We start from the raw sequence: 57,671 nt of genomic DNA, 5'->3' as shown, positions 1-57,671 counted from the left end.
TGCCGGGCGAGCAGATCACCGTCACGATCAGCTATGTGGAAGTGTTGAAGTACGAGGAGGGCGCCTATGAGTTGGTCGTTCCGATGGTCGTCGGACCGCGCTACATCCCCGGCCAGCCGACCGGGAACAAGCTGGGCGGCGGCTGGGCCTACGATACAGACCAAGTGCCGGACGCCTCGCGGATCACGCCGACAGTTATGCCTCCGGGGACAAGAACCGGCCATGATATTTCCATCGAGGTCATGCTCGATGCCGGCGTACCGATCCGGAACATTCAGTCCAAGACGCATGAGGTCACGATCGACAACCCTGTACCCGACCGCGCGGTCGTTCGTCTCAAGAACCGGGCTTCGATTCCCAACAAGGATTTCATCCTGCGGTACGACGTGGCCGGCGGGAAGATCCAGGACGCCGTGCTCGCACATCGCCATGGCAAGGACGGCTTCTTCACGCTGATCCTTCAGCCGCCCGATCGCGTGACGCCGGCCGACGTCACCCCCAAAGAACTGGTCTTCGTGTTGGACACCTCCGGGTCCATGTCCGGCTTCCCGGTCGAGAAGGCCAAGGAGACGATGCGCTTGGCGCTGGAGGGGCTCTATCCGCAAGACCGGTTCAACCTCATCACCTTCTCCGGCGACACGCACATCCTGTTTCCCGAACCGGTGCCCGCCGCGAAGGAGAACCTGCGCAAGGCGCTGACGTTCCTGCAATCGCGGTCCGGCGGAGGCGGCACGGAAATGATGAAGGCGATCAAGGCCGCGCTCGATCCGTCGGATTCGCAGGAGCACATCCGGATCGTCTGCTTCATGACGGACGGCTATGTCGGGAATGACATGGAGATCATCGCCGAAATCCGGAAACACCCGAACGCGCGGGTCTTCTCGTTCGGCATCGGCAGCGCGGTCAATCGGGTCCTGCTGGACAAGATGGCGGAGGAAGGCCGGGGCGAAGTCGAGTACGTCGGCCTCAACGACGACGGGTCGGCCGCCGCGCGGCGTTTCCACGAGCGCGTGCGCAACCCGCTGCTGACCGACCTGTCCGTCGAGTGGGACGCGCTGAAGGTTAAGGACGTGTATCCCCGTCGTCTGCCGGACCTCTTCAGCGCCAAGCCCGTCATCCTGACCGGCCGCTACACAGCGCCGGGCAAGAGCACCATCAAGCTGCACGGCAAGCTGGCCGGCCGTCCCGTCACGCGCGAGATCAGGGTGGAGCTGCCGGAGAAGCAACCGCGGCACGACGTGCTCGCCACCCTGTGGGCGCGCGCCCGTATCGACGACCTGATGGCGCAGGATTTCACCGGCATTCAGCGCGGGACGCCGAAGGCGGAGGTGCGGCTGGCGATCACGCAACTGGGGCTCGACTACCGCCTCATGACGCAGTACACCTCGTTCGTAGCCGTCGAAGAGATGACGATCACGGAGGGCGGCCGACCGCGGCGGATCGACGTGCCGGTCGAGATTCCCGAGGGTGTGAGCTACGAAGGCATCTTCGGCGGAACGGGCGAAGGCAACAGACCGCTTCCGATGACGAGCGCTGCAGCCGCGCCGCCGATGACCGACCGAGGTATCTTGGGAAAGGCGATGGAGCAGCGAGCCATGATCGAAACGGACGAGGCCGTCTCCTATTCCCACGAGGAGACCGCGCCGGATCGATCCGCTGCGCAGAACGCCGCGAAGCTGCACCGAAGTCTGGCGGCGATCGTCAAGCGGCTGAAAGACAAGATTCACACGCCGACGCCCGAGGAAGCCGCCTTCGTCAAACAGGGCAAGGCGGAAATTCAGGTATGGCTGAGCGACACGTCGGAAGCGACGCTGGCGCTACTGCGGCAACTCGGCTTCGAGCTGCTGCTCAAGCCGAAGACCGGCACGCCGGTGATCGGCCGGCTGCCCATCCAGAACTTGGCCATGCTGGCTGAATTGAAAGTCGTGCGCTATATCGCCCCGCAGATCAACAACACGTAGCGGGCATCCAAGTAGCGGCGAGGTCGGAGCAACGGTTCGACCTCGCCGCCCTTCGCGACACACGCCCAACTCGTTAGAAGTTGATCCGCAAGGTCAGACTTCCGGCATTGGTCGTGGTCCGATACGTGCCGTTGACGCCGGGATCGGGGTGGCCGGTGACCGTGCGGGGTTCAAAGAGCAGAAGTTGATAGGCGAGGTCGAGCCCGATCGCCTGACGGGTCAACCAGCCGCCGCCGGCGCCGCCACAGTCCACCAGTCCCAAAAACCGTCCGCCTTCCTGACAGAAAAGGCCCAGCCCGACCGACCACACATGCACGTCGGCGTCGGGGATGACCGGATTGTAATTCGCATCCGGGATGGGCGTGTGCGAACGGTTGTAGCCGGCGCGGAGCGCCAGTTGCCAGGCTTCATGTTCCGGCAGGCGGAGCCACTTGTATTCCGTCCCCGCGGCGATCGACACGCTGTTGTTCCAGTGTTGCGGGTTGGTGATGGCGGCGCCGGTGGAAAGGGCGACGTCCACATTTCTCACCGACCGCCACCGCGTGTAGTCCACATCCACCTCGACCTTCCACGCGCGCTCAGCGTCGTGAAGAGGCCAGACCGCCAGTCCCAGCGTCCAAACCTCGGGCAACAGGAAATTCGCGGACGCGTCGGCGACCGGCGCTCCGTTGACGAGCAGCTGTCCGTGCACCGGCAGAACCGCTTGGCTGCGCCACACCCCGGCGAGACTCACCCGCGGCCGGTCCGCCGTGCCGATCAGCGTGTAGAGCACGCTGGCGTTCAGGCCGGCGGTGGTCCCCTTGCCGTTCAACTCCACACGGCTGCCCGCCGGGATGTTGCCCGCGCCGGACGAAATGGACAGGCTTTCCGTTTGCCCCTCACCGATAAAACTCGCGAACGTGAAGATGTCCGCGCCGAGTCCGAGCGAGAGGCGATCCGAAACCTTGTAGGCCAGGGTGGGCTTGATGTCGAGCAGCGGAAGGCTGCCTTGGTAACTCGTGGAAGAGAACGGCGCGCGTTCCGGGTACTTGTTGCCGAACCCATAGAGCGACAGCAGGCCCAGACCCAGGCTTAGATCCCGGAGAATCGGCAGGCCCGATCGTTCTAAGTTGGCCGTGAGATACAGTTGGCCGGGCGGAGGCCAGCCGACCGGCCCGCCGAGATCGTTGGTCGTCTGAGCCCCGCTTGGACTCGTGAACCGAGTGTGAGGGCTGACGAATTGAACGCCGACGGCGTGCTGGACCCCCCGCAACCTCGTCATGGCGGCTGGATTGTAAAAGACCGCCGTCGGGTCGTCAGCTTGAGCTGCAAACGCGTTGCCCTGCCCGATGGCCGCCGAGCCTTGAAAAGGATTGCGAAAGCCGTCTGCACAGGCCGGGGACGCGCCCACGCCCCATAACAGCGGGACCCAGACCCAGCCTACGAGGCCCAGCAGACGCCTCGGATCGCGGTCGTGCATAGGGCGCGCATCCTACGGAAGCGATTTTCCCGGAGTCAAGAACTTGCCCCAGGGCAGTGAAGTGTGAGACCATCGCCGCCACCCCTGTCCGGACGTCCATGGCCGTACGCACTCCGAGGCTGGCCAAGCTCACCCGCCCGACTCTGCCCGTGGTGCATGAGCGGAAGCGGCTGTTCCGCCTCCTCGATGCGGCCCGCAAAAGACCGGTCGTCTGGCTCACCGCCCCGGCCGGGTCCGGGAAGACGACGCTGGCGGCCAGCTACCTCGGCGCTCGGAGACTGCCTCACATCTGGTACAGCATCGACCCGGGCGACGGAGACCCCGCGTCGTTCTTTTATTATCTAAGACTCGCCGTCGGGCATGGCGCTTCCCGCAGGAAGGCGCAACTCCCGCTCCTGACGCCGGAATATCTGCCTGGCCTCCCGGCCTTCACCCGCAACTTCTTCCGCCTGTTCTTCGCCCGGATCAAACAGCCCGGCGTCGCAGTGTTCGACAATTTCGAGCGCCTGCCGGAAGACTCGCCGCTGCACGACCTGCTGTCGATCGGGCTCGCCGAAATTCCGCCCGACGTCACGGTGATCGTCCTCAGCCGCGCCGATCCTCCGTCCTCTTTGGCTCACCTGCTCGCATCCGGTTTGCTCGCCCTTTTGGGCTGGGACGATCTGCGGCTGACCCAACGGGAGAGTCTTGCGATCGGCCGGCTGCGATCCCGACTGAGCACGGAGCAACTTCGCGCCCTGCATGAAGAAACGCAGGGTTGGGTCACCGGCCTCGTGTTGTTGGTCGAACATGGATCGCCTTGCGGGAGACGACGAACACGGGACCTGTCCTCCGGCCACGTGATGCTGTTCGACTATTTCGCGGAGGAACTGTTCAAGCGCACGGACGACACGACGCGCGCCATGCTGCTGCAAACGTCTCTCCTCCCCAAGATCACGGCTGAGACGGCCAGACAGTTGACTGGCATCGAACAGGCGGAGGCTTTGCTGAACGGACTGGTGCGTCGCAATTACTTCACCTTCAAGCTTGCCGGCCCATCCCCGACCTATGAATACCATCCGCTGTTCCGGGCCTTCCTGCAGTCTCGCGCCCGTGCAGCCTATTCCCAGCCGGAGCTGAACCGCCTGCGGCGCCGGGCGGCGGCGTTGCTCGAAGCCGACGGGTTCATCGAAGACGCCGCCGCATTATTGATCGAAGCCGGCGACTGGGACAGGCTGATCCGACTGGTCCTCCTGCAGGCGCCGGTGATGGCGGCCCAGGGTCGCGGCCCGGCCTTGGCGCAGTGGATTCGGGCCGTCCCTGGCGAGATGCTTGAGAAGACACCGTGGCTCCGCTACTGGCTGGGGACCTGCCGGCTGCCGTTCGATCCGGTCGAGGCACGGGCGCACTTCAACGGGGCGTTCGCGCTGTTCGAGAAGACGGACGATCCCGCCGGTTCGTATCTCGCCTGGCTGGGTCTCGTCGAAAGCGTCTTCTTCGAATGGCGGGATTTCGTCCAGTTCGACCGGTGCCGAGAGCTGTTCGACGACCTTCGCCGCCGGTATCCGGACTATCCGTCGTCCGAGATCGAAGCGCGCGTCACCTTTGCGACCTTTACGATGCTCATCAACCGCTGGCCCGATCACCCGGATCTTCCCTCATGGGCCGGGAAAGCCGAAGCGCTGCTCTGGTCGGGGGCGGACATCAACACCCGCCTGATGCAAGCCAACCATCTGCTGTATTACTGCACGTGGCGGGGGGACCTCGCCAAAGCGAAGCACCTCATCGCCGAGATCCACGCAGAATGGACAAGGCAGGACGTCGCCCCGATGACCCGCCTGTGGCGGCACGCCTCGCTGGCGATCGTGTACTGGCACACCGGGGACATCGAACAGGGTTTGCACGAAGTCGAGGAAGGCCGCCGGCTGGCCGACGCCACGGGCATCCGTATGGTCGAGATTCAACGCCTGGGCGCGGAAATTTTTCTGCTCCTCATACGAGGCGACGTCGAGGCGGCCGAGCGCCGGCTTCACCAGACATCCTTCGCCCTCCGCCCCCAGAGTCTGCTCGACGGCTCGTATTATCATCACCTGGCCTCGATGGTGGCTCTGCACAAAGGCCAACTGGCCCACGCCGAAGAATGCGCGCAGTCGGCCCTGACGATGGTCAGGGCCAGCGGCATGCCGTTCGGTGAGGCGATCTGTCTGATGGCGAACGCGCGCATTGCATTGGAGACGGGCCAGGCGACCCGCGCACGGAACTCGCTGAACGGCGCGCGCCGGATCGCCCGCGCCATCGGCGGCCGATCCCTCGAATACATGTGCGACCTCACGGAGGCGGAGCTCGAATTCTCGTTGCGGCGAGAGCAGGAAGGATCGGCCTTACTCCGGCAAGCCTTGCGCCTCGGCAAAGCCCTTGGCCTCGCCGGTCTTCCGTGGTGGACGCGCGATCGCATCGCCCGGCTGTATGCGCACGCGCTCGATGCGGGTATCGAGCCCGACTACGTCAAGGAGGCGGTCCGGCGGCATGCCCTCGCGCCGCCGGCCGACATACCGGCCGACGACTGGCCCTGGCCGATCAAGGTCTATACCTTGGGGCGCTTCGCCGTGGTGAAAGACGGCACGCCCCTTCGATTCAAAGGCAAGACCCAGCGCCGCCCGCTCGAGCTGCTCATGGCGCTGATTGCTCTGGGCGGGCGCGGGGTCCCGATCGAGAAATTGACCGACGCGCTCTGGCCGGACGCCGACGCCGACGCCGCCTATCGGGTGTTCACCGTCGCGCTGCATCGGCTGCGCCGGCTGCTCGGGTCGGACGCCGCCCTCAGACTCACTCACAACCGCCTCACCCTCGAGCCGCGCGATGTCTGGGTCGACGCCTGGTCGTTCGAACGCCTGCTCAGCGCGGCTGAGCGGGAAGGAGACGAGGCGGACCTGACGGCTGCCGCCCGCAAGGTGTTGAGCTTGTACCACGGCCGGTTCCTCGACGGAGTAGACGCGACGTGGGCCCTTTCGTCGCGCGCGCGGCTGCAGACCCGATTCCTCCGCTTCGCAATCGCGCACGCCCGGCGCCTGATGCGGATGGGCCTCTATGACCAAGCCATCGTTCTGCTGGAACAAGGTCTGGCCGCCGACGACCTCGCCGAGGAGCTGTATTTGGAACTCATGCAATGTTATCGCGCCCTCGATCGCCCCGCCGATGCGCTGTCGGTGTATCACCGATGCCGGCAGGCCTTGAAAGCCGGGCTCGACCTGGCGCCGTCTCCGGAGATCGAACGGTTCCGCCAGACGTTACAACAACCGAGCGCCGCCCGCAGCGACCGCCGAACCGGCGTCACATCCGACGTGCCTTCCACCTCAGCCTGAATCGACCGCCGCGCATCCTCCCGGCGCAGGGCGAAGTCCACCCGTCACCCCCTGCCGCCGTCTTGCAACTCGCGTCATCCACACGACATTTCCATCCCGCATGATCGGTAAGTCATCGGTAAGGGCTTCTCCGGTAGGATGCATGCGTTTTTCATCACGCCGTCGTCGATCAACCGTCGTCGATCCGGGGGTTCGGATGGAGTCGTACATCGTGCGCATCTACCGCCGGGGCGGCAAGGACGGTCCCGGCACGAAAAGACGGGCAAGACACCTGGTGGGAACGGTCGAGGACGGCGAGGGGCGACGCCGGGCGTTTCACAGCAGCGCCGAGCTGTGGGAGGCGTTGTGGTCGAAGCTCAGCGAGCGGCACGCCTCAGCAGACCGGCGCGATAAAGGCCGGTAAGAACCCGTGTCCGGTTTTTTGTGGAAGAGGAGGCCATTATGCCTCGACGCATGTGTCATCCCGCCGTACCCGTGATCGCCGCATATGCACTTTTCGCCGTGGCCGGCTGCGAGGACCTGATGAAACAACTGCCGGCCGGCACGGACCGGTATCTTCAGACAGGGATGTCGGTCGGCAGCGCCGTCATGAATCGGCCGACCTTCACCGAGGCTGATGAAGAACGGATGGCGCAGGAGAACGCGAAGAAGTATGAGAGCAGCCAACGGTTGTGGGACGATCCGCTGCTCGACACTTATCTGAACGACATCGTTCAGCGACTCGTCGCCGTCGCGCACCCGCGCCCATTCACATACAGCATTCGCGTCGTCAACGATGCGAGCATCAACGCCTTCACGTTCGGCGGCGGGCTCCTGTACGTCAACGCCGGCTTGCTCGCCCGCATGGAAAACGAAGCCCAATTGGCCATGGTCCTGGCGCATGAGATCGCGCATGTCACGGAAAGCCATGTCACCAAGGGCATCGAAGGCAGTTACGGCTTTCAGGTGCTGGGCCAACTGGCCGCGCAGGCGGCCGAGGCCAGCGGCAAGGTCACACTCCCGCCTGCGTTGTTGCAAAAAACCTACGAGTACTCGATGAAGGCCGCCATCAGCGGCCATGGCCGCGCCAGCGAAACCGAAGCCGATGTCGTGGGGCTGGATTACCTGGTCAAGGCCGGCTACGACCCGCGGGAAGCGCCGAAGACGTTCGAGCAACTCCTGAAAGAATACGGCGACCAGGGCGCCCTCGAAAACTTCTTCTACGGCGACCACCCCACCAACAAGTCGCGGATTGCAAAGCTCACCGGCTTGGTCCAATCGAAATACAGCCAGGATTTGGCAAGCCGGAAGCTTCTGGTGAATACCGACGAGTTCAACCGGCGGACGCGCGAGCTGGTGGTGAATGTCGGCAAGCTGGACTACGAACGCAAGCGGTTTAAGACAGCCGCCGCGATGTTTGAAAAAGCGCTGGCGGCCAAGGACAACGACCCCGTGCTGCACTACTACCTTGGAAAGATCGACCTGGAGACAGGCAGCGGTTCCGAGGCGTCCAAGCGGGCCATCGGTCACTTCGTCGCGGCGATCAAAGCCGACGACGCATTCGCCGACGCCTACAGAGAGATGGGACTTGCGTATTACAAGCTCGGAGACCGAAAGACCGCCGCGATGGCGTTTGAGAAGTATCTTTCTCTCAACCCCGGCGCAAGAGACGCCGAACGGATCCGGAAGGCCCTGGATGATCTCCAGGGGTCCTGACGGTCCCCCGGCGCGCACAGGACCGGCTCATTTTCGACGTGAACAGTTCTCCGTCGCAGCTCGTGATTCGCTCCGGTCACTTCACGAAGGAGGTCACTTCATGAATGCACATCGAATGTACTCCATCGCACGCAGAGCTTTGTGTATGGGAAGCGCGGCGCTCCTATTTGCAACAAGCGGAGGGTCTTTCGCCGCGGAACCGGCAGAGGATCCGTCCAAGGAGGAGAGCGATCAACACATCCGACAGTTTTTGCCTGGAAAGTCCAAGAAAAAGTCCAGGAAGGAGGGGAGCGCTGAAGGGACTCCATCATCGTCGAATGACACCTACACCCTGCAGCTCCACGATCTACGCTGTAAAGAATCAATGACCGACAAGGGCGGGGAGAAGGACGCGGTCACGATTGTCTTGCGGCTCGCCGAGCAGGGAAATGCCGAGGTACAGCCGGTCACAACTCTCGCAGTGGTGTGCCGGGAGGGCTCGGTGATTCCGCTTGAAGACGCCGAAACACGAAAGCCGATCGTCCTCTACCAGGGCCCGTTACGCTCAGATCTCGAGCTCACAGCCAACATTTATGTGGCCCTCCCGAAGGGGTTCAGCAACGTACGCGATGCGCTCCGGAAATACGCGGCCGCGACCGGCACGACGCTCCAGACGGTGGGAGCCGCTACGGCGGAACCGGGTCTTGCGCTGGCCGGCACGGCATTGAAACAGGATGAGGTCAAGGGCGTCATCGCCGATGCCCTGACCGAAGTCTGGAAGGGGGCGGCTGAAACCGTCTGTAAGGATCGCGTCAAGTGGGTCAAAGGGTACAACAAGACGAAAAAGCGCGACAAATTGCTTGCCCATGCGAATCAAGGAAGCTTCAAGCTCAAGACCTTCAAGAAAAAGCAATGGTGCTTTGGAATTGAGTCCGGAAAGATCAAGTACGTCTTGACCGCCCGTCTCGTCCGAGAGTCTGCGGGATAGGCTGCCCGGGCAAGCCCGCACGCATTCGGTCAGAAGACGGCTGATCGGAACGAATATTTTTGAAAGTCGAGAATGAAGGAGGTCTCACATGAAAGTCAGTCTTGAGGTTTTCAGCAAGGCCTCAGGGAACGGAATGACACGCCGGTTCACGGGTCTCGTTCCTCTGGGCTGTTTGCTTCTCACCTGCTGCATGGGGGAAACCGTCGCGGTGGCGCGGCAGGACGTGGAGTCGAGCGCGCGGCCGGCGGCGATCGCCGCGGCGGCTCCCCAACAGATCCAGCCTCCACCGGCCGCTCAGTTGGCGGGCTCGACGCAAGCGCCGAATCAGGTGAATCAGGATGTCGGCGACATCGCGCAGGAAGGCCGGCTCCTCCTCGCGGCGAAGTCCTCCAAGCCGGAGGCCAAGAAATCCAAGAGCGCCCCCGCAGCCAAACGGCTTGACGCCTCAAAAGAAGCCGAAGAAGAAGAAAAGGACGAGGAAGAAAACGAGGAAGAGGACGAAGACGCAGAGGACAGCTCCGGGAAAGGTTCAGGCGGATTGGGTTCCCACACGATTCAGACGGATTTCGATAAAAACGTCACGGCCACATTGAAAGACGTGGTGGTTCGGGGGGCCGTGTTATCCGCGACAGTGTCCCTCAATTACGAAGGCGGCAAAGAGAAGAAACATTCGGAGAGCCTGGGAACCAGCGAAGACGGGAAATACACACACCTGTTGGACTATGAAACAGGCACCACATACCCGATCAAGAAACTCGACGGGTTTACCCACGGCAGACTCAACCAAGGCCAGGATGAGAAGACCCTCCGCGCGACTTTCGAAGCGCCGCCCAAGAACGTCAAGACGGTCGCCATTACCATTTACGGCATAGGCACGTTCGACGACGTAAAACTCGGCGGCGGCATGTCGGGAAGAAATCCGAAGATCAAGGGAAGCAAGACCTCCGGCAAACCGTCCGACTCCACCGGCTCAGAGTCGGGGAAAGAAGAGGACGAGGAAGAGGACGAAGAGGAGGAAGACGAAGACGAGAAGAGCCTGGCGGGGAAAGGCCAAAAGGCATCGGGGGAAAAGGGCCGGTGACGGCGGAACACGCGGAAGAGAGGGATCGGCGCGAATGAACCGCTGGCTCCAGGTCGGACTCCGCGTCACGATTTCCATTGCTCTGGCGCTGTCGGCAGCGCTTCCGGCGTCCGCCGACCAGGCGCTGGACAACGCCATCGAGCAGGCGGACAAGTACACCGCGTTCGTGTTTCTGGTCAACGGCTTCACCGGCTGCTGCGTGCCCGGCAAGAAGTTCCAAAAGTTTCTGCGCGAGAAAGGGGCCTATGTCCACATCTCGAACTGGAACGAGATCGACCGGAAAGGCAACCCCGGCGTGCCGGCGGCGGACCCGGACGACTTCGCCTGGAAGATCACGCCTTCTCCGCCCACCGACGAGACCTTCATCAAGCAAATGCAGGAGGTCATCAAGAGAATCGACGCCAAGAACCCGTCCATGCCGATCGTCCTGATCGGTCACAGCTACGGCGGGGACGCCGTGCTGCAGATCGTCAAAAGAATCGACGGCAGGAAGATCGCCTTCCTCGGCGTCCTGGACGGGGTGGGAAAAGGAGGCTTGCGGAAAAACATCACGCGGCCGGTTCCCGACAACGTGGAGTATTTTTTCAATCGGTGGCAGCAAAACCCGCCGTTTGCCGGGGATCACTTCATCCCGTTCGATCGGCTGCTTTCCGGCAAGATCGAGAGTCACGCGGGGAAGAGCAACCAGAAAAAGCAAAACACGGAAAAGACCGGCAAGTGCAAGCGGAAGTATCGGGACCCGGTCAAAGCGATTCCCCAGTTGCTGTCGCATGGAGAAGTTCCCAAGGACAAGTGCATCCAGAAGAAGATGAAGAAGATCCTCGTCCAGAGGGTATTTTCCTGAATTCATGTACTCCGATCTCAGAGCTTCGTCCCGGGGTATCTCCGTGGTTCGACCTGGCGCGAGAAACTTCTGGTTCTGGTTCGGCGGCGTCTGGTTGTTCGTCGGCGCGCCGTTTCTGGTCATCGGGCTCTACGTCGGCTCGCAACACCTCGTTGTGAGCAAGCGCCTCGACGCGGAGGGACGGACAATCGAGGGCATGGTCCTCACAAAGGAGATCAGGACATCCTCCTCCAGCGGCGGCCGACGCCGTACGGCCCCTGCCTATCGCGTCACCTTTCGATTTGTCGCCCCGAACGGTTTGATCACGGGCGACGCCGAGGTGAGCGCGGAAACCTGGGATACGTTGGTCGAACGGGAGCCCATTCGGGTCACCTATCTGCCCGACAACCCGCAACATTACAGAGTTGAAGGCCAGGTCGGCGGGTGGATGCTCCCGATCATCTTCACGGTCCTCGGCGGAGTGTTCACCGGTGTCGGCGGGGTTCTCTTCTTCCGAGGCCTCGGTCAGCTCCGCACAAGGGAATGGCTGCTCCGTGAGGGGTTTCCTATCGAGGCCACGGTGACGGATGTGCGTCCGACCCGCCTCTGGGTCAATGGCGTCCAGCAATGGGCCATCCACTACCAGTACCGGGACGACCGCGGCAGAATCCACCAAGGCAAGAGCGGCGCGCTGTCCCCTGAAGAGACTGAAACCTGGAAAGAGGGCGATACGGGCGTCGTGCGCTTCGATCGCGGCCGGCCGCGGCGAAGCGTGTGGCTCGGCAAGGCGTGAAAGACCATCATGTTCTCGCGCCCATCATTTTCTGCGTTCAAGCTCGCGCGCCGGTCCGTAGGGCTTTGGACCGGCGCGATATTTCTTGTGGTCGGCGTCGTCTTCTTGGCGAACGGCATCCAAGAGAGCCGGCTGGAAGAACGATACCGTGAGCATGGGATCACTGCTCAGGCTATCGTGTTGGACAAGGCCATCGAGCGGGCCAAACGCGGGGAGCGTTCGCGAACTCGCTACGTGATCGCCTACCGTTTCACGACCGCACAAGGCGACGCCGTCGAGGACTCGGCTGAAGTGTCCGTGGAGGAATGGGAACGGATTGAGGCAGGCCATCCGTTTTCCGTGACCTACCTGTCCGGCGAGCCGCAGTCGAGCCGGGCGTCCGCCGAAGACGAGCGGATCGCGGCGATGGTTTTTACAGGACTGGGCGGGGTCTTCACATTGCTTGGCGGCGGGTTGACGCTCGTCAGCCTGCGGTCGATCCTACGGGCGTGGCGCCTGTCGCGAGAGGGACTCGTTGCGGAAGGAACGGTCGTTCACATCGGACCGACCAATACCACCATCAATCGCGTCCGCCAGTGGCGCATCCGCTACCGCTATCGCGATCACCTTGGACGTTCGCAGGAAGGAGAATCTCATCTGCTCGCCCCCGAGGAAGTCTCGGCCTGGCACGAAGGGGACACCGGCGTCGTTCGATTCGACCGCGAGCGGCCGAACCGCAGTATATGGATCGGCAAGTCATGAGCCATAGGCTGACTCGGCTGCGACCTGTGCTATAGTAGGACCATCGTGAACCGGTGATCGGTCTTCCGTCCAGGAGAGGAGGAATCCCATGAACGCCTTGAAATCCGCGCTGCCGGCTCTGTGCGCAGTCGCCTTGCTTGCGCTGACTGTATCGGCCTGCACCTTGAAAGCGACTCTGGACACGACGTCCGACGGGATGACGAACTTCCTGTCCTCCACGTCCGGCAAGACCTGGTTCACGGAGGACGGCCTGGTGCGGGAGGACCTGAAGGTTGAGGCGTTCGCCTGGATGAACTATGAGAACTTGAAACAGGACATGGCGCGAGGAAGCGGAGAATATCTCCTGTCGCTCGGCAGCTTGATGAACGTGCCTCCCGACCGGCAGATGGAGTTCCTGGCCTTCGTTCAGGAGCGATATCCGATCCTTGCAGGCATGGATCGGACAACCCCCGTGACGATGCTGGCGGCCTTGAGACAAGAATGGGCCGCGCGGTCAACGGTTCGATGACCGGGCCGCGTCGATAGAGACCACGGCCGAGGCAGCATCAACCCTGAGAACCATGCCGTCCTGGAACACGATGAAGTTGGACGGCTGGGCCGGCACGCGCGGCCCCGGCAGAATGACGCCGACCAGGTTCAACGGATCGGCGGCGGACAGTTTGATCTCCTGACCGGCCGCGCCGCTCCCGCCGCTCTTCCGCAACGCCCGCAGCGACTCCACCGCCTCCGGCAAGGCGAACTGTTCGCCGGTAAACCCGCTGACAAACCGCCCGCCGCGCACCTCGCCCCGCAATTCGAGCCGCCGATACTGAACCAACAGATCCCGCCACGGCAGGCTGAGCGATTCCCGCCCAAGCAGGTCGCGAAACACCACGCCGTAGCGGCGGAGCAACTGGCGGGCAACCTGTTCGGCCAGGATGTTTGCAGATAGCGAAGAGCTGGTCGCTGATAGCTCCGAGCCGCTGTGTGTCCGCTGTTCGCTACTCGCTATTCGCTGCCGGCTGACAGCTTCCCGCAGCAGCGACCACCGTCCCGCCGCGTGTCGCGGCCGGCGCAGCCGCGCTCGCCCTTCCGCCCGCCGGCGTCGCGGGTCCATAAGGGCCCGCAGGTTGTCGAATCCGTCCGCCGTCACCAGTCCCGCTGCGACCAACTCCCACAGGCCGTCTTCGACCTGCGACGGCAAGTGCCCGGTGCCCCGAACCAGGTCGGCGAAGAAACTCGCGCCGCGCTCCCGCAGGTACCCCTGGAGGTCCTGTGCGACCGAGCTGAGACCAGAGGTGTCGTCAGGCTGTCGGCGTTCCTCTCCGAACGTTGCCAGCAGCCAGGCCGCCTCCTCCCGAGGGAACAGGCTGATCGGGGCCACGCTGGTGGGAACGATTCGGTGCCCACGCCGGCTGGACTCTGCTCCCCATCCGTCGGCCAAACGAGGATGCGGAGTCAGTCGCCCCCAACTCACGGCCCCGCTGAGACAGAGCCGGTCCAACAGCTCCGGCTCATACTTGGCCATTCGGACACGCAGGATCTGCGATTCCCAGGCCGACGCGGCCGCCTCGAACCCGGCCAGTTGCTCGATGACCTTCAACAAGCCCGGTTCGCCATGTTGGCGCGAGCCCGGTACCACGTGCTGCCACTGCAACAGAAACCGCATGAATTCGGCGGCGGTCACCGGCTCGATCTCTTTCCTGAGACGAGCGATCGTCAGCCGGTGAATGCGGGCCAGGAGGCGGCGATGGCACCACTCGACCGGCGCGGCGGCGCCTGAATGTGAAATATGGAATGGGGAATGTGGAATTGGTCGGAAATGGCCTCGCAGGGCTTGGCCGGTAGATTCCAGACGAATGAGCGAGCCCTGAACCCAGTCAGAGGGCACGTGCAGCCGCTCAGCCAATTCCGCCGCCGTTGTCGGGCCGATGCTTTCCATCCACCCCAGCACCGTGGCATCCAACGCTGCTTCATCGCCGCCGGCGAACATGCGTTCGACCGCTGCACGATTCTCCGTCGCCGTCCATCCCCTCGCCTCTCGCCCCTCGCCTCGCACCTGCAGTTCAATCGCCCGTCCGGACTCCATCAATACCGGCAGGTACGCCTCCCACGCCGGCACTTGGTCGCGGGGCACCCAGAGCAGCGTCAGCAGCGCATCGTGCAGCTCGTCGGCGTCGCGGACGACCGGCCAGGCTTCTTCTCTCACCTCCGCGATGGCCGCAGGATCCAACGCCCCGATGTTCCCGGCCATCTCGGGCGGCAACGTGCGCCGCATCTCGACCGCGCGGGCGCGCCGCTCTTCCAGCGGCGCATCGTCCAGGTAGGCGTAGGGATTGGCGTTGAGAATCTCGTGACAGAAAGGAGAGGGAACCGGCGTATCCACCGCGACGCAGCGGATCTCGCCCCGCTCAATGCGCTGCAAGACCGCGATGAGCCCGTCGAGGTCCATCGCCTCGGTGAGGCAGTCCCGCACGGTTTCCTTGACCAGTGGATGATCGGGCAGATCCCTTGGCGCATGCGGATCGCGCATATTGTCCTGGCACGCCAACGCCGCCGGGAACACGGCGGCCAGCAGGTCTTCCGCGCGCATCCGTTGGATCTGCGGCGGCACGCGTTTGCCGTTGGCGAACCGGAGCAGCGCCAGCGCGCGGGTGGCGTTCCAGCGCCACCGGCTGGCGAACATGGGCGCCGCGAGAATCGCCTGTGTGAGCACCTCGCGCACGGATTCCGACCGCACAAACCCGAAGACGCTCTCCAGCGGAAAACTGTGCCGCTCGCCCAGCGAGATCACGACGCCCTCGTCCGTCGCGGCGGCCTGGAGCTCAAAATCAAAGGTCACGCAAAAACGCTTGCGGAGCGCCAAGCCCCAGGCGCGGTTCAGACATCCGCCGAACGGCGCATGAATGACCAATTGCATCCCCCCGCTCTCGTCGAAAAACCGCTCGGCGATGACGGTCTCTTGAGTCGGCACCGCGCCGAGCACCGCGACTCCCGAAGCCACGTACGCCACCGCCTGTTCCGCTCCGCGCTGATCCAGCCCGCACTCCTTCTTAAGCCAGGCAAGGGGCAAGAAGCCAGAGGCAAGGGGATTGCCTAAAAGGCTCTCGCCACCGCTGGCCTCTTGCTTCATGCCACACGCCTGCTTCGCTATCTCTTGCCGTAACGCCGCGACTTCAGCCGAGAGCTCCGCAGTGCGCGACGGGGCTTCGCCGCGCCAGAACGGAATGGTCGGCGGAGCGCCGTGCGCGTCTTCCACCCTCATCTTGCCCGTCTCCACATTGCGAATGCGCCAGGACGCATTCCCCAGCAGAATGATGTCCCCGGCGAGGCTTTCCACCGCGAAGTCTTCATCCACCGAGCCGACCACCGTTCCGTCCGGCTCGGCGATCACCGTGTAATTCGCCGTGTCCGGAATGGCGCCTCCCGACGTGATCGCCGCCAAGCGCGCGCCGCGCCGCGCTTTGATGCGCCGGTTGATCCGGTCGTGATACAGATAGGCCCGCCCGCGGCCGCGGCCGGCCGGAATGCCATCGGACAGCATCCTCACCACCGCGTCAAAGTCTTTACGGTCCAGTTCGCGGTACGGATACGCGCGCCGGCACAAAGCGAACAGCTCGTCCTCACGCCATTCCTGGGTCGCGGCGGCCGCCACGATCTGCTGCGCCAGAATGTCCAGCGGCGCGGTCGGCACGTCGAGGCGATCCAGCGCGCCGCGCCGGATCGCCCGCACCAGGGCGGCGCATTCGATCAGTTCATCACGGGTCGTGGCAAACAGTCGGCCTTTCGGGACGGCTTTGATCCAGTGTCCGGACCGGCCGATCCGCTGCAAGGCCGTGGCGATGGCGCGGGGCGAGCCGATCTGGCAGACCAGATCGACGGTGCCTACGTCGATCCCCAGTTCGAGCGACGCAGTCGCCACCACCACGCGAGTCCGCCCGGTTTTCAACCGTTCCTCGGCGGACAGCCGGATCTGTCTCGACAAACTGCCGTGATGCGCCGCCACCACCTGCGCGCCCAGATGCTGCAAGCGCTCTTCCAAGTCGTGCGCCACCCGCTCGGCCAGCCGGCGTGTGTTCACGAAGACCAGGGTGGACCGGTGCTGTTGCACCAGTTCGGCCACACGGTCGTAGATGTCGCGCCAGATCGCGTTGGTGGCCACCGCGCCCAACTCATCCTTTGGGACCTCGACCGCCACGTCCATGTCGCGCCGGTGCCCGACGTCGACGATTGCGCAGGGCGCAATCGAGTTCGAAGTTCGAGGTTCGAAGTTCGAAGTTCTCGGAGCAGGACGTTCGAAGTTCGGACTTTCTGAAATCGAATAACCTCGAACTTCGAACTCGGAACTTCGAACTCGGTCGCCGACGAGAAACTCGGCGACCGTTTCGATCGGGCGCTGGGTCGCGGACAGCCCGATGCGGACAGGCCGCGCAGCGGTCAGAGCCTCGAGCCGTTCCAGCGACAGGGCCAGATGGGCGCCGCGCTTGTTCGGCGCAAGCGCATGAATTTCATCGACGATCACCGTGCGCACATCGCGCAGCATCAGCCGACTCTTTTCCGCGGTGAGCAACAGATACAGGGACTCCGGCGTCGTGATCAAAATGTGGGGCGGACGGCGCAGCATCTGCTGCCGGTCCAAAGCCGGCGTATCGCCGGTCCGGACCAGCACGCGGATCTCGGGCAGGAGCAGGCCCGCCGCCAGCGCGGCCTGCCCGATCTCCGCTAACGGCTGCTGCAGATTTTTCTGGACGTCATTGCTCAGCGCTTTGAGCGGCGAGACGTACAGCACCTGGGTACGGTCGTCCAGCTCGCAGGCGAGAGCCTGCTTGAAGAGCGCATCGATGCAGGAGAGAAAGGCAGCGAGGGTTTTGCCCGATCCGGTGGGCGCGGCGATCAAAACATCCGAGCCGGAGGCGATCGCCGGCCAACTACGCACCTGGACGTCGGTCGGCTCGCCGAATCGCGTCCGGAACCAGTCGGCAATAACGGGATGGAAGCGGGAGAGCGGCATGCGCCCGGATGTTACCATGCGAGGCGCACGGCGCTCCACATGTGCGTCTGCGCCGCCCGGTTCGCGCGGTGGGCTGGTTACATCAGGACGCTGAAGACGGGGCTCCCGACTCTCTGACCGTCAGGACCCCGCGCATGATCGGATGCAGCTTGCAGTAGTATCCGTAATTCCCGGGCGGCAGCCCGGGGAGCTCATAGCTGCCGTCCGGCGGAACGGCGCCGGAGTCGAAGAGACAGGATTCTCCCGTTTCGCACCCTTCGTGGGTGATTGTGTGATGGGTGCCGGTCGTGTTGTACCACTTGACCGGCGCATGCGCGGCCACCGTCGCCGCTTTCGGGAGGAAGTACGGCGTCCCTCCGTCGATCGTAATGGAATACGGGGCGGAGGGCGCAGCCGCCACCGCCGCTGCGATCAGCAGCCACACCCCCGCACCGACGACGAAAGCGGTAAAAAACGCGGGCAGTTTCCCAGCCGGATCGTTGTGCTCAGGCAGCCTTCTTGACATGAGCACCCACTTGAGCCTCCCCTGCCTTGCCAAAGAACCGCTCCCACGTACTGCGGACAAAAGCCCCAAACGCCATGATCAGCAAGAGCCACATCAATCCTTCCATCCAATTGGTATTAAAGATCGACATGGCCTTATCCAAGGCTGAAAGGAAATCCATAGGGCACCTCCTTCCATGCAAGGTTATGGCGGTTGTTTAAATAATCACGGTTCTCGAACAGTAAAGAGGCGGCGGGCAACCGGATAAAAACTTTTGGCAGCACAATGACTTCCGGTTACTGCTTTGGAAATAGGCGCGAAGCAAGAGCCCCGCGGCTAGAGGTCGGAGTCTCTTCCCCCCTTGCCCCGAGCCCCTTGCCTCTTGTCTCGTGCCTCTCGCCCATTCTTTATAAACGCAACAACGCGATGACGCTCAGACAGACCAAGAGGTTGTTGGTCGCATGAGCGATCATCCCGGGCAGCAGGCTCCCGGTCTTTTCATACGCCCAAGCCCAGACCACCCCGCTCCAGAACACGCTCAGAAATCCGACCAGGCCGTAGCCGTGCGCGATGGCGAAGAGGCCGGCGCTGATGAGGGCGGACCGTTCCCAGCCGTATCGCCGCCGCAAGATCGCGAAAAGCAAGCCCCGAAACGCGAGTTCTTCGAAAACGGGCGCGAAAATCACATATTCGAGCAGGCTGATGCTCATGACCGACGGGGACGCCCAGACCAAATCGGCGTCGAACCATTCCGTCCAGTGACTGGAAAGGCTGAGCGGTTCGGTCACCTTGCCCAACACCCATTCGCCCAGCAAACCCGCCGCCACGATGGCCGGGACGACCATCGCGAATCGAGGCAGGTCCCGCCACGCGGGTTTCAAGCCGAAGCCCTCCACGAACCCGAGTCCGGTCGGTTTCAGCAGGTGTCGGCGGGCCAGCAGCAGCAACGGGAGATTCGTCAGCGGGATCGCCAGCACCCGGAGGGAGGTGTAGTCGATCGCGGCGAACAGAAAGGCGACGGTCAGCACCGCGCCGATCGCGCCGCCGCGCAACAAGACCGCCGCGCCGATCCCGCCGGGCCACCGCGGCGGCAACGAAGCCGATCCCACCCGCAGCGCATCCCTCCGCCGATTCCGTCGCAGCCAGACCGACACCAAGACCGAGCCGCCGACCAGCATGACGGCCAACTCCGCGGCCGCCAGCGCGCGCGAGCGCCACAACAGAGCCTCCGCCCTGGTCGTCGAGGTCGTCTCCACCGACGCAAGCAGGGCATGGTCGCCGGCCTGTCTTGCCAGCCTGATGGCCAGCCGATCGTAGAACCACCCGGCGGGAAGCAGCTCCGCCAATTCAGCCTGCAGTCCCTGTTCCTCCTCGAGGCTGATCCGCTCGCCCTGATACGCCGCCCGTAACAGCCGCGCGAACAGCGGGAACGGCGCCTCCGCTTCCACCCAGGCGTCGGCCTTGTTCGCCACCTGGGACAGGCGGCCCGATTCCGCCTCCAGGACGGCCAAATTCAGATGGACAGCAGGGTCTTCCGAGTAGGACGAAAGTTCTTCGTACCACGCGATCGCCTGGTCACGCTCATTGGCGTCGCTGCCGACGGCGATTTCATAGAAGATGCGCTCCCACTCCGGCGCCCGGAGCAGGGCTTCCTCCACGTCCATCGTCCGGCTGACCATCAGGTGGAGCGCACGTTCGGGCGAGGCCACGCGGTCCAGGCGAGGCAACGAGAGCATGAACCATGCGAACAGGCCGATCGATGCGCACAGCACGATCGCCGAGAGGACCGTCACCACGCGCGAGAAACGAGGGTCGTAGGGGAGAGGAGCCGGGGATGAATCGCCCGTGACACCGGCCGCGCCGGAGCCTGCCAGGTTGGTCAGCGAATGATCGGGATGCACCGTCGTCTCATGTGCGTGACAGTATATCACGCGCCTGGAAGGGCATGAAACGCAAACACGCCTCCACGGTGGGCGCAGCCGCGCTCTTGGCGGAGCGATCAAAAGTTGGCTATACTGGTTTTTCTTCGCGTAAATCCGAGGAACTGAGCCGTGACCGTCCGCCGCGGACATCGTCCGTTTGACCTATCCGGGATGCTCGGGCCATGACTCCTGAAGCCATCGGCGAGTTTGTGCCGCCGCCGCGGTTGCTTCTAGGACCAGGCCCGAGCATGGTCCATCCGCGCGTGCTGCGCGCCATGTCGGCGCCGCTTCTCGGCCATTTGGATCCGGCGTTTCTCGCGCTCATGAACGACATCCAGCGCCTCCTTCGAAACGTGTTCCGCACCGCGAACCCTTTCACGATCGCCGTCTCCGGGACGGGTTCGGCCGGCATGGAGGCTGCGCTCGTCAACCTGGTCGAGCCGGGGGATACGGTCATCGTCGGCGTGAACGGCGTCTTTGGGACGCGCATGGCGACGATTGTGGAGCGATGCGGCGGCAAGGCGATCAAGATCGAGGCACCGTGGGGCGGGATCATCGAGCCCGAGCATGTGCGGGCGTCGCTCGCCCGATCGGGATCGGTCAAGGCCGTCGCGCTCGTCCACGCCGAAACGTCCACCGGCGCCTGGCAGCCGCTCGAAGAGATCGGGCGGCTCTGCCGCGAGCACGAGACGTTGTTCATCGTCGATGCCGTCACGTCGCTGGGAGGAATCCCGCTCGACGTGGACGCCTGGAACATCGATGTCTGTTACAGCGGCACGCAGAAGTGCCTGAGTTGTCCGCCCGGCTTAGCCCCGTTGACGGTGAACGACCGCGCGCTCGGCGCCATCCGCCGCCGCCGCGCGCCGTGCCAGAGCTGGTACCTGGACCTGGCGTTGGTGGCGGAGTACTGGACCGAAGGCACGCGAGCCTATCACCACACGGCGCCGATTTCGATGCTCTACGCCTTGCGGGAAGCGTTGCGCCTGGTTGAGGAAGAGGGGCTGCCGGCGCGATTCGAACGGCACCGGGTGAACAGCGCGGCGCTGTTGGCCGGCCTCGCCGAACTCTCGCTGACCCCGCTGGCGGCGGAAGGCCGGCGCGTGCCGACCTTGAACTGCGTCACCCTCCCGCCGCACTTCGACGACGCCGCTGCGCGGGCGACGCTCCTGCGCGAGTACGGCATCGAGATCGGCGGCGGCCTCGGCCCGCTCAAGGGCACGGTCTGGCGCATCGGCCTGATGGGTGAATCGTCCACGCGGAGTCACGTGGAGGCGCTGCTCGTCGCCTTGGAAGAGATCGCCGCCCGCTTCGGCAAGCCGGTAAGGCCGGGTGCGGCGGTGCAGGCCGCATCGCGCGTCTACGGCGCAGCCTCTCAGCCGTCAAGGAGAAACGGACCATGAGTCGACCCATTGTCTGGATTATCGCCGGCGCCGCGTTCGCGTTCGTCGCCGTCGTGACCTATTGGACGATCGCCCTCGTCGTGGCGGAAGCCAGAAAACCGGACATGGTGCCGCCGGAGAAAGTGGTCGAGTACCTCCACGCGGTCATCGAAGCCAACCGGACGAATTACACGAAGAATGTCGTGGACAAGCTGCAGCAGCAGGGCGTCGTGGAGGCGGTGGAACATTGGAAGGACGAGAAGGGGCTTCCCCTGCCCGCCCAATTTCTGATGGAGTCGGGTCGCCTGGTGGCCGAAAAAGGGTACAAGCTCAGTTACCGGCTGGCCAGCCTGACCCCCATTTATGTCTGGAACGGGCCCACCAGCGACTTCGAACGCCGGGGCCTGGAGGCCGTGATGAAAGAGCCGGACAAGCCCTTCATGGGATTTGTCAGGATCGGCAACGCCCGCTACTTCCAAGGGGTGTACGCGGACAGGGCGCTCTCCCAAACCTGCGTCATCTGCCACAACACCCACCCCAATAGCCCCCGCCGCGACTACAAGCTGAACGACGTCATAGGCGGGATCGTGATCACGATTCCGATCGGCGAGTGATCGCCATGGCGCTGCTCCTGCGGAACGTGCGGCTGATCGACGGCCTCGGCCGATCCCGCGAACGGGCGACCATCGTCATCCGCGGCGATCGCATCGCATCGGTCGGCGACAGCCGGGCCGTCGGCATCCCGCGCGGCGTGCGGGTGATCGACGGGCGCGGGCTGACCGTCATCCCCGGCCTGATCGATTGTCACGTGCACCTGTGCCTCGGCGGAGAGCCGGACGTCGTGGCGACGCTCGCCCGCGACACTCCGGCCATGACCGTGCTCAAAGCCGCGCAGTTCGCCCGCCGGACGGTGGAGGCCGGCTTTACGACTGTGCGCGATCTCGGGTTTCGCGACCATTCCATTTTTTCGCTGAAGCGCGCGATCGAGTCGGGTTTGACGCCGGGGCCCCGTATTTTGGCTGCCGGACTCGCCGTCTGCATGACCGGCGGGCATGCGCGGTTCATCGGCCGCGAAGCCGACGGGCCGGTCGCCGTCATAGCGGCCGTGCGCGAGCAATTGGCCGCCGGGGCCGACGTCATCAAGGTTATCGCTTCCGGCGGGGTGCTCACGCCGGGCACGGCGCCCGAGGCGGCGCAGTTCACTCCTGAAGAGCTGAGCGCGGCCGTCGCGGAAGCCGGAAGAGCCGGACGGCGCGTCGCGGCGCATGCGCACGGATCAAGCGGGATGAAAAACGCCGTCCGGGCCGGCGTCCATTCGATCGAGCACGGGACATTGATGGACAAGGAAGCCGCGTCGCTGATGAAAGAACGCGATGTGTTTATGGTGCCGACGCTGTCGGCGCTGGCCACGACCGCGGATTGCGGCCCGGCCTGCGGCGTGCCGGAACACGCGGTGGCCAAAGCGAAGACGATGCGCGCCCGCCATGAGGCCGCGTTCAAACAAGCCCATCGCGGCGGGATCTTCATCGCCCTGGGCACCGACGCCGGGACGCCGTTCAATTATCACGGTGACAACGCGCAGGAACTGGAACGGATGGTCGCGCTCGGCATGAGCCCCATGGAAGCGTTGCAGACCGCCACCGCGGCGGCGGCTCGGCTTCTGGGCATCGACGATGCGGTCGGGACGATCGAGGCCGGCAAGCTGGCCGACCTGGTCGTCGTCGCCGGCAACCCCCTGAAACGCATCGCCATGCTCCGCGACAAAGAGAAAATCGTCGGGGTGATGCAGGCGGGGCGGTTCGTCTCGGGGCCGCTCTCCAAGGAAATGAGAAATGACGAATGAGGAACGGCACGCGCACAATCCCAGACATTCCTCATTCCACATTCCTCATTCTCCATTGCGGCGTCACCGCCGCTGGTAGAACAGCTCCAGCGCGGCGGTGAAACCGCTCACCCTTCCTCGGCGGATCATGTCTTCAAAGCGCCCCCGCAACTCTCTGGTCTGCCCTTCGTCGCCTTTCTTGATCACGCCCTGCGCCGCCATCATCTGGACGGCGACATCCACCAGCCGCTTCTTGCGGCTCTCCATCTCCGGGCTCAGGAACTCGTCCATGACCTCCGTCGCCCGTTCCGCCACGATGTCCTCGCGGAACGTGTCGTACCCCTGCGCGGCCACCGTGCGTTCGCGGATGAGCGCCAATTCGACTTTGATCCGCTTGACATCCTTGATGACGACGGCGAAGAGCTCTTTCCGTCCCTCCTCGAACAGCTTTTTCTCCATTTCTTCGCGGATGAGCGACGGATCGACGGCCTCCTCGCGCGGCTCAACGCCCCAGCGGAGCCGGTCGTAGGTCCGGCGGCTCTCCGGGTCGCCGATGACTTCATAGGCCTCGTTGATCTCGCGGATCTTCGCTTCGGCGTCGGCCTTCCCGGGATTCCGGTCCGGATGGTGCTGAAAGACGAGGCGGCGGTACGCTTTCTTGATGTCCTCATCGGAGGCTTCACGCGGGACGCCGAGGATTTTGTAGTAATCGATGCGCGGCATGACAGCGCGAGACTATAACACCCGTCCGGAGCAGCGGCAACCGAGCTTCGCGCCCGCAATTCTCACCTTGACTCCCGGTGTCTACTTGGCTAATAGCCGGTAGCCGGCAGCCGAGAGCAATGAGAGCAAGAAGGGGGTCGCGCGAATTTCTGGGCTCCCCGCTGCCCGCTATTCGCTGCTGGCTGTTCGCCGTATCCGGATTCCAAATGACGACGCAACCATGGCGACGGGGCGTCACCCGTTATCAATGGCTCGTGCTGTTCGTGGCCTGGCTCGGATGGGTGTTCGACTCGATGGACGCCACGATCTACGCCATCGTCCTTCATCCGGCGCTCGAAGAACTGCTCCGATCATCCGCCGGGACGGTCAATGCGGAACAGATCGGCTGGTACGGCGGCATCATCTTTTCGATCTTCCTGATCGGCTGGGCGATCGGCGGCGTGTTGTTCGGGATCGTCGCCGACTATGTCGGACGGACCAAAACGCTCATCGCGACGATCCTCATCTATGCGCTCTTCACCGGCGCGGCCGCGCTGTCGCAGGATTGGTGGCACCTGGCGCTCTACCGGTTCCTGACGGCGCTCGGCATCGGCGGCGAATGGGCGGCCGGCGCGGCGATCGTCGCCGAAACGTGGCCGGAGACCAAACGCGCCAAGGCAGCCGGCATCCTCCAATCCGCCTGGGCGGCGGGTTTCTTTCTCGCCGCCGCGTTCAACCTCTTGCTGGGAGGCTACGGCTGGCGGGTGTTGTTCGTGGTCGGCGTCCTTCCGGCTTTCGTTTCCATCGTGGTCTTCATCTGGGTGAAGGAGCCGGACCGGTGGGTGAAGGCGCGCGCGCTGGAGCGTCGCTCGGGAGCCGTGTCGGCGATCAAGCTTCCGGAACTCTTCCGTCCCGATCTCCGCCGATCGACGCTGGTCGGCTCTGTTCTGGCGTTCGTCGCGGTCTTCGGACTGTGGGGCGCTACCAATTGGACTCCCACATTGATCAGAGCCTTGCCCGATATGCAGGGGCTGGATCACGCGGCGCTCGCCAAATACGTGAGCTATGCCATCATGGCGTTGAACGTCGGCGCCTTGGGCGGGTATCTCAGCTTCGGCCCGCTGGCCGAGCGGTTCGGACGCCGGCCGGTTTTCGCGCTGATGTGCGCCGGCAGTCTGCTGATGTTGCCGGTCGCGTTCCTGACCCCGCACGCGTACACACATGTCTTGGCCCTGCTGCCGGTCCTCGGGTTTTTCAACAACGGCATCTTCACCGGCTTTCCCATTTATCTTCCCGAACTCTATCCGACCCGCCTGCGGGCGACGGGCGCGGGGTTTTGTTTCAACGCCGGCCGTGTGTTGGCTTCAGTCGCGCCGTTCCTCACCGGATTTCTGGTGACCGCCATGGGGACGTTCGGCAAAGCCGCCAGCACCGTGGCGCTGATTTATCTGGTGGGATTGCTGGTGCTGCCGTTCGCGCCGGAAACGAGAGGGAAACCGCTGCCGGATTGAACGGAGGGGCGGTAGGCGATGCCGCAGTATCCGCGCATGTTGCCGCTGGGCGACGCCGGATTCCTTGTCGAGTTCGGCGACTCCATCGACCCTGCCGTCAACGACCGCGTGGTGAATTTTGCCCAGGCCGTCGAGCGTTCGCGTGTTCCGGGCGTCATCGAAGTCGTGCCTGCGTACCGGTCGGCCGCAATCTACGTCGACCCGGTCGAGAAGGACCTCGTGTCGCTCAGGGAAGCGTTCATGACTCTCGCCGTCAACTTCCCGATGGAGCCGGTCGGTCGACAGCACGCCGTCGCGATCCCGGTCCTCTACGGCGGCGAGGCGGGACCGGATTTGCCCGCCCTGGCGGAGCGAGCCGGCCTCTCGATGGAACAGGTGATCGAGTTGCACGCCTCGGTCGAGTATCGTGTGTTCATGTTGGGGTTCAGTCCCGGTTTTCCCTATCTCGGCATCGTCCCCGACGCGATCGCCGCGCCGCGCCTGCCCGAACCCCGCATCAACGTCCCGGCCGGATCGGTCGGGATCGCCGGCCGGCAGACCGGCATCTACCCGCAGGCGAGCCCGGGCGGGTGGCGGTTGATCGGGCGGACGCCGCTCACGCTCTACGACCCGGCGCGGATCCGTCCCTTTCTGTTGGAACCGGGAGATCTGGTGAGGTTTGTCTCCATCGACCGGGAGGAATTCGACCGGCTGAAAGAGAAGAAAGACGATGACAAGAACGATCGACCTGAACTGCGATCTGGGTGAAGCCGCCGAACCGGCGCAATGGGAAGTCGAAGCCCGCGTATTGGCGCATGTCACCTCGGTGAATATTGCGTGCGGCGTTCACGCCGGCGATCCGAATCTCATGCGGCGAACGGTGCACCTGGCGTCGGCCCACGCTGTCGCGATCGGCGCCCACCCCGGCCTTCGCGATCCGGACGGAATGGGCCGCCGCGAGCGCGCCCTCACCGAGGTCGAAGTGGAAAATCTGATCGCCTACCAGGTCGGCGCATTGGCGGGCATCTGTGCCTTGGCGGGCGTACGCCTGGCTCACGTCAAGCCGCACGGCGCGCTCTATACGATGGCGGCCCGCGATCGTCGATTGGCCGACGCTGTCGCTCGGTCGGTCGCGACGGTCGACCGTCGCCTCATCCTGGTTGGACTCGCCGGATCGGAGCTGATCGCCGCCGGCAAGGCGGCCGGCCTCATCACCGCAGAGGAAGCCTTCATCGATCGGGCTTATCGGCCGGACGGCTCCCTGGTCCCGCGAGACCGGCCGGGAGCGGTCATTCACGATGAAGCGACGGTGTTGGCACGTGCGCTGAGTCTCGCGCGAGACGGCATCGTGCCGAGTCTGGACGGTCCTCCGGTCACGGTCCGAGCGGACACCCTCTGCCTGCACGGAGATACACCCGGCGCGGACCGATTGGCCCAGGCGGTCCGGAAAGCGCTCACCGACGCCGGCGTCCGCGTGGCCAGCCTGACCGAAATCCATGCCTGAACGAGCCGTCTTGCGCGTCATTCGACCCGGTCTGTTGACGACCGTCCAGGACCTGGGTCGCTACGGTTTCAGACGATACGGCATGCCGATCGCCGGCGCGATGGACCAGTATGCGCTTCGAGTCGCCAACCGGCTCGTCGGCAATCCCGATCATGCTGCCGGCTTGGAGATCACCGTCCAGGGCCCCGAGCTGCGTGCCGAGGCCGATGCGCTGATCGCGATTACCGGAGCGGATCTGTCGCCTGCAGTGGACGGGGCCGCCCTGCCTGACTGGACCGCCGTCGCCGTGCAGGCCGGGAGCATCCTGACCTTCGGCGGGCGCCGGAGCGGGGCGAGAGCCTATGCGGCCCTGGCGGGCGGTCTCGACGTGCCACTCGTGTTCGGCAGTCGCTCCACTCATCTCCGCAGCAGGACTGGTGGATTCGAGGGACGCGCCTTAGCGAAAGGCGATGTGCTGACCGGAGGATACCCGCCGACCGATTGGCGCACTCTCATCGGCCGCTTCATCCCTGACTCGATTCGACCGGCCTACAGCGCAGCTCCCACCGTCCGCGTCGTCCTCGGACCTCAGCAGGATGCGTTCACCGCCCAAGCCCTCGAGACCTTCGTCAGCCGACGCTACACCGTCTTGCCCGAGGCGGACCGAATGGGCTACCGACTGGCCGGCCCGCTGCTTCCGCACTCCGGCCCGCCCGAGATCGTGTCCGATGCGACGGTCCCCGGAGCGATCCAGGTGCCGGCCAATCAGCAGCCCATCCTCCTGATGGCCGACTGCCAGACGACCGGCGGCTATCCCAAGATCGCCGTCGCGATCTCGGCCGACCTGCCCTTGGCCGCGCAGCTCATGCCCGGTGACACGATCGGGTTCACTCCGGTGGACGCCGCTGAGGCGCGAGCGATCGCCCGAACCCAGCGCGCCACGTTGGATCGCCTCCTCCCTCCGGTCGGGTAAGGGGAACATAGGTGCGGACCGGCGATTAACCGCGCCGGCGCCGCGCCAACCACACAAGAGGCGCGGCGAACAAAAGGGCGGGCAACCAGACCCACCGGATTTCGCTGGCCAGGATGACCAACCCGTGATCGGTGAAGAATTCTCCGAACCCGATCGGCGAGACTTCGATCGGCCGGAACGGGAGAAAGTACCGGGTCGCGTCGAACGGGGCGAAGAAGGCCACGCCGAGGCCGCCGTTGGTCATGGCGTCGAGCACTCCATGCGAAGCCGTCGCGCAAAACAGGTATCCCCACACTCTCACACGAGCGCCGGACCACTCCGGCCCATTGAAGGCCGCGGCAACGACAGCGGCGGCGAGCAGCACGGCGAAGAACAGCGAGTGGGTCAAGCCTCGGTGGCCCAACAGGTGATCGTAGGGAATGCCGAACCAGAACCCGAGGACGTCCAGATCCGGTCCGACCGAGCAGGCGGCACCGAACACCCAGAAACGCATCGACCGCTCGGCCGGTCTCCATGCCATCCCCAACGCGGCGGCTACCACGACATGCGAAAACGCCGACGCCATCGTCAGAGCCCCCCGGCGAACTCGCACCGGATGCGCCGGCGCCGCACTTGAAGCCGGACTGCATGGGTGTGTAAGGTAATTGGAAGAACGACCTCGACACCGCAGAGGATGACGAAGATGCCGGCGCGAACACCCCGTTTCACCGTGTCCTTACCTGCTCTCCTCGCGCCGTTGCTGATCGGCCTGCTCGCCGGCTGCGCGACCATCCCGTTCGATCCCGCGCCCGTCGTGCCGACCAAACACCAACTCCCCTACTCGGTCAAATTGAAGCTCGGAGCCTTGGGTGCGTTCATGGTCGAGCCGGGCGCGACGATGATCGCCGATCCCGGATTGCAGAACCACGTCCTCAGCCCGATCGATTCGCTGGTCTCGCCGCGAGAACAGTGGGAAGCGGCTATCCTGCAATACGTGACCGCCCGACAGACCTTCCGACGGGTCGTCAGGGAGGGAACCGCGGATCTCGACCTGGAACTGCAGGCCGCCATCTATATCGACCCCAGCAGAGCCTTCGATTTCAACTACATCTATGCCGCCAGAGTCGACGCGTTGCTCAAGGACCCGCGGAACGGCCGCCTGCTGAAGAGCTATAGCGGCTTCGGCAAAGCGGTCGGCGAGGTGGCGCGAGGCGGGAAAGACGACGATAGGCGACCGGTGAACCGGGCCCTGCACGCCGCGTTGAACGACCTGTTCGGCAAGATGGAACACGACCGGCGGCTGGCGTCGCTGTGAAGTCCGTGAATCGTTCAACGATTATTCGTTAATCGGAAGAAAACTCTCCACGTTGAACCGTTTCACGGTTCATGTTTCACGAACAACCGGCCAGCCGTTTCGCCAGTTCCCGCTCTTCCGCCTCCGTTTTGACTTCGCCGTTCAGGCGGGCGTCCAGCAATGCATCGAGGATTTTCCGATAGAGCGGCCCCGGTTTGAGGCCCATTCCCTGAAGATCGCGGCCGGTGAGCCACGGCTTGACGTGCCGGTACGTCGTGAGATACGCGGAGATCTGTCGCTTCACCGACTCCGACTTGTCCTTGGCCATGATGAAAATCAGCGTTTCATCGGCGAGCCCCGTCAGCAACCGCGTCGTCTCGGCCGGACGCGGAGGCGGCTGTTTCGCCAACCGTCTCAGCAGCCCGCGCAGGGCGAAGCGCGCCGCTTTCAGCTTCTCGGTTTCCTGTTCCGTGAACGGGAAACGCTTGAGCAGGTCCCGGACCGCGCGGGCCGGCAGCACCTCCAGGAGCGCCATCATCGACACCAGCCAGGAGTGCATCGGTCGATCCAGATAGAGCAGCCGGTACCAATCCAGCGCTTCTTCCACGCCGGCGAGCAACTCCTCCAGCCGCGGGGACCAGACGAGCTTGGGGTGGATGAAGCGCAGCAGATCCAATTCGGCCATCCGACTCACCGCGCGGCGCGGCTCCCGTTCGGAGAACAGCAATTTGAGTTCGTCGAGCAGCCGATGGCCGGACAGTCGGTGGAACAGGTCCATCTTCACCGCGCCCTTGATGAGCGCCGATGTTTCTTTCCCCAGGTGAAATCCGAACCGCAGTTCGAACCGGATCGCGCGGAAGACGCGCGTCGGGTCTTCGACGAAACTCAAGCCGTGCAGAACCCGGATCGTCTTCTCCTTCAAGTCGCGCTGGCCGCCGTAGAAATCGATCAACTGGCCGAAAGAGCGGGAATTGAGCCGGATCGCCAGGGTGTTGATCGTGAAGTCCCGCCGATAGAGGTCCTTCTTGATCGAGCTCTGCTCGACCGTGGGCAACGCCGTCGGATATTCGTAATATTCCGTCCGAGCCGTCGCGACATCGACCTTGAACCCGTCCGGCAGGACCACCACGGCGGTGCCGAATCGCTCGTGCGCCTTGACCCGGCCGCTGCTCGCGCGGGCCAGCGCGCGGGCGAACGCGATGCCGTCGCCTTCGACGACCAGGTCTACGTCGAGGTTCTCGATGCCGAGCAGCAGGTCCCGGACGAACCCGCCGACCACGTAGGCCGACACATCCAGCCGGTCGGCCAGTTCCCCGGCCTCCTTCAGCAACGACACCAGACGAGCCGGCAGCTTGGCTCGCAACATCCCGCCGACGTTTCGTCGGCGCATCGTCCCGACAATGGCCTGCTCTCCGTCCTTCGCCCTGGGCCTCGCGCCGGCGAGGACGTCGTCGTGGAGCGCGCGCAGCAGGTCCGTTCTGGTGATCACTCCGACCACCTTGCTGCCTGACAGGATCGGCACAAATCGTTGGTTCTGCTCGATCATGCGGGTCTGAATCTCGTGGAACGGCGTGTCCGGCGAAGCGGCATAGGCGTCGGGTTGCATGAGCTGTTCGACCCGGGCGTCCGCCAATCCGTGGAACAGCGCTTTCTGCACGATCTCCCGGCTGATCAGCCCCCGATAGTGGTCCTTTCCGTCCAGCACGGGCAGCACGTTGACGCCGTACTTGGTCATGCGCGTCTCGGTTTCGGCGATCGTGGCGTCCATGCCGATCGACTTGACCGGCTTGGTCATCACGTCTTTCGCCAACAGGGTGGGGCGATACCGCTCGGCGAGCAACTGGACGATCCGCTCCCTCACCTCGATCAAGGTCTTGCCTTTGACGCTCGCCGCGGCGGCGACCGCGTGTCCGCCCCCGCCGAACTCCCGGGCGATCCAACTCACGTCGATCTCCGGGCGTCGGCTGCGGCCGATCACCTGGACCTTGTCCTCCATCGCGAAGGCCGCGACCACCGCGTCCAACCCCTCCAACTCCGCCAGCTTGTGCACCAGCCCGGCCAGATCGCCCCGGTACCGGTCATAGGCGCTGGATGCGACCAGGATCTTGCGGCCTTCCAGATAGTAAGTTTCGCTCGAACGCAACAGATCATTGAGCAGCGCGATCTGGTCCGGGTCCAACGGGCGCCGCAGCGTATCCGACACCACGTTCAGGTCCGCGCCAGCCCGCAAGACATAGGCCGCCGCTTCCAGATCGCGCGGCGTCGTGGAGACAAAGGCCAGCGAGCCGGTCTCTTCATACAGGCCCAACGCCAGCACGGTGGCTTCGAACGGCGTGAGCGGAAGATTCCTGGCTCGGAGTTGCTCGATCATGAGGGTCGTCGTCGCGCCGACCGGCTCGACGACCCGCAGTCCGACCCGGGCCTGGAACGCTTTTTCTGTGTCCGATGCGTCGTCGATTCCCGCTTCGTGATGGTCGTAGCAGTGCACTTCGACCTCCGACTTCGCACAGAGGTCCTTCAGCGGACCGATCCGTTCCGGATCCTGCGTATCGACCAGGATCAGCCGCGTGACCTGCGTCAGGTCGAGATCTTTCAAGCGGGTCACGCCGAGATCATGCACCGCGAGGAAACTGCGGACCGTTTCCTGCGCGCCGCCGGGCAGGACCAACGCCGCGCCGGGATAGAGCTTGCGCGCGGCGACCATAGAGGCCATGCCGTCGAAATCGGCGTTGAGGTGGGTGGTGACGACATCCACGCAAGGGATTCTAACAATATCGACAGGAGACGGGAAGCGACGCGGGAAGCCTAGCCCGGATTATTCACGAACGCTTCTACGGCTTCGGCCCATTGCAACAGCAGGGCAATGAGCACCCCGATACGCTGTTCCGACGGGCGTGCTCGCCACTCAGTCGGTCAACGTATTGACCACCCGTTGCATGAAGCTTGGCAACGGGTCCCCGGTACGCTTCCCTCCCTCGTGACTGCGCTTGCCCGTCTCACGACGCATCTACCGGGTATCCGGTACCCAGTGCGCTCCCGTTGCAACGGGTGGAACGTCACGAATCCTCGTGAATACTGCAGGCTAGAAAACAAGTCGGCGCTCGTGACTCAAGTCATGAGCGCCGACGGATGAGGAATTCCTCATTCCACATTATTTTCCATTACCGATGCCGAGCACCTTGGCGGTCGTGCTTCTCGCGGAAAATGTCGCGGGACGCGCGGTCCTGCGCGGCCTTGATCCGGGCGCGCTCCCTTTTGGTCACGACCCCATCGGACTTGGCCCTGTCCTCCATGCGATTGATCCGATCCTGCTGCCGTTCCAACCTGGCCGCCTCGCGCTCGGTCAATTGCCCGCTGGCGACGCCTTGGTCGATCCGCTGTTCCTGATTGGCCTGCCGCCGGTCGATCCCCGGTGTCTCGCTCTCCGCAAAGGCCACCGATCCGACCAACACCAACCCCGCCGACACGCCCACAATCAGACTCTTCATGATTGCCTCCTGGTTAGGGGTGGACTGCTCCGACTGCTGCCCTGTCAAACGCGCAGCCGCGCGATCGGTTGACAACGAGTCTCCAGATGTTTGTAGCACGCTGAACCCATCCCTGGAAAGAACGTTCGCGAAAAGGAACCACCTTCTTAGGCCCCACAGAGATGGCGCAGTAGCACTAAGCCAGGAACATAGGGGTCCCCGTGCGTACACCCGTGATGCCCTCGGCTGTGGCATCGGATAGCAGAAGGCCGACATTGTGACCGTATAGACTCGGATCGCCGGCTTCTCTAAACTACGGATTCGCTCCAACATCCGTTAAAGCTCAAACCGCGTTGATGAAAAAGACCTGGTCATCTCCTCTGATGGGTCACAGATAATCGAGTCCCCATGACATCCGTCTATCTTCGTGGTTCCAGATGGTGTGTGCGCAGCAATGCCGTTCTTGGTGACCGTATCTTGCTCCGATTAGAAGATCCTGCGAGCGGAGAGACCATCGAAGCACTGTGCCCACCGGACGAGTTTGAACCACTTATTGAGCCAGAGCCGACGCTCGATCGCCGCTCCCTCACCCCGTTCAGTCACTGGCTGACGCTTCATCACGCGCTCACCCTCCAATCTCCACCCCCAGGGCAGTATGCGGCGTTTGTTGCCGCACGGATTTCACCGGAGCCCTATCAGTTCGCGCCGCTTGCGCGGCTGCTCGCCGGACCACGGCGCGGTTTGCTGATCGCTGACGATGTCGGCCTCGGCAAGACCGTCGAAGCGGGGATTTGCCTGCTGGAACTGATCGCCCGTGGGATCGGCAAACGGATTCTCCTCGTGGTCCCTCCCGGGCTGATTCCCCAGTGGCTGGACGAAATGTGGGACAAATTCGGGTTGGAGTTCCAACCCATCGAGAACTCGGCGGCGCTCGACCGTGCCCAAACCGCAGTGTCGGAGGGCGTGCAGCCTTGGGCCTATTTCGACCGTGTCATCACCTCGACCGAATATCTGAAGCGCCGCGATGTGCATGCAGCGGCGCTGGCCCATCCGTGGGATGTCATTGTAGTGGACGAGGCACATTACCTTGCGGAATCCGGCACCCCCGCGAATCCCTATTCGACGGCGCGCACCCGTCTGGGTCCCAACCTGCGAAACGCCTCGCGCACGCTGCTCCTGCTCACGGCCACTCCCCACAACGGGTATCGACACAGCTTCCGCTCGCTCTTGGAACTCGTCGAGCCCGCCGAAGCCACCCTCCACGGTCGCACCGAGGACGTGCAGCGGCGTATCGCACGCACGATGATCCGTCGTCTCAAGCCGCAAATCGTCAAAACGACCTCGGATGGCAGGGTCGTGCCCGCCTTCCCGGTGCGCCACCCTGTGGGCCGAATCGAGGTGAGAAATCTCACTGACGAGGAACGCGACATGTTCCGCCTCGTGACGGAGTACTGTGCGAAAACGATCAAATCCGCCGAGGGCTCAGAGGAAGCCGACCTTGTATCGTTCGCGATGCAGATTGTGAAGAAACGCATGCTGTCAAGTCGTGCCGCGCTGAAACAGACGGTGGCAAACCGGCTGAAGGCCCTTGCAGCAAGACAACACGAAGACCCGCCCAAGCCTTCGGAGCTGCGCGAACTCCAGAGCGATCTACCCCTGGCGGAGAGCCAGGCCGAGCGCACGGCCCTGCGTGTTCTGCGGACAGCGCTCTCGCGCGATGCGCGTCGGCGCAACGCGGAGAAACGGCAACTCAAGACTATTGAGAACCTGCTCGATCGTGTCGCTAGCCGACCGGATCCCAAGATCGTGGCGCTCATCGCCGACCTCGAACGCGACGTGCTCCCTGTTCCAGGCGAAAAGGCCATCGTGTTTACCGAGTACCGTGACACACTTGCCGCATTGCAGGAGGCGTTCGACGCTCATCCTCTGCTGCAAAATGCCTACGCAGTCCTGGTCGGCGATCTCAGTGCTCGTCAGCGCAGGCAACGCATCGCCCGCTTTCGTGAACCGGGCTGTCGGGTCTTGCTGGCCACTGATGCCGCAAGCGAAGGCCTGAATCTGCAGGAGCGCTGCTGCCGTCTCTACCATGTCGAGCTTCCGTGGAATCCCAACCGCCTGGAGCAGAGGAATGGTCGCATCGATCGCCACGGCCAGACCAGAGCGCCGATCATTCGCTATCTCTTCTACCCCGACTCGCCCGAAGACCGAGTGCTCGACCGGCTGGTCCAGCGCATCGCGGCCATGCACGACGATCGCGTCTCCACGCCCGACATTCTGGGCATTCTCGAAGGCAGCCGTCTCGAGGAGCTGCTCGGGAGCATCGCCTCGGCCGAAGACGGCGCACGCAAGGGGGATACCCTGATGCGCCTCTTCGAAACCAAGCAGCACGAATTCAGCACCCAGCTCGCACCGCTCCTGCTGGGACAGGCGCCGGACGAGCCCACGCTGCCCTGTGCCGATACGGTGTCGGCCGATCCCTTGATCGAAGACGACCTCGCCTTCGAACGGGTGATACGCGAGGTGCTTCGCCCCCATCTCCGGCCCAGCACGATCCCTGACACCTGGAGGATTGACGTCCCGCGCCACTTGCAAGGACCGGGTGTGGCGCCCCGCTACGACTGCGCCACCTTCCGGCGTTCCGTCGCCGTGCGATATCCCGCCGATCAAGTCGAGTTCGTCCATCGGTTGCATCCGCTGGCGCAGGCTATCGCTGAGCACGCTTGGCAGGAGCTGACCCTCGAACCCACGCGTAACCACTTCGCCGCGCGGATCGCGGTCCGCCGCCATCCCATCGCCACCACGCCGCTGGCCCTGTTCACCTTTCACGAACGCCAGAGCCATCCGAAGGGAGCGGTCTTCGGCATCGCGATCACGGCAGCAGGCGAGGTGCTCGACCAGACCATTGCGCGAACATTGCTTGACGATCGGGAGGACACGCCGGCCGGCGAAGTACCCTGGAACGACTGCGAGCAAGTCTTCGCGCACAACTTTGCGGCCTTGCAAGGACAAGCCACGGAGGAGGCGCGCCGCTATATCCGCCAGGTGGTGGCTCGGGAACAGACTAAGCGAGCCCACCTCGCACAAGTGCTCCGGGAAGAAGCCGAGAAGTATCGAACGGACCGGTTGGCCGAAATTCTCGAGCAGGAACAGGAGGAGCGAGCTGGTGCGCGAGCGCAGACGGAGCTGTTCCGCCACGCAGCGACGAACTGGCAGGCCAGGCGCGCAGCGGTGGAAACGCATTATCGGCAACGACTCGAAGAAATCACCCGCTTCGCCACTGTGCCCGAGCCGGCCGAGCCGCAGGCGCTTGGCGTGCTGCTTGTATTTCCCCGGGTCTGACGATGGCTCTGGTTTCGATCCACAATCGGCGAGGATTCTTCTCCGACTACTGGCTCGGCACACTGTCGGCCGGCTGTGGGCGGGACAGTACGCGACTCACCCCGTCACAAGCGCGAAAACTCCTGGATCGCCTGCGCCGGTTGGTGGAAGCGGTCAATGGCTGGGAGGCACCGGAGATCACACGCTTCCGCGAGCGCTTCGCCAGGCCCCTGCTCGAAGAGGTCTTGGGCTTTGCCCTGAGAGAGAACAACGAGGAGCCTCGCCTGCGGCCGCTCGCTGCCGGTCAGGGAACGGAAGCGGTGGTCGTTGCGACGGTCTATCTCCTTCCCGAGCACGAACAGCTCGACGAATCACGAACTCGGCGCGCCCTTGAAGAGGCGCTCGGGCGGTGGCGAGCAGACTATGGCTTCGTGCTCACGCCGGAGGTGTTACGACTGATCCGCCGTCCCGGCCTGGGCGCGCGCGGGGCAGCTCTGGACGTACACTTGGCTACGTTGGTCGAGCAGGAAGACGTGGACTCGCTCCAGGTCCTGCACCGCCTCCTGTCCGCGCCGAATTTCCTATGCGGCGCGGACGGCACGCGACCGATCGATCGGCTCGAAGCCGAGAGCCGTCGCCACAGCGCCACAGTCTCCGATGACCTGAAACAGGCTGTCTTCGAGGCGGCCGAGCGGATCGTCGGTGGCTTTCTCACCGATGTGCGCACGAGGCCCGCGGCGTTCACCGCTCAGCCCTCGCTGCCGGATCTCCGGGATGCCGGGTTTCTGGCGCTTTACCGGTTGCTCTTCATCCTCTATGCCGAAGCGCGCGACGAGCGACTGTCCCAGCACCAGTTCTATCAAAAACACTATTCGCTCGACAGCATGATCACGCGGGTACTGCGCGCGCCGATTGAGGCGCTTCCCGCCAACCGGTACGGCCTCTGGGCGCAACTCCTCGCCCTCTTTCGCATCTTCAACGAAGGCATTGCGCCGCACCTCCCGGAGTTGGACAACATGCCGCCACGCGGCGGCCACCTCTTCAGCGAGGAGACCCCAGAAGGCCGTCTGTTGCGACGATTGAGGCTCGACGATCGCGCGACTGCTCACGTCCTGCTCGCCCTCGCGACCACTACCCCGCGACGAGGCGTGGGACGTGAGCGGGTCTCGTTCCGCGAACTCGACATCGAACAACTCGGCAACGTATACCAGGGGCTTCTGGAATATGAGCCGGCCGAGGCTACCGACACGATGATCGAGTGCCGGGTCCAAGGTCGGGATTTTGTTCTGGCCCCGGCCGAAGTGGTCCGGCTCGTCGAGACGAAATCGCTCACAGTCAAGGGTGACGCGGCGATCGTGGAGGGCACGGAGGCCGCACGGCTGCACCCGGACATGGCGTCGGAGGATGAGGAGAGTGCGAGTGAGGACGGCGAGGAAGGCGAAGAGGAAGCCACCGAGGATGAAGACGAAGACCGCGAGGAAGAAGCCGAGAAAGGCGTCAAACGCGGCGCGGTTCTCAAGCTTCTGCGCCGCCTCGAAGCCGGGGACTTCTTCTTCAAGCCAGGCTCGGCCCGCAAGGCGAGCGGATCGTACTATACACCCACGCCGATCGTGGACTATCTCGTCCGCGAAGCCCTCACGCCCCTGGTAACCGGGAAGACGGCGGCGGACATCGAGCAGCTCCGAGTGATCGATCTCGCCTGCGGCTCGGCACACTTCCTGGTCGGAGCGGCCCGGTTTCTCGGTCGATATCTCTTCGAGGCCTATTGTCGCGAGGGCCACGGCGATCCCCCTCCGGCCTTCTATCCGGACCGGAGGCTCTCGGGCGAGGTGCGCCGGCGGTGGGAAGAGGAAGGCCCGGCCTGGTGCAAGCGACGCATCGTCGAGCATTGCCTCTATGGCGTGGATCTCAATCCCGCCGCGGTGCAACTGGCGCAAGTGGCGCTCTGGATCGAGTCGCTCGCCGGAGACCGGCCGCTCTCGTTCTTCGCCCACCACATCCGCTGCGGAAACTCTCTGCTCGGCAGCTCCCTGGCGAACTTTGCCCAGCCCCCGCATCCCAAGCTGGGCAAGGCCTCCGACCGGCGCACGTTGGGGCTCTTTGAATCGGAACTGAAACGGCGACTCGCCGAAGCGTTGGCAGAGCGCACACTGATCGATGCCCCGCTTCCGCCGGAGGTCAGGGCGGACACGCCGGAGGAGTTCGCCTACAAGGAAGATCGGCTGCGGCGAGCCGACGCAGCGACACAGACGGCGCGGTTGCTGCTCGATCTCCGCTCGGCAGCGGCCTTCATCCCGGAGATTTGGGCAGCATTCCCCATCCTCATGTCGTCAGCCGACCTGGAGGCCGACGCCCGAACGTTCCCCTGGTGGGCGGAGTTCCAGCGGGTCCGCGAGCGCGAGCGCTTTTTCCATTGGGAACTGGAGTTCCCCGAGGTGTTTGCCTCAGCCTCATCCCTCCCTCGCCCAGCGGGGGAGGATAAGGGTGGGGGTGGAGGCTTCGACTGCGTGCTGGGCAACCCGCCGTGGGAGAAGGTCCTGCCGGATCGGAAAGAGTTCTACGGCCGGGCCGATGTGCTCATCCGGGCTTACACCGGTGGCGAACTCGATGTCCGGATTCGCGAGTTGCACGGCGCGCAGCCTACGCTCGAGAGCGAATTCGAGAAGTATAGCGAGAGATTGAAAACGCTTGCACAGTGTTTGAAGGCAGGCGGTGACTTCCACTATGCAGAATGGGAAATTAACGGACGTACTACTGGGGGGCACCAGGACCTTTTCAAGTTCTTCGTCGAACGGGCCACGCAGGTGCTCAAGCCCGGCGGGAGGCTCGGGTATCTCGTGCCGAGCGCGATCTACAACAACGAAGGCTGCACGGGGTTGCGGTATCTTCTGCTCGACGCGATGACGATCGAGCGGTTCTATGGGTTTGAGAACCGGAAAAAGATTTTCAACATTCACTCCAGCTACAAGTTTGTCTGCCTGGTGGCGGAGAAGCGCGCGGCAGCCCCTGGGGACAGCGAATTTCTCGCCACCTTCATGCGCCACGATCTGGACGAACTCGATTCCGGCCCGCCGTCGGGCGTGGCAGTGCTCATCCGCCGTTTGGAGATCGAGCGGCTTTCCCCCGGCACCCTCGCCTTGCTGGAATACCGCGGCGAGCGCGACCGGGAGCTGGTGCTCAAGATGTACGGCCTGCTCCCCGGGCAAACGCCCCGCCCCCTCCTCGGCGACCAGGGCCCCGGCGCCTGGAACGTGCGGTTCTACACCGAGTTTAATATGACCAACGACCGAGACCTGTGGACGAGGCCGGATGGAAGACTGTACACGCCGCGTGAAGTCTGCGGCCTCGACTGGCCGGCGAATCGGTCCATCCCCTTTGCCGACGTACGGGCGGCCATGGCCGAGAAGGGTTTCTGGCCGCTCTACGAAGGCAAGCAGATTGAGCAGTTCATCGTGGACTTGAAGCCCGTTGAGCGATGGGTCAGCCTCGAAGCGGTGGAGAAGAAATACGGCAAGCCGCCGAGCCCTGGCCCCAAGCTCGTCTTCCGGGAAGTCGCCCGTAACACCGACATGCGCACCTGCATTGCCGCTATTCTCCCGGCAAAATCGTGCGCTAATCACAAGCTTTTTATCAGCAATTTCGATGATTTTTCATTGGAAGTTGCATGCTCCGTACTGAATTCCATCGCCTTCGATTTTTTGCTGAGGTTTCGTGTAAGTTCTACCGTCAGCTTATCCCATGTTTCCCGCGTCGCGGTTCCACCGCTCGCCGACTGCCGGTCAATCCCCGCAATCGCCACCCCTTCCGCCGACGGCGGCACTGACTGGACCAGCGATCCCGCGTACTTCGAGGCTGTCTGGCAGGCCAATAGGGCCGTCGCCCAAGCCTATGGCCTCACCGCTGACGACCTCGCCTACATCCTCTCCACCTTTCCCGTCTTCGCCCGCAAACGCCCGGCGTTTTACGCGTATCTTCAGCAACGCGTGACGGAATGGAACCAGGAAACGGGCGCCGTCGAACAACAGAAATATTCGATCCCGGAATCGGAGACATCGCTCCCGCGAGCGGCCGAAAACACGGGTCACTATGGAAGGGATCGCAGTTCCAAAGGTTGACGTAGGTGCGGGGATGCCGCGTTGGGTCAGTGAACCGAGTTCGGCCATTTCTGAACTGGTTTTCGAGTCGACCGTCCCTGCCTGACCACGCAGCAATTAAATCTTGCATTTCATCATATGCAAGAGGATAATGCGAGAACAATAACCAAAGCGGTTCACCATTTACCCCATGAGGCTCCGCGATGACATGGAACTTTCCAGGCGCCCGCTGGTGGAAGTTTGATTTTCATACCCACACCCCTGCCTCCGATGATTACGGCAGGGGGAACAACCAGGCCGCCTTGCGAAACCTCACGCCGGAGGACTGGCTCCTTGGCTTTATGCGGGCAGGAATTGATTGCGTCGCTGTGACCGATCACAACAGCGGCGCCTGGATCGATCGCCTCAAGCAGGCGCTTGAGGAGCTTCAACAGCACCACCATCCAGAGTACCGCCCCCTGTTTCTGTTCCCAGGAGTGGAAGTGGCCGCCAACGGCGGCGTGCACATCCTTGCGATCTTCGATTTAAATGCCAGCAGCAACACTGTCACCCATCTGCTCGGGGCGATCAAATTTCCGCAAGGGACAGAGGGCACGTCCAACGCGGTTTCTCCACTGTCATCACTCGAGGTGATCAAGGCCATCGCGGCTGAAGGTGGCTTACCGATCCTCGCTCATGCGGACGGGCCGAAAGGTGCGTTCAGTGTTCTGCAAGGCCTCTCGCTCGATCAACTGCTCTGTTCCTCCGAGCTGATCGGAGTTGAAATCTGCGATCCGATGGCTCCAAAGCCTGGCGGTCTTCGGAATAGTCTCCATTTGTCCGAAGTCCTTGGTTCGGACTCCCATCATCCGAACGGCCAAGCCGGCGCACGGTTTCCGGGCTCACATTTCACTTGGATCAAGATGGGGACCCCTTCGTTCGAAGGACTTCGGCTCGCCTTGCTCGATGGAGCCCCGCTGTCCATTCGGCGCAGCGATCGGCAGCCGGCCGATCCCGACCGGCACGCCGAGCAGCTCATCGAAGGAGTCGAGATTTCCAATGCACGAGTCTGCGGACGCGGAGCGCCGCTCATTCTTCGCTTTAATCCCTGGCTGAACACACTGATTGGCGGACGTGGAACCGGGAAATCCACAATCGTCGAGTTCCTGCGAATCGGATTGCGTCGGGACAAGGAACTCACAGGCAATGTGGCCAAAGATTTTGAAGATTTCTACCGCGTGCCGCGCAGCCGTGACGACCGCGGCGCCTTGACCGATCAGACCGAGGTTCGCGTTTTTTATTTGAAAGACGGCACGCGCTTTCGGCTGCAGTGGAATCAGGCGGGGACGCTGGCCCCGATCGAGAGCGAGCAGCCGAATGGCGGCTGGCAGGCCGAAGCCGGCGATATCATTCAGCGCTTTCCGGTACGCATCTTCAGCCAAAAGCAGGTGTTCTCTCTCTCCGAGAACGAGGCGGGGCTGCGACGCATCGTGGACGAAGCGCGCGAGGTGAATCGCTCCGAGTGGGACCGTCGCTGGCGCGAGTTCGAGGTGCGGTTTCTCGCCCTGCGCGCCAAGGAACGGGAGCTGACCGAGAGGCGTAAGGCCGTTTCCAGGCTGCAGGGGGAACTGGCCGATCTCACGCGCAAGCTCGCTGTCTTCGCAAGTGCCGACCATGCCGCGACGCTCAAGGCCTATCAACGCCGGCAACGTCAAAACCGCGAGCTGGCCCATGTCGTGGAAGATGTCGCACGAATCGTGGAGACATTGGATCGTGCCCGGGAGGAGGCCGCGCTGAGCGCACTGGATATCTCCCTTTTCGATGAGAAGGACCCGAGCGATCGGGAGGTGCTTGCCGAGCTGGACAGAGTCAAAGACGCCATCGCGAGCGTACAACGCGAGATCGCGACATTGAAGAACAGGGTCACGTCGGCAGGCAGGACCTGGCGCGAAGCCCTCGCACAATCGAAGTGGAAAAAAGAGCTGGCCGCCGTCGAAGCACGCTATCACCAATGGGTGGAGAAGCTGCGCAGCCAGGGCGTAGCCGACCCCGCGCAATTCGGCCAGCTCGTGCAGCGCCGGCAGGTGGTGGAACAGGAGATCAAAGCGTTGGAACGGCTCAAAGAGACCATCCAGCAAGTACAGATCGAGGCCGCACAGGTTCGCGATGAGATGCTCTCGCTCCGGGGCAAGCTGACGGAGGACCGAGGCGCCTTCTTGGCCACGGCGCTGCGCGACAACCCCTTTGTGCGCATCGACGTGCGGCCCTATCAGTGTACGCCGGAGGAGGCCGAGAGGAGCTTTCGGGAATTGATCGGTCGCACCGACGAGCGGCTCGAAGACGACATTCTGAGCCAAGACGGCTCGAAAGGCGTAATCGCCGATCTCTATCGCAATCTGCCTCAAGACCGAGCGGAAGCAGCAAGGGAAATCGAGAAGCGACTGGCAATGCTGAAGCGGAAGTTGATCGCAGTTGCGCGCGGGGAGGATTCCTCGAGTTTCGGCGGATGGTTTATCAAGTACCTGCGTGGTCTCAAGCCTGAGACCCTCGACCGCCTCGAGATCTGGTTCCCGGAAGATGGACTCTCCGCTGCCTACAGCGTTCGAGGAGACGGACAAGACTTCACGCCGATTCAACAGGGTTCGCCAGGCCAGCGCACAGCGGCCATGCTCGCCTTTTTGCTTGCGTACGGCGAAGAGCCCATGGTGCTCGACCAGCCGGAAGATGATCTGGATAACCATCTCATCTACGACCTCATCGTGCGGCAGATTCGCGAAAACAAGCTGCGCAGGCAACTCGTCGTGGTGACGCATAACCCGAACATCGTGGTCAACGGCGATGCGGAGTTGGTGACAGTGATGGACTTTCGTCACGGCCAATGCCGTGCGGTTCAAAGCGGTTGCCTGCAGGAGCAAGAGGTGCGCGCCGAGATCTGCCGGGTCATGGAGGGCGGGGAGCAGGCCTTCCGGCAGCGGTACCGCCGCCTCGTGGAAGGGGGCGGCCATGCTTGATACGAAGGAGGAACTGATCGAGAAGATCCGACTTGGCGAGGATTCGGTGTTCGAACTGAAGTCCGTTCGGTTCCGTGGTCAGAAGTTGGCGGAGCCCAAGCGCGACGACCTTGCGGACGAGTTGGCCGCCTTTTCCAATACGGCCGGCGGAGTGCTTCTGCTTGGCGTCGACGCCAAGACACGTGACGTGGAGGGAATTCCGATCGAGCGCCTCGATGCAGTCGAGGCGGTTTTGCGGGAGATCTGCAACGACTCGCTCAAACCTCCCCTGACCGCGCAGATCGTGCGCATGACCTTGCCCGATTCGGTTGGAACAGAGCGTGCGGTCATTAAGGTGGAGGTCCCCCACAGCTTGTTCGTCCACAAGAGCCCCGGAGGGTACTTCGAGCGGATCGGGAGTTCGAAACGCGAGATGTCGCCTGAAAAACTGGCACGCCTATTCCAGCAGCGCAGCCAGGCCCGCATCATTCGCTTCGACGAACAAGCGGTTCCTCAGACGACGCCGGACACGCTTGTGAAGGAGCTTTGGGAGCGCTTTGCTGCAGAACTGCGGGACGATCCCTTGGTTCTTCTCAGCAAGCTCAAGCTGATCACCAAAGACGAGCGTGGGGCTTGGCGAGCAACGGTAGGTGGCGTGTTGCTGTGCTCGGACCAGCCCGAGCAATGGCTCCCGGGTGCGTGTATCGAGGCGGTTCATTATCGAAGCGAGCGACCTGACAGCAATTATCAGGAGGATGCCCGTACGATCACCGGGCCGCTCGATGCCCAAATCCGGGAAGCCCTGGCGTTCGTGCAGCGTAACATGCGCATCGCCGCTGTCAAATCGCCAGGCCGCGTGGAGATTCCGCAGTACAGCCTGCGCGCCGTCTTCGAGGCGGTCGTCAATGCTGTGGCTCACCGGGATTATTCGATGCACGGCTCCAAGATTCGGCTTTTCATGTTTCCTGATCGGCTCGAACTGTACTCGCCGGGGGCACTCGCGAATACGCTGACTGTGGATAGTCTCCCGTTGCGTCAGGCTACACGCAACGAACTGATCGCGAGCTTGTTAGCGAAGTGCCCGGTTGCCGTGGATCTCGACGTCGGACGGGGACGGTTGATGGACAAACGCGGCGAAGGGGTGCCGATCATACTCGAAGAAAGCCGAAAGTTGTCAGGCAAGTTGCCGGAATACACCCTCCTCGACGAAAGCGAGCTGAGGCTGACGATTTATGCGGCTCACACTGGAACCCACAATGAATGACTTGATATCCCGGCGCTTTCGGTTGGCGCGCGAGCGAGCTGGTCTCACCCAAACCCGACTCTCCCAGATGCTCGGCTTCAAGGACCGCCAGACCGTCGCGGCGATCGAGGCGGGTCAGCGGAAACTCAGCGCCGAAGAACTCGTTCGCGCGATGCAGGTTTTGCACGTGGACGTGGACTTCTTCACCGATCGTTTTCGCTTGGTCGGGGAGGGCTCGTTCTCCTGGCGCACGTCCAAAGAGGCCACGGCAGGCCTTCTCGATTCTTTCGAGGAGAAGGCTGGGCGCTGGATTGCCCTCTATCGGCAACTGGGGCAGGGCAAAGCCGTTGCGGGAGGCCCGCTGCAGCCGCGCCTGCCGCTCAGAGCAAGCAGCACGTATGAAGAGGCGCGCACGGCTGCCGAGGCCCTGGGTCGCGAGTGGGATTTGGGACAAATCCCCGCTCTGCGCCTCGCGGATCGTGTGCGGGAAAAGCTTGGGGCACTGGTGCTGTATGTCGATGCGCCTAAGAGCATTTCCGGCGCGGCCTGCCAGGTGCCTGGCCTTAATGCGATCTTGATCAATCGCAAAGAACCCGAAGGCCGGCGACATTACGATCTGGCGCACGAAGTCTTTCACTTGCTCACCTGGGAGCAGATGCCTCCCGAACACCGCGAGGGCGACATTCCGCGAGGCGGCAAGGGAGGCCGTGTGGAACAGTTGGCGGATACCTTCGCCTCCGCTCTCCTCATGCCGGAACGTACGCTGGCCCCTCGCTGGCAAGCCCGTGGTCAGTCCGATATTCATGCTTGGCTCAATACCGTAGCGACCGAACTCATGGTCACAGCGGTGGCCCTCAAATGGCGGCTGGTGCAACTCGGCTGGCTGACCAAGGCGGACCTCTTGGAGATTCGTGATACGCGCCTGACGGCTAACGGCCGCCCGCGGAAGCCGTTGCCGACACCAAAGTTGTTCAGCGAAGAATTTGTGCATCGTCTGCAAGAAGCGTTGGCCAAGGGCGCGCTTTCGGTCCGGCGTGCCGCATCTCTTTTGGAAATGACCATCGAAGACCTCGCCGGCCTCTTCAAAGACTACGGGCTTCCCGTTCCATTTGACTTATGAGGCGAGAAAGTTGGTGTGAAGCCCGGACAAGTCATCCTCGTGGATACAAACATCATCATCGAAGCTGTCCGGGTCGGCTGCTGGACCGCTCTGACAAACCACTTTCGCGTTGAGACGGTGCCGAAATGCTGCGAAGAGGCCCGCACTGGAGATCTGCACCGACCGGGTTATGTTCAGGTGAGCGAAGGAGATCTGCAGGCCAGGCTAACCGTGCACGCGGTCTCCGACACCGAACTGGCGAACCTTGTCTTGCGCGATCCCGACAGTTTCCGGCTGGATGACGGAGAGCGCCACTTGTGGGCCCATGCTCTCGGACGTCATGACGACTGGCACGGCTGTTGCTGCGATCGCGCGGCCGTCAACGCCGCTGTCCGGCTCGGATGGGCAGATCGCCTCGTGGCGCTTGAGGAATTGGCCAACCATGCGGGGGCAAAACCGGCGCTCAAGCATTTGAAGTCGCAGTTCAGGAGCCAGCGCCTGTCCGAATGGCGTACGGCTGCGTTGCTGGAACGGGGACTCACATGACGCGTTTTTCTGTCATCGAAAGCGTCCGGCACCTGATCGAGCAGTACCGCAGCTTCATCAAGAGCTCGTACAGGCTTGCCGATCCACACCTGCGTGCCCAGTTCGAGAAACACGTGAACCGTGCCGAGGTACTCGTCAAGGGACCGTACGTAACCCTCGCGCGTGACTTCGCCGAGGGGGAACGGCTCGATCAGCTTCTCGCCTCGGGCTGCGGCCACCCAGCACTCGCATGTCTCCACTGGCCGTTCGGCGCGATGGCCCTGTATGCCCACCAGGAGGACGCGCTGCGCGCGGTCGAGGGCGGCCGAAATGTCATCGTCAAGACGGGGACCGGCAGTGGGAAGACCGAAGCGTTTCTCCTGCCTGTGCTCTCCGGGGTGCTGCGGCTGAAGGAGCAAGGAATCCGGGGAACAAAGGCCATCCTGCTGTATCCGATGAACGCGCTGGCCAACGACCAGTTGCTGCGCCTGCGGAACCTCCTGCGCGACTCGAACACGGGCATCACGTTTGCCCTCTATACCGGCGACAGCGAGACCGTGACGTCGGCGCTGGGCGAACCGCTGGCCCGCCATGAGCTCACTCGGCGGGAGGACATCCGGCACAACCCACCCGACATCCTGCTGACCAACTACAAGCAGCTCGAGTTCCTATTGGTCCGAAAGGCTGACCGTTCGCTGTTCACGCCGTCGCTCCGGTATGTCGTGCTCGACGAACTCCATAGCTACCGGGGGGCGTTGGCCACGGAGATTGCCTGCCTCCTGCGCCGGTTGAAGGCGCGATGTGGTCTCAAGCGAGGCGATCTGCACGCAATCGGCACGTCGGCCACAGTTTCGCAGGATGCGGGCGGCGATGCCGCACTGGCTCGCTTTGCGACAGAGCTGTTCGACGAATTGTTCGAGCCTGCGGACATCATCGGAGAGCGCTACCGCGACACCCCTGCTTCTGGACCACCCTACGACCCGCCGGCCGTCCAATTGTCCGAAGAAGACCTGCGAACGTTGTCTCAGGCGGACCAGAACAAACTGGTAAGGCTCGCGGAATACCTCTGCGGGCGTCAGGCTCCGGCCTCTGGCTCGACACACCGGAAACTCCTCGCACTCTTGGCCGGCAATCGTGCGGTCTCGACCCTCCAGTTAGCGGCTGCTTTGCCGCAGACGTTCGATGAGCTGGCCGACGTCCTCCGCAAGACGGTCCCCTCGTACGGTCAACTGTCGCGGGAGGCAGTGGTCCGGCTCATCGAAGCGTATCTCTTGCTCGGAAGTTACGGTGACGACGAGCACCCACCCTTGCTCCGCCCCAAATTACACACCTTTTTCCACGGCGTGTACGACGTCGGGCTCTGCATGAACCCGGCGTGCCGGACGCTGGCTACCGATGGGTCCGATCGTTGTCGTTCTTGTGGCGGTGCTGTCCGTCCGGCGGTGCTGTGCCGCACCTGCGGGCAGGATTTCGTGAAGGTTCGCTTCGATCCCGATCACCAGGAACAGACGATCCCCAACGAGGAGTTCCTCAGTGACGAAGAGACCGCCTTCATCACGCCCTTCCTCATCGGCGAACGCGCCGATTCGGACGACGACACCAATGGGGGTGAGCCGGAGGACGAGGAGCCCCGACCGCGCCGTCGCCGTCAAACCGCGGCCGAGAAGCGGCTCAAACAGTTCTATGTGGATCATGTTCGCGGGATCGTCTTCCCCGTCGAACCTGACGGTGTGCCCAAGGAAAATCTGAGCATTCAGCATGTGCTGCGTGGACGGGGCTCGACCTGTCCGGTTTGTAACAGCCGCTATACTCGCGGTGATGTGTTGACGTTGTTACGAACCGGCGTGGCCTCCAGCGTGTCGGTGCTGGGCACCCATCACCTCGACCGTGTACCGGAAGACGAACGGAAGCTGCTCATCTTCGCCGATAACCGGCAGGATGCGGCGCACCAGGCGGGTTATATGAGCGACCGGCACCGCCAGTTCGCACTGCGGCACGCGGTTGAGGCGGCGGTCCGAGAAGCTGGACCGTCCGGCATCGCGCTGCAGGATTTGCCGAACCGCGTGCGAGAAATTTTCCAGAACATTGGGCTGGTAAAACGGATCCTCACCCGAGATGAGGAAGCGTCCTGGCGCCGCACGCTGGAATATGAGATCGCCGGCGAGTTTTGCCGTGCCTCCCACCAGCGCATCACGCTGGAGAATCTCGCGCTGGTCGAGGTGCAGTATGAATTTCTGGACCGGCTCGTCACCGATCCTCGTTTTCTCGATTGTTGCCGGCGCGCAAATCTCGAGGTGGAAAAGGGCGCGGTGCTTCTCCGCGCGATGCTCGATTTCATGCGCCGCAAGCGCGCCGTCTCGTTCGATTTCTACCAATCGTTTCTCGATCCGAAGAAAACACCATGGAGTTGGCTGACAGATGACCCCTATGGACTGGCCATCCCCGAGCATGAGCGCGGTGCTGTGTTCTTCATGCTCGACCGGCCTGAAGCGCTGCGCAGCCGATCGGTCTCCGGCATCAAGCTCGAGCCGCTGGTCAAAGACACGGATCGCGGCGCTGCGGGAGGCATCGCCAAGCTCGTGTGCGACAAGGCAGGACTCGACAACACGATCGCCGACGAATGGGTCCGGCGAGTGATCGCTCTACTGAGTGAGTACGAGATGCTCGAGCCTCCGCCGGTTGTGCCCGAGCCAGTGAGACGACATTTGCACGGGCAGCGGCCCCTGCAACTTGCCAAACGGATCGTGCGCCTCGTGAAAGCCGAACAGGGGTGGCGATGTCGCAAATGCTCGATCTGGCGACCCTACCGGATCGATGTCTGCCTGGCCTCAACCGGATGTTCTGGGGTCAATGAGGACCTCCAACTGAGCAGTGCCGACCCGGGCAACTATTACGTGCAGCTCTACACCGCCGACCGTCCGCGGCGGCTGCGCGCGCTTGAGCACACCGCACAGATCGATCAGGACACCCGGGCCAAGCGCGAGCAGGAATTCAAGGACGGCAAGATCGAAGCTCTGGTATGCAGCCCAACACTGGAACTCGGTGTGGATATCGGCTCCCTCTACAGCGTGCTTCTTCGCAACGCACCGCATACGCCGGCCAACTATGTCCAGCGCGCGGGCCGTGCAGGCCGACGACTTCGTATCGGATTCGTGACTACCTTCTGTGGCGCTGGTCCACATGATCGCCATTGCTTTGAAGATCCGGCCTGGTTGGTCCGTGGTGAATTCAAACCGCCCGTCGTTCGCCTGGCGAATGAGAAAATCCTCGCGCGGCATGCGCGTTCTTTTGCACTGGAAGAGTTGAACGAAGACTTTTCCTGGCTCATGGGCGAATTGCTTGAAGACATCCAGAATCCGGCCGTGCTCAAGCGCGATCGTTATGCCCACCTTCTCGAGGCATTGCGGGCGCACAGCGCAGAGGTCAGTGCCAAGGCAATCGACGTGTTCGGACACAAGGTCCATGTCGCGAACGTCGTGAACGACTTTCCGGACGAGTTCGAACGCACAGTAGCGAGATGGCACGAGCGGGTGATACGTCTACACCGCGAATTCCACGCGTACGCACGCATCGTCTCGACCCGTGAATCGGAGCAGAAGCGAAGAGCGCGCGAACGCGCCTATCGGGAATTGACGACGGACCGAGAAAAAGCCTTCGTGCTCTCGTATTTTGCGGAAGAAGGCGTCCTTCCCTCGTACCAATTTCCGACCGATACGTTCTCGCTGGATCCCGGCGTGGGCGACACACCGACGCTGCGGAGACCCGCCTGGATCGCCCTCTTCGAATTTGCGCCGGGCAACATGGTCTATGCCAACGGGCACAAGCTCAAAAGCATCCGGGCCTTTTTCGAAGGTGGCCGGCGCTCCGGTCCTGGCGATCACGGTGCCGACCAGACCGGCCGCGTCGAGCGGTTTTGCTTCTGCAATCAGTGCGGCTTTGCCGCTAAAGAGGTCGTGAACAACTGCCCGCAGTGCGGCCACCGGATGACCGACCAGGCCGAAGTCGCATTGATCGATGCATTTGAAGCGGAGGAACATACCCAGATTACCTCGGCGGAGGACAGTCGGCAGCGCCTGACCTTCAAGCGTCAAGAACACTTGCTGGACGCTGCGCATCGAGAGGCACGGCTTTATCCGTATGAATTCGTGACGCTCGAGTTCCGTAACCATGCCAACCTCCTGGTCACGAATTGGGGGAGGCAGAGCCGTGAGACTGATCGAGGCGAGCAATTCGATTTGTGTCCGATCTGTGGTCGCCACCGGCCGCACGGGCTGACAGGGAGACGACTGGCTCGGTGGGATGAGAACCATCGAGGCATCTGCAGCGGAGATCCGCGACCATTCATCCTCGGCTATGAATTCTTCGCTGACGTGCTGCTCTTTCCTCTTATTCCAGGGATTGCCCCCGCGGACAACGATGAAGCCATTGCATTCTGCCGGACGCTCGGTAAGGCGCTGGTGGTCGGGGCACAAGAGCGGCTCGAGATTGAGCAGGACGAAATCGCCTATTTCCAGCATCCAGATGGGGCAGGAGGCTGGACTTTAGTGTTCTACGAGACTGCACCCGGCGGCGCTGGGTACCTGGAACAGCTTGCTCAGGACCTTCGCGGCTGGGCAAAAGCGTCTTACGACCGCCTGTACAACCATGACTGCGAGCGAGCGTGTTACCGCTGCCTTAAAACCGCTCGCAACCAGTTCGACCATGCCTTGCTGAATAAAGAGCTGGTGCGAAGCTTTCTCTTCCAACTGAGCATGGTTGAGCCAAGAGCGGCACCGCACGTCGGGCGGGCGCATGGAGGCCGAGCTTCATCACTCGAATGGTTGGAACATCTGAAGACGGATCGGCCAGCGCAGCCCACATCCGAAACGGCCATCGAACAGGCGTTGCTTCACGCGATCCGTGCAGGTGATCGGCTTCCGGAGCCAGTGCCTCAATACCCGGTCTGTGATCACAGCCAGAAGCCCATTACCGTGCCAGACTTTGCCTACCCGGATCGTCGCATCGCGATTTATTGTGACGGGTTCGCTTATCACGGTAACCGAGACACCCTGGAAAGTGACGCGCATAAACGGAATCTCTTGCAGGCGATGGGTTGGAAGGTGTTGGTGTTCTGGGGACGACAAATCTTGCGGGACCCTCGTGCTTGCGAAGCGCAGATTTGGCAGTGCTATCAATTCCGTTAAACTTCGCCCGTAGCCAATCTACCGCCCGCTGCCGGATCGGTCGGGCCGTTCAGGCCGCTCGGGTCGTTCGGAGGGGCCGGAACGGTCGACCCGCTCGGGCCGTTCAACGTGTTCGAGCCGCTCCGGTCGGCCTTCGCCGCGAGAGCCGCGATCTTCTCTGAGTCGTTCTCCGCGACCGCTGCGGTCCAGCCGGTCGCCTCCGCCGCCGCCCTGGCCGCGCCGGTCACCACGATCGCGGAAGATCTGATCCGGCCGGTTGCCGCGTTTGACCGCGTCTTGCACGGCCTGCAGCGGGAGGCCCCCTTCGCGCCCGCGTCGCTTGAGCTCGCGGCCCAGATCGGCCAGCTCCGAGGGGCGAAACCCTTGCCGCAGCGCCTCGGTGACGAGTGACAGTCCTTCGCCCGAGGGGACCCCGCCTTCCTTCATGACCGCCAGGCTCTTCGCGCCGGAGGCGAGCGCGTCTTGCGTGAGACGCGGCTTGCCTTGCTGCGCGAGCCGCCCGATCTCCCTCACCTCGTCAGGCGATGCGCCGCGCGCCAACGCCTCGGCCAGCACCTCGACCGCCCGCTGGCGTCCGCTGCTCCCGGCATCGACCAGGCCTCGCCCGCTCAGATCTTTCAATGTCTCCTGCGCCGTCTCCAAACGGCCGGCCATCTCGCGAAGCACCGGTTCGATGCGCGCGGGCTCGACACCCTTGGCCAGTCCCTCCTTGATCTTGTTGACGAGCGGTCCGGGCGGGAGACCTCGCTCGCCGGCTTTGTTCGCCAGCTCGACCAGCGGCTTGACCTCTTCGGCGGAACGGCCCTGCGCCGCGCTCAAACGGGCGATGTCCTCCAAGTCTTGCGGCAGAACGGATTGCCCGAAAGCCGTCCCGGCGCCGCCCAGCCACAGTCCGGCCACCGCAACCAGACGCACGAGCGTCGATCGCGGCGAGGACGACAGTATGAGCCGGCTTCCTTCCATGGTCTTACGGCACTACCACCACGCCATTGAGATTCCCGAATCCATCCCGCACGAAGTCGTCCGCCGCCGGCGGCGTGAGCCACCGCTTGCCGTCGATGACGTACATGAACCGATACTCGCCCTCCGGAATCGCCACGACCCCGCTCCACACTCCATCGCGCCCGGCGGGCTTCAGCGGATGGGCCGTCGGCGACCATCCGTTGAAGTCGCCCGCCACCGCGACCGAGCGCGCCGACGGCGCCACGACCGTGAACCGGACACCGTCGGCTCCGGCCCGCGGCATTTGCGACACCGGCGCGGCGCAGGTCGCCAGGACCAGTCCCAGTGCGAAGGCCGGGCCGATTTTTCGAAGCCGATCCGCCATCCCTCTCCCCGAGCACATGCTCGGCGAGAGGGTACCGCAGCCTCTCAGAGCGGCGCAAGCATGGGCGGCGCCGGCTTACAACGGCGGTTCGATGTCCAGCACCGCATTGCGCGAGCCGAATCCGTCCAGACTTTCCTCGCGCGCGAAGGGATCCGCGACCCACTGCGTGCCGTCCACCACGTACATATAATGGTAGCGACCGGGCTTGAGCGGGATCGTCGCGGTCCAGACGCCGCCATCGACGCGGGAGAGCGGCGTCCGCTCCGGATTCCAGCCGTTGAAATCGCCGGCCACCGCGACCGAGCGCGCCTGCGGCTCCAGCAACACCAGCCGCACCAGCACGGTCGGTTCGGTTGAGGCCTGGAGCATCGCGGGCGGCGCGGACCGATCGATCGCGACACGGGCGACCCCGATCACCACCGCCAGCGCAAAGACCGCGGCAGCCAGCGCCCCGGCCGGCCTCCAGTGCAGCGCGCGCGGCGTGAGCAGCCAGTCCGCGATTCGGCTCCATCTCGTCGCGTTGGACTCACGCACGCGGGCTCGGACCTGTGCGAGAAATCGGCTCGACGGCGCCAATCTCGGCAGCCGTCCGGCCTCCGCGACGAGCAGCTCGATCTCCAACAACCGCCGCCGCAAGACCGCGTCCTGGTCGAGCGCGGTCAACACGCGGACGCGCTCGTCCGGCGTCAGGTCGTTGTCCACGAACCGTTGGAGCAGCAGTTCGAATTCATCCATCACCGTTCCCTCCCACAGTAATTCATGAGCCGTGGGCTCACCCTGGAGCATGAAAATGCGGGTGGCGCCGACCTGGGCGCCCGGCCGTGCGCAGCGGGGTCCCTACACCGGGCGGGGTGCGAGCTTGCACCCGTTGCAATCGGAAAAGAGCAACGGGTACCCGGCTGGGCGGTGATGGGACCCGCATTTTCATACCACTGTTCCTTCCGCACATCATCCGGTCCCCTGCAACGCGCCCAGCGCCCGGCAGAGTCGAGTCCGCGCCTTGTAGACCCGCATCTTCAGGGTATCGCGATTCACGCCGACGATCTGTTCCATCTCTTCGTAGTCGAGCCCCTCGACATGCTTGAGCACGAACGCCTCGCGGTACAGGGGCGGCAGCTTCTGAATGGCGCGCTCCAGATGATCGGCGACCTGCTTCTGCGTGAGCGCCCGTTCCGGGGTGACCCGGTCCACCGCCAGTTCTGCCCAGGCTTCTTGGGCCTCCTCCTCGATGGAATCCTGCCGCGCTCGGCGCGCGCGGAGCCAGTCTTTGCACTTGTTCATCGCGATCCGATACAGCCAGGTCGAGAATCCGGCATCCGCCCGGAACGTGGGCAAGGCCTTGAAGGCGGCGAGAAAGGTTTCTTGCGCCACGTCCTCGGCGTCGGCCCGCTCCCCCACCATCCGATAGGCCAGGCTCACGATGGAGGACGCGTACCGCTCGACCAGTTGCCCGAACGCGTCCGAGTCCCGGCGGAGGCTGCGGGCCAGCAGTTCGTGTTCATCGGGGGCCGTTCTGCCTGCTCCCATCGGTCCATCCACATCCGGCTGCGTGCCTGCGCCCCCGCGTAGCCCGAGTCTTCCCTAATGACATTAGACGGTTCCCGGCCGCCGCGGTAAACGGATTGTACAGGAATCTCCTGAGCGTGGTAACGCGGCGCCGCTTCGCGCGCCCCATGGACAGCACCGCGGGGGGCTAAAATCGCCAACTGATCCCGCCGGTCAGGCCGTAGGCCGGCGCGCCGTCGGAGAGCCCGACCAGGAGCGAGGCGTTGAACCGGAGCGCGGAAGTGGCTTTGTAATTCAAGGCGAAGAGGAAGTCGCGAGGGTTGGAGAGGTTCGGAATCAGCGCCCGATACTCCTCGTAGTACGCGCTGAGTAAGAGATTCTTGGTGGCGTTGTATCCGACGCCGAAATCGTAGTACCACTGGTTCCGCAGGTCCACCCCCGGCGGATCGCCGATGAAGATGTAGCCGAAATCCACGAACCCCAACCAGTTGCCGACCAGCGTCTTGCTCACCTCGACGCCGAAGCCTTCATCGAACTCGCCGGTGCCCAGGCCTCGATTCTCGTCCGCGGTGGGAAACTTGATCCGCCCCGTCACCGCGATCGTGGGAATCCAATCCCGCTCGTCCACCAGGTAATAGCGGCCCCGAAGAATCAGGTCGCCGATCCCGCAATCGGTGGATGCGGTCGGTTCGACACTGCCGGGACTTTTGCCTCTTCCGCTCCCCGGCCCGCTGCTGCCGCCGGGAATGCCGCCCGGAGGCCCGCCCCCCGACCCGCTGCTGCCTGACCCGCTGCTGCCGCTGCTGCTCACCCGGTTGGGCACCCCGCTGAGCAGCGTCACCGCGCCGGTGCTGCTGATGCAGATGTAGGGGATCGTAAAGGTGACATCGCCGTCGTCAAAGAGGCGGCGAATCGACAGCGGCAGATAGGCGATATCGGTCGTCGTATCCGTGCCATACTTGCCGCTCGAATAGGTCGGCGAGAAACTGACCTGCCAATTCGGCGCCTCCTGGCCGTTCTTCTGTTCGGCTGCGACGCCCGCGACCGAATCGACCAGCGCAACGAGCACTCCCGCAATGGCGGCCATGAATCTGAATCCTCTGCCCGACATCGTTCCTCTCCTCCGGCAAACTTTGACTCTTGTCTCAGGACGCAGCAAGGCGGCGCCGGGACTTCACCCGACGCCGCCTCGACTGTCATGCTCCATCCACCTACGAATCGATCATCATCCGGTTCGAAGTGCCCTCAGCCTACCGGCCAAGCCGTTCCGGTCGATCCGCCCGGTCGGGAAGCTGGGGCCGCTCCGGCCGTTGAGGACGCTCCGGCCGATTGAACCGTTCCGGTCTGTCTCCTCCTTTGAGCACGTTCTCCCGCGCGATGTCGCGGCCGTGCTGGCCCGCCTCACCTGCCGCCTGGTCCGCGCGGTCGAGCCCGCGTAGCCCGCTTCGATTGCTCCGTTCCGAATCGCCCGGCGGAATGGTCGGCTCCTCCTGGGCCTGGGCAACGCTGATCCCGCCCGAGAACGACAGCGCCACGATCAGACACAAGATGATGAACAGGTTCCTCGGTCTCATAGTGCCTCCTTGTTGTTATCGATTGCCACGTTCCACCTCGCCTCTGTTGCGCTCGCTTCCTCCCCATTGAGCATAGCACTGTTCGCGCCTTGTGCTACCGATTGCCACGTTCCGGCTTTTCCGGTCGCTCCGGCCGCTGAGGCCGCTCCGGCCGTTCCGGCCGTTGCATTCGCTCGACCCGTTCGGCCCTCGCCTCGCGTTTCACGTCGCCACGATTGTCGGCCTTGTCGATCCGGTCCGGTCCGGCCTGGCCGGTGCGCAGGTCCCGCCGCAGATCGTTCAACGACCGCCTGATGTCGCTGACGACCGGCCCGAGCTTGAAGCCCAGTTCTTTGGCGATTTGACCCCAGCCCTTCCCGTCGCTGCGCAACGCTGCGACTCGTTCCAACGCCTCCGCGAACGTGAGTTTAGGCTCCGTCGTGGAGGTCTTGACGAGCTGATCGGCCAGCGCCAGCCGGATCGTGATCTCTCCCCATCCTTGCCCCGCGTTCCGTAACTTCTCGACCTCGCCGACGGGCAGTTGGAACTGCCTGGCCAGAAGTTCAGCCTGCGTCTTTTGTCCCCGTTTGGCCGCATCCTCCTCCGCTTCCCGTTGCATCGCCTGCATCCGCGCCTCGTCGGCGTCGGACTGAGCGAAGACCGGCCCGCCGGCGCAGAGGATCGCCAGGGCCAATCCGAATAGAATCGATACCCGCTTCATCGTCATTCCGCACCTCCTCTGTCTCTGTCATGGCCATTTTCACGCGCCTACGCGCCCAACATGTTGATCCGCGAAGCTGCCTTCAAGGATACACGGTGACCGGTCCTGTACCAATGGCTCGTTATCGGCGCCCGGATCGGTCCGGCCGTTCCGGCCGTTCGGGTCGCCCCGACCGATCCGGTCGCTCGATCCGTTCGATCCGCTCAACCCGTTCGACCCGCTGGTTCCGCTCGATGCGCTCGACTCGTCCATCGCCTCGCCGATCGATTCGTCGGTCCTCGCGCCGGTCAACGATTCGTTCGTCGCGCCGGTCAAGCCGCCGATCCAGCCGGCGATCGTCCCGTCTGTCCTCTTGGCGCACATCCCCTCGCGCCGGCCCGGCATCGGGCCGGCCGCGGCCTTCACCCTTCACTTCGTTTCTCACGAGACCTTTATCCACGCGGAATTCCGTCCGGACACGGTTGCCGCCGGCGTCAACACCTTCCAGACGAACGCGCTCGAATCCCGTTTGTTGACTCAGACGCCGAACCAGTTGCTCACGGTCGACCTCGTTCAGGGTCCCGATGTTGATGCCTTCGATCCGCGCGCGCAACGTTCCGTCTTCCTGGCGCTGCACCCGAGCTTCCACCTGCCGGCCGTCGACCACGCCGCGGAACGTCACGGTCCGCTCGACGCCGTCGGCCGGCAACGAGTCGCCGATGTGAGCCAGCAGGTTCTGGTTGCGCTCGACGCTGAGGAGCAGACTCCGGCTTTCCTCAACGTCGAGCGTGAAGTCACGGAACTGGACGTCTTTGATTCCCTGCGCGAGTTGACCGGCGACGGCCTCGCGCACTTGCGCCAGGTCCACCGTGCCGCTCGGCGTTCGCGGGAACGCGCCGCGGAGCGTCGCCTCATCCGATGATTGCGCGAAGATCGGCTCGGACGCCATTCCCCCTAACGACAGCAGAACCGCCGCCGACCACACCGCTCGTGTCGCCGTCGATGTCTTCATAAGTTCACTCCCTCCTTCACCGCCGAATGCCTGTCACCCGATGCCTCGCCCGCCGCCTTGACGTCCGCCGTCCACGACACATAGGCCGGACACCACTGCCAGACGCCCAACGTGATGATGCGGGTCAGCCCGGCCGGGATGCAGGCAGTTCGGTTGACCCTGACGTCCCGATTGATCACCCGGGCCGCCTCGCCGCACCGTTTCAGATACTCCGCGCCCTTGATCTCGTTCAGGTCCACGTGCGGCACGAAAAAGGCGACCACCGGCACAGGCAGGACGGCGATCGACGAATCGTC

General features: G+C 63.6%; 42 protein-coding genes and 1 pseudogene (2 of these 43 only partly in view). 25 read left to right on the top strand and 18 right to left on the bottom strand.

Going from position 1 to position 57,671, the window contains the following annotated elements:
* A protein-coding gene (locus tag AB1555_07520; protein ID MEW6246542.1) for a VIT domain-containing protein crosses the window boundary here: on the top strand, window positions 1-1,961 show its 3' portion. 505 nt of this gene lie to the left of the window's left edge; the window shows 1,961 of its 2,466 coding nt (coding positions 506-2,466); the start codon falls outside the window, past its left edge; it ends in the stop codon at window positions 1,959-1,961.
* Window positions 1,962-2,034: 73 nt separating this feature from the next.
* Here AB1555_07520 and AB1555_07515 read toward each other — a convergent pair whose 3' ends face one another.
* Window positions 2,035-3,420 carry an outer membrane protein transport protein gene (locus AB1555_07515; GenBank protein MEW6246541.1) on the bottom strand — a complete coding sequence of 462 codons (1,386 nt, stop codon included), beginning with the start codon at window positions 3,418-3,420 and terminating at the stop codon, window positions 2,035-2,037.
* Window positions 3,421-3,518: 98 nt separating this feature from the next.
* Here AB1555_07515 and AB1555_07510 point away from each other — a divergent pair, with 98 nt between their 5' ends.
* From AB1555_07510 to AB1555_07470, 9 genes are all read left to right on the top strand, one after another.
* Window positions 3,519-6,761, top strand: a complete 3,243-nt coding sequence (locus AB1555_07510) for a BTAD domain-containing putative transcriptional regulator (protein MEW6246540.1) — start codon at window positions 3,519-3,521, stop codon at window positions 6,759-6,761.
* Between the two features lie 142 nt (window positions 6,762-6,903).
* On the top strand, window positions 6,904-7,164 hold the full coding sequence (locus AB1555_07505) for a hypothetical protein (GenBank protein MEW6246539.1): 261 nt from the start codon (window positions 6,904-6,906) through the stop codon (window positions 7,162-7,164).
* A 38-nt stretch (window positions 7,165-7,202) separates the two neighbouring features.
* Complete coding sequence (locus AB1555_07500) at window positions 7,203-8,456, top strand: tetratricopeptide repeat protein (GenBank protein MEW6246538.1); 1,254 nt, start codon at window positions 7,203-7,205, stop codon at window positions 8,454-8,456.
* 364 nt (window positions 8,457-8,820) lie between these two features.
* Window positions 8,821-9,423 carry a hypothetical protein gene (locus AB1555_07495; protein ID MEW6246537.1) on the top strand — a complete coding sequence of 201 codons (603 nt, stop codon included), beginning with the start codon at window positions 8,821-8,823 and terminating at the stop codon, window positions 9,421-9,423.
* Between the two features lie 88 nt (window positions 9,424-9,511).
* The gene (locus AB1555_07490; GenBank protein MEW6246536.1) at window positions 9,512-10,504 is read left to right on the top strand and encodes a hypothetical protein; all 993 of its coding nucleotides are present in this window, start codon (window positions 9,512-9,514) and stop codon (window positions 10,502-10,504) included.
* A 34-nt stretch (window positions 10,505-10,538) separates the two neighbouring features.
* Window positions 10,539-11,348, top strand: a complete 810-nt coding sequence (locus tag AB1555_07485) for a hypothetical protein (protein ID MEW6246535.1) — start codon at window positions 10,539-10,541, stop codon at window positions 11,346-11,348.
* 43 nt (window positions 11,349-11,391) lie between these two features.
* Window positions 11,392-12,120, top strand: a complete 729-nt coding sequence (locus AB1555_07480; GenBank protein ID MEW6246534.1) for a DUF3592 domain-containing protein — start codon at window positions 11,392-11,394, stop codon at window positions 12,118-12,120.
* 9 nt (window positions 12,121-12,129) lie between these two features.
* The gene (locus AB1555_07475) at window positions 12,130-12,861 is read left to right on the top strand and encodes a DUF3592 domain-containing protein (GenBank protein ID MEW6246533.1); all 732 of its coding nucleotides are present in this window, start codon (window positions 12,130-12,132) and stop codon (window positions 12,859-12,861) included.
* A gap of 88 nt (window positions 12,862-12,949) precedes the next feature.
* Window positions 12,950-13,369: a DUF3015 family protein gene (locus AB1555_07470; GenBank protein MEW6246532.1), complete on the top strand. Its 420-nt coding sequence runs from the start codon at window positions 12,950-12,952 to the stop codon at window positions 13,367-13,369.
* On the opposite strand, the gene AB1555_07465 is transcribed toward AB1555_07470, so the two are convergent.
* The 4 genes from AB1555_07465 to AB1555_07450 form a co-directional block, all read right to left on the bottom strand.
* The gene (locus AB1555_07465; GenBank protein MEW6246531.1) at window positions 13,355-17,869 is read right to left on the bottom strand and encodes a DEAD/DEAH box helicase; all 4,515 of its coding nucleotides are present in this window, start codon (window positions 17,867-17,869) and stop codon (window positions 13,355-13,357) included. The two genes, AB1555_07470 and AB1555_07465, sit on opposite strands and share 15 nt — an antisense overlap.
* A gap of 64 nt (window positions 17,870-17,933) precedes the next feature.
* Window positions 17,934-18,356 (bottom strand): hypothetical protein, encoded by a 423-nt coding sequence (locus AB1555_07460; protein MEW6246530.1) that lies wholly within the window; start codon window positions 18,354-18,356, stop codon window positions 17,934-17,936.
* A complete protein-coding gene (locus AB1555_07455; protein ID MEW6246529.1) occupies window positions 18,337-18,516 on the bottom strand; it encodes a hypothetical protein in 180 nt (59 codons plus the stop codon). The genes AB1555_07460 and AB1555_07455 overlap by 20 nt, the downstream gene beginning before the upstream one ends.
* 226 nt (window positions 18,517-18,742) lie before the next feature.
* On the bottom strand, window positions 18,743-20,236 hold the full coding sequence (locus tag AB1555_07450; protein ID MEW6246528.1) for a CPBP family intramembrane glutamic endopeptidase: 1,494 nt from the start codon (window positions 20,234-20,236) through the stop codon (window positions 18,743-18,745).
* 203 nt (window positions 20,237-20,439) lie between these two features.
* On the opposite strand from AB1555_07450, the gene AB1555_07445 reads away from it, so the two are divergent.
* The 3 genes from AB1555_07445 to AB1555_07435 are packed head-to-tail and all read left to right on the top strand — an operon-like array spanning window position 20,440 to window position 23,479.
* Entirely contained in the window at window positions 20,440-21,657 is a 1,218-nt protein-coding gene (locus AB1555_07445) for an alanine--glyoxylate aminotransferase family protein (protein ID MEW6246527.1), read from the top strand.
* Complete coding sequence (locus tag AB1555_07440) at window positions 21,654-22,250, top strand: DUF3365 domain-containing protein (GenBank protein ID MEW6246526.1); 597 nt, start codon at window positions 21,654-21,656, stop codon at window positions 22,248-22,250. Before AB1555_07445 ends, AB1555_07440 begins: the two co-directional genes overlap by 4 nt.
* A 5-nt stretch (window positions 22,251-22,255) precedes the next feature.
* A complete protein-coding gene (locus tag AB1555_07435; GenBank protein ID MEW6246525.1) occupies window positions 22,256-23,479 on the top strand; it encodes an amidohydrolase family protein in 1,224 nt (407 codons plus the stop codon).
* A 498-nt stretch (window positions 23,480-23,977) separates the two neighbouring features.
* Here the strand turns inward: AB1555_07435 and AB1555_07430 are convergent.
* A pseudogene (locus AB1555_07430) lies at window positions 23,978-24,181 on the bottom strand (DnaJ domain-containing protein).
* A gap of 206 nt (window positions 24,182-24,387) precedes the next feature.
* On the opposite strand from AB1555_07430, the gene AB1555_07425 reads away from it, so the two are divergent.
* Genes AB1555_07425 through AB1555_07410 form a run of 4 tightly spaced genes read left to right on the top strand, consistent with a single transcriptional unit; the run spans window position 24,388 to window position 28,106 of the window.
* Window positions 24,388-25,671: an MFS transporter gene (locus AB1555_07425; GenBank protein ID MEW6246524.1), complete on the top strand. Its 1,284-nt coding sequence runs from the start codon at window positions 24,388-24,390 to the stop codon at window positions 25,669-25,671.
* 18 nt (window positions 25,672-25,689) lie between these two features.
* Window positions 25,690-26,418, top strand: coding sequence for a 5-oxoprolinase subunit PxpB (gene pxpB, locus AB1555_07420; protein MEW6246523.1), 729 nt, complete (start codon window positions 25,690-25,692; stop codon window positions 26,416-26,418).
* On the top strand, window positions 26,381-27,154 hold the full coding sequence (locus AB1555_07415; protein MEW6246522.1) for a 5-oxoprolinase subunit PxpA: 774 nt from the start codon (window positions 26,381-26,383) through the stop codon (window positions 27,152-27,154). Before pxpB ends, AB1555_07415 begins: the two co-directional genes overlap by 38 nt.
* On the top strand, window positions 27,147-28,106 hold the full coding sequence (locus tag AB1555_07410) for a biotin-dependent carboxyltransferase family protein (protein ID MEW6246521.1): 960 nt from the start codon (window positions 27,147-27,149) through the stop codon (window positions 28,104-28,106). Before AB1555_07415 ends, AB1555_07410 begins: the two co-directional genes overlap by 8 nt.
* A gap of 25 nt (window positions 28,107-28,131) precedes the next feature.
* Here AB1555_07410 and AB1555_07405 read toward each other — a convergent pair whose 3' ends face one another.
* The gene (locus AB1555_07405) at window positions 28,132-28,671 is read right to left on the bottom strand and encodes a metal-dependent hydrolase (protein ID MEW6246520.1); all 540 of its coding nucleotides are present in this window, start codon (window positions 28,669-28,671) and stop codon (window positions 28,132-28,134) included.
* 117 nt (window positions 28,672-28,788) lie between these two features.
* Between AB1555_07405 and AB1555_07400 the strand changes: the two genes are divergently transcribed.
* On the top strand, window positions 28,789-29,400 hold the full coding sequence (locus AB1555_07400; protein ID MEW6246519.1) for a hypothetical protein: 612 nt from the start codon (window positions 28,789-28,791) through the stop codon (window positions 29,398-29,400).
* Between the two features lie 76 nt (window positions 29,401-29,476).
* On the opposite strand, the gene AB1555_07395 is transcribed toward AB1555_07400, so the two are convergent.
* Together AB1555_07395 and AB1555_07390 are read right to left on the bottom strand one after the other, a co-directional pair.
* Entirely contained in the window at window positions 29,477-32,134 is a 2,658-nt protein-coding gene (locus AB1555_07395; protein ID MEW6246518.1) for a CBS domain-containing protein, read from the bottom strand.
* 406 nt (window positions 32,135-32,540) lie between these two features.
* Window positions 32,541-32,867 carry a hypothetical protein gene (locus AB1555_07390; GenBank protein ID MEW6246517.1) on the bottom strand — a complete coding sequence of 109 codons (327 nt, stop codon included), beginning with the start codon at window positions 32,865-32,867 and terminating at the stop codon, window positions 32,541-32,543.
* 387 nt (window positions 32,868-33,254) lie between these two features.
* Here AB1555_07390 and AB1555_07385 point away from each other — a divergent pair, with 387 nt between their 5' ends.
* The 7 genes from AB1555_07385 to AB1555_07355 all read left to right on the top strand — a co-directional run bounded on the left by AB1555_07385 (window position 33,255) and on the right by AB1555_07355 (window position 51,277).
* Window positions 33,255-36,185: a helicase-related protein gene (locus AB1555_07385; protein ID MEW6246516.1), complete on the top strand. Its 2,931-nt coding sequence runs from the start codon at window positions 33,255-33,257 to the stop codon at window positions 36,183-36,185.
* A gap of 2 nt (window positions 36,186-36,187) precedes the next feature.
* Window positions 36,188-40,279, top strand: coding sequence for an N-6 DNA methylase (locus AB1555_07380; protein ID MEW6246515.1), 4,092 nt, complete (start codon window positions 36,188-36,190; stop codon window positions 40,277-40,279).
* Between the two features lie 182 nt (window positions 40,280-40,461).
* Window positions 40,462-43,248 (top strand): TrlF family AAA-like ATPase, encoded by a 2,787-nt coding sequence (locus AB1555_07375; GenBank protein ID MEW6246514.1) that lies wholly within the window; start codon window positions 40,462-40,464, stop codon window positions 43,246-43,248.
* Window positions 43,241-44,491, top strand: coding sequence for an ATP-binding protein (locus AB1555_07370; GenBank protein ID MEW6246513.1), 1,251 nt, complete (start codon window positions 43,241-43,243; stop codon window positions 44,489-44,491). The genes AB1555_07375 and AB1555_07370 overlap by 8 nt, the downstream gene beginning before the upstream one ends.
* Window positions 44,484-45,590 (top strand): XRE family transcriptional regulator, encoded by a 1,107-nt coding sequence (locus tag AB1555_07365; GenBank protein MEW6246512.1) that lies wholly within the window; start codon window positions 44,484-44,486, stop codon window positions 45,588-45,590. Before AB1555_07370 ends, AB1555_07365 begins: the two co-directional genes overlap by 8 nt.
* A 15-nt stretch (window positions 45,591-45,605) precedes the next feature.
* Window positions 45,606-46,115: a hypothetical protein gene (locus AB1555_07360; GenBank protein ID MEW6246511.1), complete on the top strand. Its 510-nt coding sequence runs from the start codon at window positions 45,606-45,608 to the stop codon at window positions 46,113-46,115.
* Window positions 46,112-51,277 (top strand): DEAD/DEAH box helicase, encoded by a 5,166-nt coding sequence (locus AB1555_07355; protein MEW6246510.1) that lies wholly within the window; start codon window positions 46,112-46,114, stop codon window positions 51,275-51,277. The genes AB1555_07360 and AB1555_07355 overlap by 4 nt, the downstream gene beginning before the upstream one ends.
* Window positions 51,278-51,295: 18 nt before the next feature.
* On the opposite strand, the gene AB1555_07350 is transcribed toward AB1555_07355, so the two are convergent.
* The 9 genes from AB1555_07350 to AB1555_07310 all read right to left on the bottom strand — a co-directional run.
* Complete coding sequence (locus AB1555_07350; GenBank protein ID MEW6246509.1) at window positions 51,296-52,240, bottom strand: hypothetical protein; 945 nt, start codon at window positions 52,238-52,240, stop codon at window positions 51,296-51,298.
* Between the two features lie 4 nt (window positions 52,241-52,244).
* Entirely contained in the window at window positions 52,245-52,604 is a 360-nt protein-coding gene (locus tag AB1555_07345; GenBank protein ID MEW6246508.1) for an isoamylase early set domain-containing protein, read from the bottom strand.
* A gap of 75 nt (window positions 52,605-52,679) precedes the next feature.
* The gene (locus AB1555_07340) at window positions 52,680-53,339 is read right to left on the bottom strand and encodes an isoamylase early set domain-containing protein (GenBank protein ID MEW6246507.1); all 660 of its coding nucleotides are present in this window, start codon (window positions 53,337-53,339) and stop codon (window positions 52,680-52,682) included.
* A 213-nt stretch (window positions 53,340-53,552) separates the two neighbouring features.
* Entirely contained in the window at window positions 53,553-54,131 is a 579-nt protein-coding gene (locus AB1555_07335; protein MEW6246506.1) for a sigma-70 family RNA polymerase sigma factor, read from the bottom strand.
* 166 nt (window positions 54,132-54,297) lie between these two features.
* Window positions 54,298-55,197 (bottom strand): transporter, encoded by a 900-nt coding sequence (locus tag AB1555_07330; GenBank protein ID MEW6246505.1) that lies wholly within the window; start codon window positions 55,195-55,197, stop codon window positions 54,298-54,300.
* A gap of 163 nt (window positions 55,198-55,360) precedes the next feature.
* Complete coding sequence (locus tag AB1555_07325; protein MEW6246504.1) at window positions 55,361-55,684, bottom strand: hypothetical protein; 324 nt, start codon at window positions 55,682-55,684, stop codon at window positions 55,361-55,363.
* Window positions 55,685-55,778: 94 nt separating this feature from the next.
* On the bottom strand, window positions 55,779-56,390 hold the full coding sequence (locus tag AB1555_07320) for a hypothetical protein (GenBank protein ID MEW6246503.1): 612 nt from the start codon (window positions 56,388-56,390) through the stop codon (window positions 55,779-55,781).
* 115 nt (window positions 56,391-56,505) lie between these two features.
* A complete protein-coding gene (locus AB1555_07315; GenBank protein ID MEW6246502.1) occupies window positions 56,506-57,375 on the bottom strand; it encodes a hypothetical protein in 870 nt (289 codons plus the stop codon).
* On the bottom strand, window positions 57,372-57,671 hold the 3' portion of the coding sequence (locus AB1555_07310) for a hypothetical protein (protein MEW6246501.1). 147 nt of this gene lie beyond the right edge of the window; 300 of the gene's 447 nt are visible here — the last part of the coding sequence; the start codon falls outside the window, past its right edge; it ends in the stop codon at window positions 57,372-57,374. The genes AB1555_07315 and AB1555_07310 overlap by 4 nt, the downstream gene beginning before the upstream one ends.

The sequence above is a fragment of the Nitrospirota bacterium genome (assembly GCA_040755395.1).
Taxonomy (GTDB): domain Bacteria; phylum Nitrospirota; class Nitrospiria; order Nitrospirales; family Nitrospiraceae; genus DATLZU01.
The sequence above is the reverse complement of the archived record's forward strand: the minus strand, read 5'-3'. Positions and strand labels throughout refer to the sequence as shown.

Excerpts from the sequence above, each read along its gene's own strand:
- AB1555_07440 (MEW6246526.1), top strand. The coding sequence starts at position 21,654 with ATGAGTCGACCCATTGTCTGGATTATCGCCGGCGCCGCGTTCGCGTTC.
- AB1555_07495 (MEW6246537.1), top strand. The coding sequence starts at position 8,821 with ATGACCGACAAGGGCGGGGAGAAGGACGCGGTCACGATTGTCTTGCGG.
- AB1555_07425 (MEW6246524.1), top strand. The coding sequence starts at position 24,388 with ATGACGACGCAACCATGGCGACGGGGCGTCACCCGTTATCAATGGCTC.
- AB1555_07445 (MEW6246527.1), top strand. The coding sequence starts at position 20,440 with ATGACTCCTGAAGCCATCGGCGAGTTTGTGCCGCCGCCGCGGTTGCTT.
- AB1555_07470 (MEW6246532.1), top strand. The coding sequence starts at position 12,950 with ATGAACGCCTTGAAATCCGCGCTGCCGGCTCTGTGCGCAGTCGCCTTG.
- AB1555_07370 (MEW6246513.1), top strand. The coding sequence starts at position 43,241 with ATGCTTGATACGAAGGAGGAACTGATCGAGAAGATCCGACTTGGCGAG.
- AB1555_07335 (MEW6246506.1), bottom strand. The coding sequence starts at position 54,131 with ATGGGAGCAGGCAGAACGGCCCCCGATGAACACGAACTGCTGGCCCGC.
- AB1555_07460 (MEW6246530.1), bottom strand. The coding sequence starts at position 18,356 with ATGTCAAGAAGGCTGCCTGAGCACAACGATCCGGCTGGGAAACTGCCC.
- AB1555_07325 (MEW6246504.1), bottom strand. The coding sequence starts at position 55,684 with ATGAGACCGAGGAACCTGTTCATCATCTTGTGTCTGATCGTGGCGCTG.
- AB1555_07345 (MEW6246508.1), bottom strand. The coding sequence starts at position 52,604 with ATGGCGGATCGGCTTCGAAAAATCGGCCCGGCCTTCGCACTGGGACTG.
- AB1555_07340 (MEW6246507.1), bottom strand. The coding sequence starts at position 53,339 with ATGGATGAATTCGAACTGCTGCTCCAACGGTTCGTGGACAACGACCTG.
- AB1555_07390 (MEW6246517.1), bottom strand. The coding sequence starts at position 32,867 with ATGAAGAGTCTGATTGTGGGCGTGTCGGCGGGGTTGGTGTTGGTCGGA.
- AB1555_07375 (MEW6246514.1), top strand. The coding sequence starts at position 40,462 with ATGACATGGAACTTTCCAGGCGCCCGCTGGTGGAAGTTTGATTTTCAT.
- AB1555_07330 (MEW6246505.1), bottom strand. The coding sequence starts at position 55,197 with ATGGCCGCCATTGCGGGAGTGCTCGTTGCGCTGGTCGATTCGGTCGCG.
- AB1555_07485 (MEW6246535.1), top strand. The coding sequence starts at position 10,539 with ATGAACCGCTGGCTCCAGGTCGGACTCCGCGTCACGATTTCCATTGCT.
- AB1555_07465 (MEW6246531.1), bottom strand. The coding sequence starts at position 17,869 with ATGGTAACATCCGGGCGCATGCCGCTCTCCCGCTTCCATCCCGTTATT.
- AB1555_07405 (MEW6246520.1), bottom strand. The coding sequence starts at position 28,671 with ATGGCGTCGGCGTTTTCGCATGTCGTGGTAGCCGCCGCGTTGGGGATG.
- AB1555_07475 (MEW6246533.1), top strand. The coding sequence starts at position 12,130 with ATGTTCTCGCGCCCATCATTTTCTGCGTTCAAGCTCGCGCGCCGGTCC.
- AB1555_07435 (MEW6246525.1), top strand. The coding sequence starts at position 22,256 with ATGGCGCTGCTCCTGCGGAACGTGCGGCTGATCGACGGCCTCGGCCGA.
- AB1555_07380 (MEW6246515.1), top strand. The coding sequence starts at position 36,188 with ATGGCTCTGGTTTCGATCCACAATCGGCGAGGATTCTTCTCCGACTAC.
- AB1555_07510 (MEW6246540.1), top strand. The coding sequence starts at position 3,519 with ATGGCCGTACGCACTCCGAGGCTGGCCAAGCTCACCCGCCCGACTCTG.
- AB1555_07455 (MEW6246529.1), bottom strand. The coding sequence starts at position 18,516 with ATGGATTTCCTTTCAGCCTTGGATAAGGCCATGTCGATCTTTAATACC.
- AB1555_07315 (MEW6246502.1), bottom strand. The coding sequence starts at position 57,375 with ATGAAGACATCGACGGCGACACGAGCGGTGTGGTCGGCGGCGGTTCTG.
- AB1555_07410 (MEW6246521.1), top strand. The coding sequence starts at position 27,147 with ATGCCTGAACGAGCCGTCTTGCGCGTCATTCGACCCGGTCTGTTGACG.
- AB1555_07400 (MEW6246519.1), top strand. The coding sequence starts at position 28,789 with ATGCCGGCGCGAACACCCCGTTTCACCGTGTCCTTACCTGCTCTCCTC.
- AB1555_07415 (MEW6246522.1), top strand. The coding sequence starts at position 26,381 with ATGACAAGAACGATCGACCTGAACTGCGATCTGGGTGAAGCCGCCGAA.
- AB1555_07355 (MEW6246510.1), top strand. The coding sequence starts at position 46,112 with ATGACGCGTTTTTCTGTCATCGAAAGCGTCCGGCACCTGATCGAGCAG.
- pxpB (MEW6246523.1), top strand. The coding sequence starts at position 25,690 with ATGCCGCAGTATCCGCGCATGTTGCCGCTGGGCGACGCCGGATTCCTT.
- AB1555_07500 (MEW6246538.1), top strand. The coding sequence starts at position 7,203 with ATGCCTCGACGCATGTGTCATCCCGCCGTACCCGTGATCGCCGCATAT.
- AB1555_07505 (MEW6246539.1), top strand. The coding sequence starts at position 6,904 with ATGCGTTTTTCATCACGCCGTCGTCGATCAACCGTCGTCGATCCGGGG.
- AB1555_07490 (MEW6246536.1), top strand. The coding sequence starts at position 9,512 with ATGAAAGTCAGTCTTGAGGTTTTCAGCAAGGCCTCAGGGAACGGAATG.
- AB1555_07320 (MEW6246503.1), bottom strand. The coding sequence starts at position 56,390 with ATGACGATGAAGCGGGTATCGATTCTATTCGGATTGGCCCTGGCGATC.
- AB1555_07365 (MEW6246512.1), top strand. The coding sequence starts at position 44,484 with ATGAATGACTTGATATCCCGGCGCTTTCGGTTGGCGCGCGAGCGAGCT.
- AB1555_07515 (MEW6246541.1), bottom strand. The coding sequence starts at position 3,420 with ATGCACGACCGCGATCCGAGGCGTCTGCTGGGCCTCGTAGGCTGGGTC.
- AB1555_07385 (MEW6246516.1), top strand. The coding sequence starts at position 33,255 with ATGACATCCGTCTATCTTCGTGGTTCCAGATGGTGTGTGCGCAGCAAT.
- AB1555_07350 (MEW6246509.1), bottom strand. The coding sequence starts at position 52,240 with ATGGAAGGAAGCCGGCTCATACTGTCGTCCTCGCCGCGATCGACGCTC.